At 59.8% G+C, this 47,972-nt stretch carries 48 protein-coding genes (1 of these 48 running past the window's edge); 17 read left to right on the top strand and 31 right to left on the bottom strand.

What is annotated here, in order from left to right:
- Positions 1–314 (top strand): GcrA family cell cycle regulator (locus RA27_RS11940; RefSeq protein ID WP_039538988.1); only part of this gene is annotated, 314 nt, incomplete at its 5' end.
- A 53-nt stretch (positions 315–367) separates the two neighbouring features.
- On the opposite strand, the gene RA27_RS23170 is transcribed toward RA27_RS11940, so the two are convergent.
- From RA27_RS23170 to RA27_RS11925, 3 genes are all read right to left on the bottom strand, one after another.
- On the bottom strand, positions 368–1,459 hold the full coding sequence (locus RA27_RS23170) for a Hint domain-containing protein (RefSeq protein ID WP_052265269.1): 1,092 nt from the start codon (positions 1,457–1,459) through the stop codon (positions 368–370).
- 80 nt (positions 1,460–1,539) lie between these two features.
- Positions 1,540–2,616 (bottom strand): DUF2235 domain-containing protein, encoded by a 1,077-nt coding sequence (locus RA27_RS11930; protein ID WP_039538985.1) that lies wholly within the window; start codon positions 2,614–2,616, stop codon positions 1,540–1,542.
- Positions 2,594–4,885 carry a xanthine dehydrogenase family protein molybdopterin-binding subunit gene (locus tag RA27_RS11925; RefSeq protein WP_039538982.1) on the bottom strand — a complete coding sequence of 764 codons (2,292 nt, stop codon included), beginning with the start codon at positions 4,883–4,885 and terminating at the stop codon, positions 2,594–2,596. Before RA27_RS11925 ends, RA27_RS11930 begins: the two co-directional genes overlap by 23 nt.
- A gap of 176 nt (positions 4,886–5,061) precedes the next feature.
- On the opposite strand from RA27_RS11925, the gene RA27_RS11920 reads away from it, so the two are divergent.
- The 4 genes from RA27_RS11920 (at position 5,062) to RA27_RS11905 (ending at position 10,885) form a co-directional block, all read left to right on the top strand.
- On the top strand, positions 5,062–5,961 hold the full coding sequence (locus RA27_RS11920; protein ID WP_039538979.1) for a phytanoyl-CoA dioxygenase family protein: 900 nt from the start codon (positions 5,062–5,064) through the stop codon (positions 5,959–5,961).
- Positions 5,962–6,053: 92 nt separating this feature from the next.
- Entirely contained in the window at positions 6,054–9,212 is a 3,159-nt protein-coding gene (locus tag RA27_RS11915; RefSeq protein ID WP_039538975.1) for a valine--tRNA ligase, read from the top strand.
- 137 nt (positions 9,213–9,349) lie between these two features.
- Positions 9,350–10,513 carry a benzoate/H(+) symporter BenE family transporter gene (locus RA27_RS11910; protein WP_039538972.1) on the top strand — a complete coding sequence of 388 codons (1,164 nt, stop codon included), beginning with the start codon at positions 9,350–9,352 and terminating at the stop codon, positions 10,511–10,513.
- Between the two features lie 39 nt (positions 10,514–10,552).
- A complete protein-coding gene (locus RA27_RS11905; protein WP_039538969.1) occupies positions 10,553–10,885 on the top strand; it encodes a DUF1992 domain-containing protein in 333 nt (110 codons plus the stop codon).
- Here RA27_RS11905 and RA27_RS11900 read toward each other — a convergent pair.
- The 3 genes from RA27_RS11900 to RA27_RS11890 form a co-directional block, all read right to left on the bottom strand.
- Complete coding sequence (locus tag RA27_RS11900) at positions 10,882–11,247, bottom strand: VOC family protein (RefSeq protein WP_039539081.1); 366 nt, start codon at positions 11,245–11,247, stop codon at positions 10,882–10,884. The genes RA27_RS11905 and RA27_RS11900 overlap by 4 nt on opposite strands.
- On the bottom strand, positions 11,247–12,029 hold the full coding sequence (locus RA27_RS11895) for a crotonase/enoyl-CoA hydratase family protein (RefSeq protein WP_039538967.1): 783 nt from the start codon (positions 12,027–12,029) through the stop codon (positions 11,247–11,249). Before RA27_RS11895 ends, RA27_RS11900 begins: the two co-directional genes overlap by 1 nt.
- A 64-nt stretch (positions 12,030–12,093) precedes the next feature.
- Complete coding sequence (locus tag RA27_RS11890) at positions 12,094–13,164, bottom strand: SMP-30/gluconolactonase/LRE family protein (protein ID WP_039538965.1); 1,071 nt, start codon at positions 13,162–13,164, stop codon at positions 12,094–12,096.
- Between the two features lie 92 nt (positions 13,165–13,256).
- Between RA27_RS11890 and RA27_RS11885 the strand changes: the two genes are divergently transcribed.
- On the top strand, positions 13,257–14,369 hold the full coding sequence (locus tag RA27_RS11885) for a pyridoxal phosphate-dependent aminotransferase (protein WP_039538962.1): 1,113 nt from the start codon (positions 13,257–13,259) through the stop codon (positions 14,367–14,369).
- 88 nt (positions 14,370–14,457) lie between these two features.
- Here the strand turns inward: RA27_RS11885 and RA27_RS11880 are convergent, their stop codons facing one another.
- The 6 genes from RA27_RS11880 to RA27_RS11855 all read right to left on the bottom strand — a co-directional run bounded on the left by RA27_RS11880 (position 14,458) and on the right by RA27_RS11855 (position 23,282).
- A complete protein-coding gene (locus tag RA27_RS11880; RefSeq protein ID WP_039538960.1) occupies positions 14,458–15,648 on the bottom strand; it encodes an aminotransferase class V-fold PLP-dependent enzyme in 1,191 nt (396 codons plus the stop codon).
- A 51-nt stretch (positions 15,649–15,699) separates the two neighbouring features.
- A complete protein-coding gene (locus RA27_RS11875; protein ID WP_039538959.1) occupies positions 15,700–16,332 on the bottom strand; it encodes a bifunctional 4-hydroxy-2-oxoglutarate aldolase/2-dehydro-3-deoxy-phosphogluconate aldolase in 633 nt (210 codons plus the stop codon).
- Between the two features lie 3 nt (positions 16,333–16,335).
- A complete protein-coding gene (gene edd / locus RA27_RS11870) occupies positions 16,336–18,141 on the bottom strand; it encodes a phosphogluconate dehydratase (protein ID WP_241484058.1) in 1,806 nt (601 codons plus the stop codon).
- A gap of 2 nt (positions 18,142–18,143) precedes the next feature.
- The gene (gene zwf, locus RA27_RS11865) at positions 18,144–19,589 is read right to left on the bottom strand and encodes a glucose-6-phosphate dehydrogenase (RefSeq protein WP_039538955.1); all 1,446 of its coding nucleotides are present in this window, start codon (positions 19,587–19,589) and stop codon (positions 18,144–18,146) included.
- A gap of 164 nt (positions 19,590–19,753) precedes the next feature.
- Entirely contained in the window at positions 19,754–21,997 is a 2,244-nt protein-coding gene (gene ptsP, locus RA27_RS11860) for a phosphoenolpyruvate--protein phosphotransferase (protein ID WP_039538952.1), read from the bottom strand.
- Between the two features lie 46 nt (positions 21,998–22,043).
- A complete protein-coding gene (locus RA27_RS11855) occupies positions 22,044–23,282 on the bottom strand; it encodes an aspartate kinase (protein ID WP_039538950.1) in 1,239 nt (412 codons plus the stop codon).
- A 154-nt stretch (positions 23,283–23,436) separates the two neighbouring features.
- On the opposite strand from RA27_RS11855, the gene RA27_RS11850 reads away from it, so the two are divergent.
- A complete protein-coding gene (locus tag RA27_RS11850) occupies positions 23,437–23,793 on the top strand; it encodes a hypothetical protein (protein WP_039538948.1) in 357 nt (118 codons plus the stop codon).
- Here the strand turns inward: RA27_RS11850 and RA27_RS11845 are convergent.
- The 5 genes from RA27_RS11845 to RA27_RS11825 form a co-directional block, all read right to left on the bottom strand.
- Complete coding sequence (locus RA27_RS11845; protein ID WP_039538946.1) at positions 23,787–24,425, bottom strand: SDR family NAD(P)-dependent oxidoreductase; 639 nt, start codon at positions 24,423–24,425, stop codon at positions 23,787–23,789. The two genes, RA27_RS11850 and RA27_RS11845, sit on opposite strands and share 7 nt — an antisense overlap.
- Before the next feature lie 3 nt (positions 24,426–24,428).
- On the bottom strand, positions 24,429–24,884 hold the full coding sequence (locus RA27_RS11840; RefSeq protein WP_039538944.1) for a DUF1178 family protein: 456 nt from the start codon (positions 24,882–24,884) through the stop codon (positions 24,429–24,431).
- Positions 24,885–24,954: 70 nt separating this feature from the next.
- Positions 24,955–25,440, bottom strand: a complete 486-nt coding sequence (locus RA27_RS11835; RefSeq protein ID WP_039538942.1) for an NUDIX hydrolase — start codon at positions 25,438–25,440, stop codon at positions 24,955–24,957.
- 98 nt (positions 25,441–25,538) lie between these two features.
- Positions 25,539–26,288 carry an EcsC family protein gene (locus tag RA27_RS11830; RefSeq protein WP_039538940.1) on the bottom strand — a complete coding sequence of 250 codons (750 nt, stop codon included), beginning with the start codon at positions 26,286–26,288 and terminating at the stop codon, positions 25,539–25,541.
- Between the two features lie 53 nt (positions 26,289–26,341).
- Positions 26,342–26,836: an N-acetyltransferase gene (locus RA27_RS11825; protein ID WP_039538937.1), complete on the bottom strand. Its 495-nt coding sequence runs from the start codon at positions 26,834–26,836 to the stop codon at positions 26,342–26,344.
- Between the two features lie 71 nt (positions 26,837–26,907).
- Between RA27_RS11825 and RA27_RS11820 the strand changes: the two genes are divergently transcribed.
- Positions 26,908–27,513 carry a flavin reductase family protein gene (locus tag RA27_RS11820; RefSeq protein WP_039538935.1) on the top strand — a complete coding sequence of 202 codons (606 nt, stop codon included), beginning with the start codon at positions 26,908–26,910 and terminating at the stop codon, positions 27,511–27,513.
- A gap of 136 nt (positions 27,514–27,649) precedes the next feature.
- Here RA27_RS11820 and RA27_RS11815 read toward each other — a convergent pair whose 3' ends face one another.
- On the bottom strand, positions 27,650–29,284 hold the full coding sequence (locus RA27_RS11815; RefSeq protein ID WP_039538933.1) for a SulP family inorganic anion transporter: 1,635 nt from the start codon (positions 29,282–29,284) through the stop codon (positions 27,650–27,652).
- A 205-nt stretch (positions 29,285–29,489) separates the two neighbouring features.
- Here RA27_RS11815 and RA27_RS11810 point away from each other — a divergent pair, with 205 nt between their 5' ends.
- Complete coding sequence (locus RA27_RS11810; protein WP_039538932.1) at positions 29,490–30,362, top strand: S-methyl-5'-thioadenosine phosphorylase; 873 nt, start codon at positions 29,490–29,492, stop codon at positions 30,360–30,362.
- 2 nt (positions 30,363–30,364) lie between these two features.
- Here the strand turns inward: RA27_RS11810 and RA27_RS11805 are convergent, their stop codons facing one another.
- The gene (locus tag RA27_RS11805; RefSeq protein WP_039538930.1) at positions 30,365–31,222 is read right to left on the bottom strand and encodes an alpha/beta hydrolase; all 858 of its coding nucleotides are present in this window, start codon (positions 31,220–31,222) and stop codon (positions 30,365–30,367) included.
- A 224-nt stretch (positions 31,223–31,446) separates the two neighbouring features.
- Here RA27_RS11805 and RA27_RS11800 point away from each other — a divergent pair, with 224 nt between their 5' ends.
- On the top strand, positions 31,447–32,463 hold the full coding sequence (locus RA27_RS11800; protein WP_052265268.1) for a DUF418 domain-containing protein: 1,017 nt from the start codon (positions 31,447–31,449) through the stop codon (positions 32,461–32,463).
- Positions 32,464–32,515: 52 nt separating this feature from the next.
- Positions 32,516–33,145: a LysE family translocator gene (locus RA27_RS11795; RefSeq protein WP_039538927.1), complete on the top strand. Its 630-nt coding sequence runs from the start codon at positions 32,516–32,518 to the stop codon at positions 33,143–33,145.
- Between the two features lie 2 nt (positions 33,146–33,147).
- Here RA27_RS11795 and RA27_RS24395 read toward each other — a convergent pair whose 3' ends face one another.
- Positions 33,148–33,321, bottom strand: coding sequence for a hypothetical protein (locus tag RA27_RS24395; protein ID WP_193746507.1), 174 nt, complete (start codon positions 33,319–33,321; stop codon positions 33,148–33,150).
- 106 nt (positions 33,322–33,427) lie between these two features.
- Between RA27_RS24395 and RA27_RS24900 the strand changes: the two genes are divergently transcribed.
- The 3 genes from RA27_RS24900 to RA27_RS11785 all read left to right on the top strand — a co-directional run bounded on the left by RA27_RS24900 (position 33,428) and on the right by RA27_RS11785 (position 34,837).
- Positions 33,428–33,562, top strand: a complete 135-nt coding sequence (locus RA27_RS24900; protein WP_255353522.1) for a hypothetical protein — start codon at positions 33,428–33,430, stop codon at positions 33,560–33,562.
- Positions 33,563–33,643: 81 nt separating this feature from the next.
- Positions 33,644–34,183: an adenine phosphoribosyltransferase gene (locus tag RA27_RS11790; protein WP_039538925.1), complete on the top strand. Its 540-nt coding sequence runs from the start codon at positions 33,644–33,646 to the stop codon at positions 34,181–34,183.
- Positions 34,184–34,354: 171 nt separating this feature from the next.
- The gene (locus tag RA27_RS11785; protein ID WP_039539078.1) at positions 34,355–34,837 is read left to right on the top strand and encodes a fasciclin domain-containing protein; all 483 of its coding nucleotides are present in this window, start codon (positions 34,355–34,357) and stop codon (positions 34,835–34,837) included.
- A gap of 36 nt (positions 34,838–34,873) precedes the next feature.
- On the opposite strand, the gene RA27_RS11780 is transcribed toward RA27_RS11785, so the two are convergent.
- From RA27_RS11780 to coxB, 11 genes are all read right to left on the bottom strand, one after another.
- Positions 34,874–36,289, bottom strand: a complete 1,416-nt coding sequence (locus tag RA27_RS11780) for an FAD-binding oxidoreductase (protein WP_039538923.1) — start codon at positions 36,287–36,289, stop codon at positions 34,874–34,876.
- A gap of 39 nt (positions 36,290–36,328) precedes the next feature.
- On the bottom strand, positions 36,329–37,147 hold the full coding sequence (locus RA27_RS11775) for an MBL fold metallo-hydrolase (RefSeq protein WP_039538922.1): 819 nt from the start codon (positions 37,145–37,147) through the stop codon (positions 36,329–36,331).
- 43 nt (positions 37,148–37,190) lie between these two features.
- Positions 37,191–37,835, bottom strand: coding sequence for a GNAT family protein (locus RA27_RS11770; protein WP_052265267.1), 645 nt, complete (start codon positions 37,833–37,835; stop codon positions 37,191–37,193).
- A complete protein-coding gene (locus RA27_RS11765; RefSeq protein WP_039538919.1) occupies positions 37,835–39,097 on the bottom strand; it encodes a pitrilysin family protein in 1,263 nt (420 codons plus the stop codon). Before RA27_RS11765 ends, RA27_RS11770 begins: the two co-directional genes overlap by 1 nt.
- Positions 39,094–40,482 carry a threonine synthase gene (thrC, locus tag RA27_RS11760; protein WP_039538917.1) on the bottom strand — a complete coding sequence of 463 codons (1,389 nt, stop codon included), beginning with the start codon at positions 40,480–40,482 and terminating at the stop codon, positions 39,094–39,096. Before thrC ends, RA27_RS11765 begins: the two co-directional genes overlap by 4 nt.
- Complete coding sequence (locus tag RA27_RS11755; protein WP_039539074.1) at positions 40,479–41,156, bottom strand: SURF1 family protein; 678 nt, start codon at positions 41,154–41,156, stop codon at positions 40,479–40,481. The genes thrC and RA27_RS11755 overlap by 4 nt, the downstream gene beginning before the upstream one ends.
- A 155-nt stretch (positions 41,157–41,311) precedes the next feature.
- Positions 41,312–42,127 carry a cytochrome c oxidase subunit 3 gene (locus RA27_RS11750; RefSeq protein ID WP_039538916.1) on the bottom strand — a complete coding sequence of 272 codons (816 nt, stop codon included), beginning with the start codon at positions 42,125–42,127 and terminating at the stop codon, positions 41,312–41,314.
- A gap of 22 nt (positions 42,128–42,149) precedes the next feature.
- Positions 42,150–42,725: a cytochrome c oxidase assembly protein gene (locus RA27_RS11745; protein WP_039538914.1), complete on the bottom strand. Its 576-nt coding sequence runs from the start codon at positions 42,723–42,725 to the stop codon at positions 42,150–42,152.
- The gene (locus RA27_RS24390; protein ID WP_193746506.1) at positions 42,725–42,886 is read right to left on the bottom strand and encodes a hypothetical protein; all 162 of its coding nucleotides are present in this window, start codon (positions 42,884–42,886) and stop codon (positions 42,725–42,727) included. Before RA27_RS24390 ends, RA27_RS11745 begins: the two co-directional genes overlap by 1 nt.
- Positions 42,883–43,839, bottom strand: a complete 957-nt coding sequence (cyoE, locus tag RA27_RS11740; RefSeq protein WP_039538912.1) for a heme o synthase — start codon at positions 43,837–43,839, stop codon at positions 42,883–42,885. Before cyoE ends, RA27_RS24390 begins: the two co-directional genes overlap by 4 nt.
- A gap of 73 nt (positions 43,840–43,912) precedes the next feature.
- Positions 43,913–44,824, bottom strand: a complete 912-nt coding sequence (gene coxB, locus RA27_RS11735) for a cytochrome c oxidase subunit II (protein ID WP_039539071.1) — start codon at positions 44,822–44,824, stop codon at positions 43,913–43,915.
- A 176-nt stretch (positions 44,825–45,000) separates the two neighbouring features.
- Here coxB and tldD point away from each other — a divergent pair, with 176 nt between their 5' ends.
- The 3 genes from tldD to topA form a co-directional block, all read left to right on the top strand.
- The gene (tldD, locus tag RA27_RS11730; RefSeq protein ID WP_039539068.1) at positions 45,001–46,422 is read left to right on the top strand and encodes a metalloprotease TldD; all 1,422 of its coding nucleotides are present in this window, start codon (positions 45,001–45,003) and stop codon (positions 46,420–46,422) included.
- 228 nt (positions 46,423–46,650) lie between these two features.
- Complete coding sequence (gene dprA, locus RA27_RS11725; RefSeq protein ID WP_039538910.1) at positions 46,651–47,784, top strand: DNA-processing protein DprA; 1,134 nt, start codon at positions 46,651–46,653, stop codon at positions 47,782–47,784.
- Between the two features lie 181 nt (positions 47,785–47,965).
- On the top strand, positions 47,966–47,972 hold the 5' portion of the coding sequence (gene topA, locus RA27_RS11720) for a type I DNA topoisomerase (RefSeq protein ID WP_039538908.1). The gene runs 2,615 nt beyond the window's last position; the window shows 7 of its 2,622 coding nt (coding positions 1–7); the start codon lies at positions 47,966–47,968; its stop codon lies beyond the right edge, outside the window.

The following is a 47,972-nucleotide window of genomic DNA, read 5'->3' as shown; positions in this document are numbered from 1 at the left end:
CCGCGCCCGGGGCCAAACCGGTCACCCCGGCCCGCCGTCAGATCATCCCCGCCGGTCAGCCTCTACCCCCGCAACCTTCGGCCAATGAGATCAGCCCCGAGGCGCTGGCCAAGGTCAACGAGGTCGAGAAGAAGGCCAAGAAGCTGACGCTGATGGAACTGACCGAGAAAACCTGCAAATGGCCCGTGGGTGATCCCGCGACCGAGGATTTCTGGTTCTGTGGCCTGCCGGTTGAAGCAGGCAAGCCCTATTGCGAGGCGCATGTGGGCGTGGCGTTCCAGCCGATGAGCTCTCGCCGGGATCGTCGGCGGTAAGTTTCAGGCGTAGCAAGTGGTGCTGACCCAGACCGGTCAGCGCCTCATTCCTTTCAGTCTGCGCGATATGTGCTGGCTGAATATTCCGAAAGCAAAGCTCTTTCGTGAAGAGCGTGACGGGCCACAAGCTTTTTCTGACGCGTATTGTCCGGCACCAGATACCTCGTCACCGAGGTAACGCCCGAGGAAATTTCGGGAAACAACACGTTAAGCTCTTCGACCATCTCAGGCGGGAGGGATTTCAGCGCTTCCTCGCCGGTCAGCAAGGTTTCCGTCGGAGCACCCTCGGCAATGATCACCTCATGCGCCGGCAGGACCAGATGGAAATAAGAGATGCTGTCGACCGTATCGTCCACGTAGATTCCCGGCAGCTCGGTCAATCTGATCGCAGCCACCAATACTTCGGAGCGATCAAACATGCGCTTCACAATCTCAGAGGACACCAACATGCGGTGCTGGCGCGAAACGAGCAGGTCTCGCCGGGGCAGACCCTGTCCAAGTGCGCCCGCACAAATCCGGACCGGGAAGAGTTTGGGATTGCGCCGCAGCTCGCGTGTATCGAGGGAACGATGCATGATCTGCAACAACGGCGCCGTGCCCCCTCTGGCCAATGCGATCAACTGGCCCGGTTTCAGGTTCTCAACCGGAACCGGACCCAGATCAGTCGACACCAATGTGCCTGCGGTCAGGCAGGGGACGCTGCCCGGGGTGGGATCGGTACTGACCGAATATGTGTCGCCATTGTCGGTCGAAACCAGTGAATCGCCCGCGCCGGCCTGACCGATTACCGTCGATTGCATACCGCTGGCAGGCCCGGTTGTTGCGGTGATCGGACCGGGGCTGGGCGGGTCGCTGAACGAATTGAACTGGTAGACGGTCGCCCCTTCAGACAGCGAAATACCGTTGGTCTTCCCCAGCCCATTGAAGGTTCCCGAACTCGTCGTATCGATCACATAGATATCGCGACCGGCAACAGTTGTCGGCGTGATTCCCGCCAAGGTGTTGGTGGTCCGAATCCCGCCATTGCTCAGGTAGATGGTTACGACCAGATTTGACACGTCCGTGCCCGCATCGACCGCGACCTCAATAAAGTCCAGGCTTGGACCACCCAGGTATTTGAGTTCAGAAAAATATGGATCCGGCATGAGGGTATATCTCTTTCAACACCGCGAAAATGTCCACCCGATACGGGCAGGACGGAACACACAGACCGCTGGCCATTTTTCTACTGCGCCGGGTGCGACGGCAAATCCGGCATCGGCACCCAGCGGGGCAGTTCCTCGGGCGAGACCGAGACATGCAGCTTCTCTGACCGGTCACGCCCCACTTTGCGATGCTTGCGCAGCAGGAAGATCTTGCCCCAACCGCGCCATGTGCCAACCGAGCGAGCGTGGGGGTCGGTGGGAAAACGGTCGCGCCAGCCTTCGGGCAGAGGCAGCCCGTGCAGTTCGGCCTTGTCCAGCATCCAGATCAGGGAAATATTGCTGAGCGGGCGGGCTTCTTCGAAACCGTTCAGCTGGCCGCCGACATCGCCGTGGGTGCCGCGGAACCAGACCTGCTCGATATGGCCTTTGAAGTCGGGGGTACATTTCCACAATACCGGCTCGAACACCTCGCGGGTCTCGTCCAGACCCATGGCGTGATAACCGTGCCGGGTGGCGGGACCTAGCTGATGGTTGTGAAAGGCGTGGCGTTCCTCGGCCCAGCGCCAGAGCAGCGGCAGGCGCAGACCCAGCGCCTTGACCGTGTCCCAGACACCGATCATCTCGATGGCAACATCCTCGTGACAGAATTCCCGACGAAAGACCGCTGCGGCTTCGCCATTGGCGTTGCATTCATAGTGGCGATAGGCCTGTTTGATGTTGCGGACGGTGGCGTGTTCGGCCTTGAGCAGCCCGATCGCGTCAATCACGCCCGCAAGGCTGCGCACCCCGTAGGCGCCGCGCGAATAACCGATGAAGAAGATCTTATCGCCGGGCTTATAGCGAGATGCGAGGTAGCCATAGGCGCGACGGATCTGGCGATTGATGCCCCGCCCCATCATCACATCCAGCGAGGATTTCCAGCTGTCCCACTGCACACCGGCTTCGTAGAAGACCGAAACCTTGCTGCCCATCTCGCAGCACAGGCGCAGGGTCTGACCGGCATGGGTTTCCAGACCGGGTTCAAGTCTGGACATGGTGCCGTCCAGGATAATCACGTGGCTGATCGGTTCGCGGTGGCGCGACTCGGCCGAGTGCTCGGACCGCAGAGGCCGTCCGAGCCATCCCAGTACCTTTCTACTCAGCCGCGACAGAACCATGCGTCAACAATTCCCAAACTCTATGAGGTGTGAAAGGCATATCGGCCTGCCGCACCCCGTGATCCCAGAGCGCATCCTGAACCGCGTTCGCCACCGCAGCCAGCGCGCCCACGGTGCCAGCCTCGCCACATCCTTTCATCCCCATCGGGTTGGCGGTTGACGGGACCGGCGCCGAGGTAAATTCTATCATGGGTATCTCAGCCGCGCGGGGCAAGGCGTAGTCCATGAACGAAGCCGTGAGCAGTTGCCCCTCGGCATCATGTACAACATGTTCATTCAGCGCTTGACCGATGCCCTGAACCACGCCACCATGCACCTGCCCCTCGGCCAGCATCGGGTTGATAAGATTGCCGAAATCATCCACCACCGTGTAGCGGTCGACCCATGTTTCACCAGTGAAAGAATCGATAACGACTTCGGCAACATGTGCGCCGTTTGGATAGCTGCGTGCATCTAGCGTGGCGCGGGCTTCGTGCTGCAACAGATCGGCGCGCCCGTCTGCGCGCGCCATCTCAGCCGCCTCGGTCAGCGTGGGGGTCAGGTTGGACCCCGGAGCGCGGAAGGTTTCATGGTCGAAGGTCACATCGCTTTCCTCGACCCCCATCTTATCGGCAAGATACGGCGTGAATGCGGCGATCATCGTATCAACTGTGACCAGCGTGGCATTGCTTTGGGTCGTGACCGAGCGCGACCCGCCGGTTCCGCCACCCTGCGCGAGCCGGTCCGTGTCGCCCTGAACCACATTGATGAGATGTGCCGGAATGCCCGCCTGATCTGACAGGAATTGGGCATAGACCGTCTCATGCCCTTGCCCGTTGGATTGCGTACCGACATAGAGGTTCACCGTTCCATCCTCGCAAAACTCAACCTTTGCGCCTTCGGAAGGATCACCCAGAATACTTTCGATATAGTAACAAAGCCCCTGCCCGCGGATCAGACCGTTCTCCGCATCTGCGGCCTTGCGGGCCTCAAAGCCGGTGGTCTGTTCGGCGGCGCGGCTGAGGACCATGTCGAACTCACCCACGTCGTAGGTTTCACCGGTTGCGGTCTTGTAGGGGAACGCCTCGGGCCGAATGAAGTTCTTGCGCCGCAGTTCCCGCGGGTCGACGCCCAACTCACGCGCGGCGCGGTCTATCACGCGCTCAAGCACATAGATCGCCTCGGGCCGACCGGCCCCGCGATATGCGTCGACCTGCGTGGTATTGGTGAAGAACCCCTCGACGCGCATGTAGGTGGTTTGCACATCATAGACCCCCATCAGCACCCGGCTGAACAGGTTGGTCTGGATCGCCTGCGCGAAATGGCTGTTATACGCGCCGAGGTTGATTTTGCTGTGCACCCGATAGGCGGTGATCTTATGATCGGCATCAAAGGCGAGCTCCGCCAGTGAAGTCAGGTCGCGGCCATGTTGATCCGACAGCATCGCCTCGGACCTATCCGACATCCAGTGGACGGGCTGGCCCAGCTTCATCGCTGCCACGGCGACCGAGAAATATTCGGGATACGGCATCGCCTTCATACCGAATCCGCCGCCGACATCCGGCGTGGTGACCCGGATCAGCTCGGGGTCTAGTTTCAGCTTTTGCGCCAACTGCGCCTTCATTCCCCAGACCCCCTGCCCGCCATAAGAGAAATGCAGGCGGCCATCCGACCAATCGGCCTGACAGCCACGCGGTTCGATCGAACTCACGATGACCCGATTATCATGAACACTCAGCGCGACCGTGTGTGCCGCTGCCTGAAAGGCCGCTTTGGTCGCCTCTTCATCGCCCAGACCCCAGTCGAAGGCGCGATTGTCAGGGGCTTGAGGATGCAAAGGTTCCCCACCGGCGGCGACATCCATCTTGACCGGCAGGTCTTCGGTTTCCATCCAAATCAATTCTGACGCATCGCGGGCTTGCAGCTGAGTGTCGGCGATCACAACCGCAACCGGTTCGCCTACGAAACGCACACGATCCTTGGCCAGCATATGCCGTTCAGAAGCCGCACCCTGGCTGCCGTCGCGGTTGGACACAGTTGTGGCATCCATCACCGTCCCGATCCCGGCTGCGGTCAGGTCATCCAACGTCATGACCAAACGCACCCCATCTGCGGCGCGTGCATCTTCAAGGTCCAGAGACGTAATTGCGGCATGTGCCACCGGGCTGCGAAAGAAGGCTGCGAACAGCGCATTCTCGGGCACGGAATCGTCCATGTACTGCCCCTGCCCGGTCAGAAACCGTTGATCCTCGGTCCGTTTGACGGGCTGGCTTTTGCCGAATTTTTCCATGGGACAATCCTCTGGCCACCTGAACAGGCGACCCTAGCGCGAAGCTGCGCCATGTCCAGAGACCGTTGAAATCACGATCACGCGGTCTGAAAGCGACATTCATGTCAGGAAACAGCGTTGCGCTCGGGGCGAAGCGGCCCCTAGGCTGGACCTGTATCCAGCCTGAGGGAGGCCACATGCCCGCTGCTATCGAACTGACGAATGGCCGATTGGACGCCCAAACCGTCGAGACCTATTGGGAGGATGGCTTTGCCTTTCCCATCCCGGTATTCCCGGCGTCCGAGACCGCCGGGTTCCGCGCCGAGCTGGAAGAGATCGAGGCAAACTGGCGCGAGGCCGACCTGCCCTTGCCCCTGAACATGTACAAGCGCATCAACGCCCATGTCGTCATGCCGCTGGCCACCCGCATCGCTTTGGACTCGCGCGTGCTGGACGTGGTTGAGGGCGTTCTGGGGCCGGACCTTCTGCTGTGGTCGGCGGAACTGTTCATCAAGGAACCGCGCACGACTCAGGTGGTGGGGATGCATCAGGACCTGACCTATTGGGGCATGGGCGAAACCTCGGACCAGCTGACGGCCTGGATTGCGCTGTCGCCTGCAACGGTTCAAAGCGGTTGCATGGATTTCGTGAAAGCCAGCCACAAGAACCCGATCCTGCCACACAACGATACGTTTTCCGACAACAACCTGCTGTCGCGCGGGCAGGAGGTCGCCGTAGATGTCAACGAAGAGGACAAAACCCATATCGAGCTGCAGCCGGGCCAGATGTCGCTGCATCACGGGCTGACCATCCATGGCTCGGGGCCGAACGTGTCGGCTGATCGCCGCATCGGTCTGGCCATCCGCTATCTGAACCCCAACGCGCAGCAGAAAGTGGCGGATCGCGACTATGCCATTCTGGCACGCGGTGAGGATCGGGTAGGCAATTTCATCCATATTCCCACGCCGACCGAGTTGTTCTCGCCCGACGCGCTGGACCTGCACGCGCGCATCCGGGCCGATCAGGCCAAGGCCATGGCGCAGGGGGCGACGGAAGACCTGCAGCTTTACGCTCCGGCGCCTGCCAGGCCGGGCTAAGGCAGGTCTTGACCGCAAGGGGGCCTTCCCCTTCCCGCGTCCATTCGCTATTGCAGGCGCTGACCCTAGACAGACGACGCAGGACGCATCCCATGGCGATGGAAAAGACATTCAACGCGGCCGAGGCCGAGGCCCGCATTTATGAGGCCTGGGAACAGGCCGGAGCCTTCAAGGCAGGCGCGAACCGCTCGCGCGACGAGAGCTTTACCATCATGATCCCGCCGCCCAACGTGACGGGTGCTTTGCACGTGGGCCATGCGTTCAACAACACGCTGCAGGATATCCTGACCCGCTGGCACCGGATGCGCGGGTTCGACACGCTGTGGCAGCCCGGGCAGGACCACGCGGGCATCGCCACTCAGATGCAGGTGGAAAAGATGCTGGCGGCTACCCAGCAGCCCGGCCGAACCGAGCTGGGGCGCGAGGCATTTCTGGACAAGGTCTGGGAATGGAAAGGCGAATACGGTGGCACGATCATCGAGCAGCTGAAACGTCTGGGCTCGTCCTGCGACTGGTCGCGCAATGCCTTTACCATGGCGGGCGCGCCACGCGACCCGCGCACGGGCCACGAAAATTCTGCGAATTTTCACGACGCAGTGATCAAAGTCTTCGTCGATATGTACGAAAAGGGCCTGATCTATCGCGGCAAACGTCTGGTCAACTGGGACCCGCACTTTGAGACCGCGATTTCGGACCTTGAGGTTGAGAATATCGAAGTTGCGGGCCACATGTGGCACTTCAAATATCCTTTGGCGGGCGGTGAGACCTACACCTACGTCGAAAAGGACGAGGATGGGAACGTCATCCTCGAGGAAGAGCGCGACTATATCTCGATCGCCACGACCCGCCCTGAAACCATGCTGGGTGACGGCGCGGTTGCGGTTCATCCATCGGATGAGCGCTATGCACCAATCGTTGGGAAACTCTGCGAAATCCCGGTTGGCCCGAAAGAGCATCGCCGTCAGATCCCGATCATTACCGATGAATACCCCGATCCCGATTTCGGCTCGGGCGCGGTTAAGATCACCGGGGCGCATGATTTCAACGACAACATGGTCGCCAAGCGCGGCAGCATTCCGATGTACCGCCTGATGGATACCAAAGGCGCGATGCGCGCGGACGGTGCGCCCTATGCCGATGAGGCCGACAAGGCGCAGAAATACGCGCGCGGCAAAGCGTTCACCGAGAACGAGATCGACGCAATCAACCTGATCCCCGATCATCTGCGCGGCCTCGACCGGTTCGAAGCACGCGCGAAGGTCGTGGAAGAGATCACCGCCGATGGTCTGGCCGTCATGACCCGCGCAGATGATCCCCGTCTGGGTTCAACCGCTCTGAAGCCCGATCACGAAGGCGCTGAGAAACTGGTCCCGCTGGTCGAGAGCAAACCGATCATGCAGCCCTTCGGCGACCGCTCGAAAGTTGTTATCGAGCCGATGTTCACCGACCAGTGGTTCGTGGACGCCGAAAAGGTCGTTGGCCCCGCGCTGGATGCGGTCAAGGACGGCACGGTCAAGATCATCCCCGAGTCGGGTGAGAAGACCTATTACCACTGGCTGGAAAACATCGAGCCCTGGTGCATCTCGCGCCAGCTGTGGTGGGGGCACCAGATTCCGGTTTGGTATGGTCTTGATCTGTCGGTCGAGAACTTCAAGGACGACGAAAACGACGGCGACCTTGATCTGGTCGAACTGGGCCGCTTGTTGAACGAAGGCGGCATGTTGCACCGCGGCAATGTCATGGAATGCGCCGCAAACCTTGAGGCAGTTACCGAAAAATTCCTCGACGACAACGCAAACATCCCCAACCCGCTCAGCCATGCGACGGTCATCGAAGTTGCCGGCAAGCAGGAAGCGATCCATCAGTTCGCTGAAAGTCTTGCGCAGTACGCAGTTGAACAGGACCCGACCAAGCTGGTCTACCCGGTGTGGCGCGACCCCGACGTGCTCGACACCTGGTTCTCGTCCGGCCTCTGGCCCATCGGCACGCTGGGCTGGCCCGAGCAGACCGAGGAACTGGAGCGCTACTTCCCCACGGACGTTCTGATCACCGGCGCGGATATCCTGTTCTTTTGGGTCGCGCGGATGATGATGATGCAACTGGCCGTGGTCGATCAGATCCCGTTCCACACCGTCTACCTGCACCAGCTCGTCCGTGACGAGAAGGGCAAGAAGATGTCCAAGACCACCGGCAACGTCATCGACCCGCTGGAGATCGTGGACGAATTCGGCGCCGACGCGCTGCGCTTCACCAACGCCTCGATGGCGGCGATTGGTGGCGTTCTGAAACTGTCCCGAGACCGCATCACCGGCTATCGCAACTTCGGCACCAAGCTGTGGAACGCCGTCCGCTTTGCCGAGATGAATGAGGTGTTCACCGATACCGTGCCGCAACTGGATGTGGCCGACCTGAAACCCAAGGCCGCCGTAAACCGCTGGATCATCGGCGAAACCGCCCGAGTGCGGGAGGAGGTCGACGCGGCGCTGGAAAGCTATCGTTTCAACGACGCGGCGAACGGGCTGTACGCCTTTGTCTGGGGCAAGGTCTGCGACTGGTATGTGGAACTGTCGAAACCTCTACTGCAGGGCGACGACGTCGAGGCTCAGGCCGAGACCCGCGCAACCATGCGCTGGGTTCTGGATCAGTGCATGGTTCTGCTGCACCCGATCATGCCGTTCATTACTGAGGAACTCTGGGGCCTGACCGGCGACCGGGCGAAAATGGTCGTCCACGCCAACTGGCCCACATACGGCACCGAACTGGTCGATGCCGATGCAGATCGTGAGATGAACTGGGTGATCTCGGTGATCGAAAACACCCGCTCGGCCCGCGCGCAGATGCGGGTTCCCGCTGGCCTTTATGTGCCGATGCTGGTGACTGAGATCGACTCAAACGGCCAGGCCGCATGGGACCGCAACGAGGCGCTGATCAAACGTCTGGCGCGGATCGACAGCCTCACCAAGGCCGATGAACTGCCCAAAGGCACGATCTCTATCGCTGCTCCCGGCGCGTCCTTCGGCCTGCCGCTGGCCGATATCATCGACATCGGTGCGGAAAAAGAACGGTTGGAGAAAGCCAAGGGCAAGCTCGCCAAGGAACTCGGCGGGTTGCGTGGGCGTCTGAACAACCCCAAATTCGTGGCCTCGGCCCCGGAAGATGTTGTCGCGGAAGCCAAAGCCAACCTTGCCGCCCGTGAAGAGGAAGAGGCCAAGCTGAACGAGGCACTCGCCCGCCTCGCCGAAATCGCCTGATCTGAATCTTTCCTCAAATTCAAAATCTCAAGCCCCGCCGCTTCCCCGGCGGGGTTTTCAGTTTGCATCCCGGAATTCGTCCTGTTCACTGCCGCGTACGGTTGCTAGCAAGTGCAGGAGGCAAGGCGGAGACCCAGATGACACGCGCATTTCCCCCAATGCAGACCGTTTCGACCGGGCTGGTTGTAGCCATCGTCGGTTTCTTCAGTTCCTTCCCGATCGTGTTGCAGGGGCTGAACGCGATGGGCGCTTCGGCGCAGGAGGCCGCCTCGGGGCTGATGAGCGCCGCGATCGCCATGGGGCTGGCGGCCATCGTTCTGAGCCTTTGGTACAAACTGCCAATCAGCGTCGCTTGGTCCACCCCCGGTGTCGCCCTGCTGGCCGTATCTGCCGCGCCTGCCGAAGGGTTTTCCGGCGCTATCGGAGCCTTCCTGTGCGCGGGCGCGCTGACTGTTCTGGCGGGCCTGTGGAAACCGTTGGGGCGACTGGCTGCAGCGATCCCAACAACTCTGGCACAGGCCATGTTGGCGGGGGTGCTGATGCCGCTGTGTATCCTGCCGTTCAAAGCGGCAGTTGAGATACCGTGGCAGGCGTTACCCGTGATCCTGATATGGTTCATCGCCGGGCGGTTCAATCGGCTGGTGGCTGTTCCTGCAGCGGTTATCGCGGCTGCTATCGTCGTCACCCTGAATGCCGGCGACACACCTATCGCCCCCGAGCGTCTGATCGCGGCTCCGGTCTGGACCACGCCGACATTCTCGATATCCTCGGCCCTTGGGATCGGAGTGCCATTGTTCATCGTCACAATGGCGACCCAGAACATCCCCGGCATCGCGGTGATGCGCAGCTTTGGATACACCCCCGTAGCAGGCAGGTTGTTTTCATCGGTGGGCGGTGCAAGCCTGCTGTCGGCCCCGTTTGGTGCGCCTGCAACCTGCCTTGCAGCGATCACCGCAGCGATGTGTTCCAACGAAGAAAGCCACCCCGACCCCGCCCTGCGCTACTGGTCGGCGATTATGGGTGGCGTATTCTACTGCCTGTTCGGTATTTTTGCCGTCGCGATCACCGGCTTTGCAGCCCATGCCGATCCGCTGCTGATGGGAACTCTGGCCGGGGTGGCCTTGATCGGTGTATTGGCCAATTCAATCTTCGCAGCGCTCGAAGTTCCGGCTGAGCGTGAAGCGGCGATGCTGACCTTCGCAATCACCGCCTCAGGCATCACCGTCTTCGGGCTGGGCGCGGCGGTCTGGGGCCTGCTGGCGGGTGGCATTGCCTATCTGGTTGCGAACAGAACGCGGTAATCGCTTTTTCTCTTACACCGCAATCGGTATGATCGAGCCATGTTCGGATCGCTTGGAAAACTGGTAGAGCGCCAGATCAGAAGGGCGCAGGCCCAAGGCCAGCTGCAGGGGCTTGAGGGCGAAGGCGCGCCCCTGCCTGACCGTTCCTCCGAGGCGCAAAGTGATCCCGCCATCGCCGCTGGTCATCGGATCATGGTGCAGGCCGGGGTGCTGCCCGAAGAGTTCAGCATCAAGAAAGAGCTGGATGCCGCCCGCAAAGCCTATGCCACGCTGACCGACCCCGAGAACAGAAAAGCCGCCATGGCGCGTATCGCCGATCTGGAAATGCGCTACAACATGGCGCGCGACGCGCGACGCAGTTTCATGCGCTAGAAATGGTCCGCAAAGGCCCGGCTGGAAATTGAGATCGAGTTCTTCGATGGATCTTTTGCGTTGGCAAACTGGTACCCGTCTGCCTGATGAATTGGTCCAAGTTCCAATCCGTTCTCACGTGCGCGGTCGCAAAAGGCCGGTACATCCGCGACATCGAAAACGAGCTTGACCGCAGCCTGACCTTCGCGCGCGGCCTTGCCAGCCGGGTGCAGCAAGAGATGCGCCCCGCCTGTTTCCGGCACGAGCTCGACTATGCGGTCTCCGGCCCTTCTTTCAGCTGAAAATCCGAAATGCGTTTCGTAGAACTGCACCAGCTCGTCCAGACGCTTTGTATAAAGGATTATCCGTGTGATCGGGGCCATCATTTGAACTCGGGCTTGCGGCCCTGCATCTGGGCCATGACAACCTCCATCTGGTCCGGCTTCCCGATCAATTCCACCTGCTCGGCGGATTCCTCAATCAGGACCTCGGTGCGGGATTTGCTTTCGGCCACTTCGATCAGGCGTTTGGCGGCGCGGATGGCCGAGGGGCTTTTGCCCGCGATATCTTCGGCCAGCGCGAGTGCCTCGGTCAGAGGATCATCAGACAGTTTGGTGACCAGCCCCCAATCCGCCGCCTGTGGTGCGCCGATGGGGCGGGCGGTGTAGGTCAGCAGGCGCAGCACATCCGAACGCACCAGTTCGGGCAGCAGGACCATACCACCCATGTCGGGGATGATACCCCATTTCATCTCCATCACCGCCAGCTTCGCCTCGGGATGCGCGATGCGGATATCAGCCCCCAGCGCAATTTGCAGCCCGCCACCATAGGCGACACCCTGAATGGCGCAGATCACCGGGACCGGGACGCGCCGCCAGATCAGGGCCAACTCCTGCATTTCGTTGGCATCTTCGTGGCTGCGGGTCATCAGCCATTCGGTCGGGTCCTTGTGGGCCATGCTCGCAAAGCTGGCCATATCAAGCCCTGCGCAGAAGCTTTTGCCCTCACCCGACAATACGACAGCGCGGATATCGGCGGCGGCGACCTCCTGCCCGGCGGAGAGGATCGCCTTGATCATCGCCTCGTCCAGCGCGTTCATCTTGTCGCCGCGGGTCAGCGTGACATGGGCGATGTGGTCTTTGTATTCGACGGATACGCGTGACATGGAGCCTCCGAAACCTGATTTACCTGACCATGCCCTGAAAGAAGGGCGCAGTTCCACCGCGACGTCAGGGCATCTGCGACACTGGCATTCGGCCAAACCAGGGCGAATCCAGCGTCATCACATAGAACTGGTCCCCCACAATCTGACCGCTTGTGGTGATGCCCAACCGTCCATCGGGGTCTTGCAGCGTGCGCAGGATATTACCATCACCGTCGAACTGCACCATCATTCCACGATGAATGGGCGCAGGGCGCACCATTGGACCCAATCGCCAGATCACTTTGCGCAGGAAAGGATAGGGCATCAGCTTTTCCGCAGGCACGCGTGGGCTGGCGAAGGCCATCCAATATGTCCCGTCACCTTGTGCTTTGATGTTGTCCGGATAACCCGGCAGGTTATCCAGCAATACCTCTTGTGTCCCGGCCTTTGGGCCTGTCAGCCAGAGTTTGTGCACCCGTGCCCGGCCGGTTTCGGCTATCAGCAGGAAGTCTTCGTCGGGCGACAGAGCGATACCGTTGACGTAGACAAATCCTTCGGCGATCTTTTCCGCTCCGTTTTCAGGAGAATAGCGGACGACGTAGCCGGTTGGCGATTGCTCCCAGATGGTCAGGACCGATGTCGGCTTGGTGCCGCCCATTGTCTCGGGGTCGAAACGGTCGGACGAGTTTGAAAAATAGACCGTGCCATCGCGCGCCACATCCAGGTTGTTGGCATAGATTACAGGGACACCGTCGATATCGGACACCAGCGTTTCCAATGTCCCCGGCCCGGTCCAGCGCATCAGGCCACGAAAGCTGTCCGCGATATAAAGCGCGTCATCCGGTCCCGCCCGCAGGCCAAGTGGGCGCCCGCCAAGCTGGTCGATCTCTACCGGTTCTTCTCCGTCGATCCGGTAGAGTGTACCGGACAGGCTGGTGGTATAGGCCGCACCATCGGGCAGAACAGCGATATCTTCCGGACCAATCTGATCTTGTGGTAACGGGGTCAGTTCGAGCTGATCGAGCGCGGAATTTCCGGCGAAATCACCAGTGAAACCCTGCGGCTCTGGCGGGGTATAGGCGACCGGATCGACCGGTACGGGCCAGAACAGCAGATAAGCAAGAACTATCAGCACAAGACCCAGAAAATAGCGCATGACACCTCTCAACCCGGTTGCGTGCAGAGTGAAGGCGATCGCACCATCATGCAAGGCTTGCCCCGCCCCGGAGGTTGCGCTTATCTGCCGCCATGACCGGTCCTCGCTATACCCCGCTTGCGCAATCCCTGCCTGCAACCGTGCCTTTCGTAGGCCCCGAAACCCAGGAACGCCAGCGTGGCGCACCCTTTGCCGCGCGGCTGGGCGCGAATGAGAGCGTTTTTGGTCCCTCTCCACGGGCTATTGACGCGATGCGTAAGGCGGCAAATGAAATCTGGATGTATGGTGACCCCGAAAACCACGATCTGCGACGCGCATTGGCGGATCATCATGGCGTCGCCCCTAAGAACATTGTGGTGGGAGAAGGGATCGACGGGTTGCTGGGATATCTGGTGCGGCTGATGGTTGGTCCCGGCGATGCGGTTGTGACCTCGGACGGGGCTTATCCCACCTTCAACTACCATGTGGCCGGGTTTGGCGGGATGTTGCACAAGGTTCCTTACCTGGACGATCATGAAGATCCCACAGCCCTGTTTGCCAAAGCGGCGGAAGTGGATGCCAAGCTGGTCTATCTGGCCAATCCAGACAATCCGATGGGGAGCTGGCATAAAGGGGCCGAGATCGTGGCGGCGATGGACACTTTGCCAGAAGGGTGTTTGCTGGTTCTGGATGAGGCCTACGTGGAATGCGCCCCCGAAGGAACTACCGCTCCGGTTGCGGCGGATGACCCGCGGATAATCCGGATGCGCACGTTCTCCAAGGGGTATGGCATGGCAGGGGCGCGGGTTGGTTACGCGATCGGCGCTGAGGAACTGATCCTGGCCTTCAACAAGGTGCGTAACCATTTCGGTATGAACCGGGCCGCACAAGCCGGTGCGCTGGCCGCATTGCAGGACCAAAGATGGCTCGCACAGGTGCAGGCGAAAATCGCAGGCGCACGCGGTCGGATTGAGGAGATTGCGCGGGCCAACGGGTTAGAACCTTTGCCGTCGGCCACAAATTTCGTGGCGATCGATTGCAGGCGCGACGGAGCATTTGCCACGGCCGTGCTGGAGGCGCTGGTTGAACGGGGTGTGTTCGTACGGATGCCCTTCGCGGCGCCTCAGAACCGATGTATTCGGGTGAGCTGCGGTGAGACCGCCGATCTGGACGCTTTCGCGGCGGCGTTGCCGGACGCGCTTTCCACAGCAGAGTCGCATGGATAAGCGACGGAGGGGGGCTGTCTGCCCCCCATCGCGCCACAGCGCGATCCCCCCGAGGATATTTTTAGCCAGATGAAGAAGCGGATCAGACTTATGTCGCCAGCGCGGCGGCGGCAGCTTCCAATGCGCCTTTGCCACGAGGGATGCCAAGCGCCGCCATTCCGGTTTCTATACTGCCCAGCATGGCCATGACCATCTGTGCATTCACGTGCCCCATGTGACCGAGGCGGAAACAGCCATCCCAATCCTCCATCCCCAATCCGATGCCAAGCGTCAGGCCGAGGGCGTTCTCGGTATAGCGACGCAGAGGCGTCCCGCGACCTTCGGTCAGGCGGAGTGCGGTGACCGCATGGCTTCGATGCACCGGATCGGTGACATTGAAGTGGAGCGCATCGCCTTGCGTCCAGACCTCGCACGCGGCCCAGATCGCTTTGGCGAGGTGTTCGTGGCGCGCCCAGACCTGTTCCACCCCTTCGGTATGGATCAGGTCAAGAGCCGCGCGCAGGCCGTAAAGGTGGTGCGTCGGCGCGGTGCCGTTGAAATACTGGTAGAACAGATCGGGATTGGCGCGCGGCTGCCAATCCCAGTATTGAGAGACCCTCGGCATGGTGGCCCGCTTGGCCTGCGCTTTTTGGTTGAAGAAGACAAACCCGACACCTGCAGGGGTCATCAAGCCCTTTTGGCAGGCGGTGACCGTAACATCGACGCCCCATGCATCCATCTCGAACCGTTCGCAGCCCATCGAGGCGATGCAATCGGCCATTAGCAGCGCCGGATGGTCCAGATCGTCGAGCAAAGCGCGCAGAGCCGGTATGCTGTTGCGGATCGATGTGGACGTATCGACATGGACCGCAAGCACCGCCTTGATTTTGTGGCCGGTATCGGCGCGCAAAGTTTCGGCGATGCGGTCGAAATCCCAAGGCGAGGATCGGCCGAAATCAATCAGTTCAACCTTGCCGCCGATCCCCTCGGCCATCTCAGCCCAACCGTGAGTGAAGCGGCCCGAGGCCGGCGCCAGCACGGTTTCGCCGGGAGCGATGACGTTGGACAGCGCGGCCTCCCAGGTGCCATGGCCGTTGGCGATGTAGATGGCGACGTTATGCTCGGTGCGGGCCACGCGGCGCAGATCGCGCGTGAGCGCGGGCATCATCTCGATCAACTCACCGTCATAGATGTTGGGCGACGGGCGGTGCATGGCCTGCAGGACCGTGTCGGGCATGACCGAGGGGCCGGGAATGGCCAGATACTCGCGCCCTTGCGCGAGAGAGCGTTGGTTTGTCATGAGGGCAACCTGTTTGAATTGAGGCCTACCCTAGCGTCTCGCCCTGCGGCGTCAATCCATCAGGCGGGTGGCCTCGCGGGCAAGTGTTTCGATTCCGGCCCAGTCACCGCTTTGCACCATCTGTTTGGGGGCGACCCAGCTGCCGCCGGCGCAGATAACATTGGAAAGCGACAGGTAATCGCGGGCGTTTGACGGCGACACGCCACCCGTCGGGCAAAAGGTGATCTGGGGAAGGGGCGCGCCGATGGCTTTCAGGGCGGGAGCCCCGCCAGAAGCCTCGGCTGGGAAGAATTTCAGCATGTCATAGCCCTTTTCCAGCAGGGCCATCGCCTCGGTCGCGGTCGCAGCGCCGGGCAGAAGGGGCAGGTCTTCACCTACGCAGGCGGCGATCAGGGCATCCGTTGCGCCGGGCGAGACGCCGAATTGTGCACCAGCCTCTTTTGCGGCGCGGACATCTTCGGGAGTGACCAGCGTGCCTGCGCCGACAACGCCGCCGGGGACGTCCGCCATGGCCCGAATGACGTCAAGCGCGGCGGGGGTGCGCAGGGTGACCTCAAGCGCGGGAAGACCTCCGGCGATCAAGGCGCCAGCCAACGGGCGGGCATGGGCGACGTCATCGACGACCAGAACCGGGATAATCGGGGCCAGCGCGCAAATCTCGCGCGTGCGTTGGGTTTTGGACATGGGTTAAACTCCGAAGATACTGGCGCCGGTATCGGCGGAGCCGACATTCTGGCGGAAGGCGCCGAAGAGATCGCGACCAACGCCATGCTGGTTCGCGGTGAGGTCTGCGGTGGCAGGCGCGCGATCGAGGACGCCCGGGGTGAGGATTTCCAGTTCCCCCTTCACCGCATCCACGCGCAGGATGTCTCCGTCCTGCAGACAGGCGATGGCTCCGCCGTCCAGCGCCTCGGGGCAGACATGAATGGCAGCGGGGACTTTGCCCGAGGCACCGGACATGCGGCCATCGGTGACCAGCGCTACTTTGTGACCCCGCCCCTGCAGGATCGACAGGATTGGCGTCAGCGAGTGTAGTTCCGGCATACCGTTGGCTTTTGGACCCTGGAAGCGGACGACGACAATAGTGTCGCCCGTGAACTCTCCGGCTTTGAAGGCGGCTTTTACGTCGTCCTGATCGTGGAACACGCGTACGGGTGCTTCGACCACCTGATGCTCAGGGGCCACGGCTGAAACCTTCATGACGCCGGTGCCCAGATTGCCGGTCAGGCGCGAGAGGCCCCCCGTAGGCTGGAACGGATCGTTGGCGGGGCGCACGATCTTTTCGTTCAGGCTGTGGCCCGCGCCCTCTTCCCAGACCAGTTCGCCATCTTTCAGCTTCGGCTCCTTGGTGTAATTGTGTAGGCCCTTCCCCGCAACGGTCAGCGTATCGGGGTGCAGCAGGCCCTCGTCCAGCAGCGTGCCAATGGCAAAGCCCAAGCCCCCGGCGGCGTGGAAATGGTTCACGTCGGCCAGACCGTTGGGATAGACCCGCGCGACCAGGGGGACGACGGCGGAAATGTCCGAGAAATCCTGCCAATCCAGCACGATACCGCCAGCACGCGCCATGGCGATCAGGTGGATCAGCAGGTTGGTGGAGCCACCGGTCGCCATCAGGCCAACGATGCCGTTGACGAAGGCGCGCTCGTCCAGCACCTGACAGACCGGGGTGTAATTGTTGCCCAGCGCGCTGAGCGCCAAGGCGCGGCGGGCCCCTTCCTCGGTCAGGGCATCGCGCAGGGGCGTGTTCGGGTTGATGAAGCTGGAGCCGGGAAGATGCAGGCCCATGAACTCCATCAACATCTGGTTGGTGTTGGCGGTGCCGTAGAAAGTGCAGGTGCCGGGGCCGTGATAGGCGGCCATTTCCGCCTTCATGAGTTCGTCGCGACCGACCTCTCCGGCAGCGAATTTCTGACGAACCTTGGCCTTTTCATCGTTTGGCAGGCCGCTGGTCATTGGACCAGCGGGCAGGAAGACGGCGGGCAAATGCCCGAACGCCTGCGCGCCGATGATCAGACCGGGCACGATCTTATCGCAGACTCCAAGGAACACCGCCGCGTCATAGGTGTTGTGGCTGAGCGCCACGCCGGTCGCCAGCGCGATCACATCGCGGGAGAACAAGGACAACTCCATCCCCGCCTCGCCCTGGGTGACGCCGTCGCACATGGCGGGCACTCCACCTGCGACCTGCGCGGTGCCCCCTGCTGCACGGATCGCATCGCGGATCACGCCGGGATAGCGTTCGAACGGCTGGTGGGCCGAGAGCATGTCGTTATAGGCGGTGACAATGCCCAGATTGCCCGCGGTGCCGGTTGCCATTGAGTTCTGATCCTCGCCCGCACCGGCATAGGCATGGGCCTGACCGCTGCAGGACAGGTGCGCGCGGGCGGGGCCTTTGGATCTGGCCTGCTCCATCCGTTCCAGATGCGGCCCACGCAGATCGGCGCTGCGGTCGATGATACGTTTGGTGACGTCGGAAATAACTGTGTTGACCATGATTATCCTCCGATCTGGCGCCAGCGGCGGCCATCGCGATGCATCAGCATCAGGGCTTCCTCGGGGCCGGAACTGCCCTGATCGTATTTCGCTGGCTTGTCGCCGCGCTCTTCCCAGCCGTGAATGATGGGATCGACCCAGGCCCAGGCGGCCTCGGCCTCGTCCCCGCGCATGAACAGGGTCTGATCGCCCCGGATCACATCCATGATCAGCCGCTCATAAGCATCAGGAGATTGCGAGTCGTCACCCAGCGCGTCAGCAAAACTCATGTCCAACGCGACGTCGGACAGGCGGAAACCACCCTGCCCCGGCTCCTTGATCGTGGTGCGCAGGGTGATGCCTTCATCCGGTTGCAGACGGATCACCAGCACGTTGCCGTGCAATGGACCGACATTCGGGAAGATCGTATGCGGCGGGTCGCGGAAGAACACCGCAATCTCGGATTCGCGCGCCCGCAGCCGTTTACCCGTGCGCAGGTAAAACGGCACCCCGGCCCAGCGCCAGTTGCCGATATGGGCCTTCAGCGCGATGAAACTCTCGGTCCGACTGGCTGGGTTGCCAACGTGATCCAGATAGCCGTCCCCGCCTTTCTCGGTGCGGTACTGACCGCGGGCGATATCCTTGGGCTCTACCGGTTCCAGCGCTTCGATCACTTTGACCTTTTCATCCCGCACCGCGTTGGGCGCAAATTTCGAAGGTGGCTCCATCGCGGTCAAACACAGCAATTGAACAAGGTGGTTCTGAATCATATCCCGCATTGCACCAGACTGATCGTAATAAGCGCCGCGCCCTTCGACGCCTACGGTCTCGGCCACGGTGATCTGAACATGGTCCACATGGGTCGCGTTCCACAGTGGTTCAAACAAGGAGTTCGCGAAGCGCAAGGCCATCAGGTTCTGCACGGTTTCCTTGCCCAGATAATGGTCGATCCGGTAAATCTGATGTTCTTCGAAACAGGCCCGCAGCCCTTCGTTCAGCGCTTTGGCTGATGTCAGATCGTGACCAAAGGGTTTTTCGACCACGATACGGCTGTCGGGCGTGGCGAGGCCGTGATCGTTCAACCGTTGTGCAATGCCAGAGAAAAGACTTGGACCCACCGACAGGTAGAAGGCGCGCACCACGTCCGGGCGCAACACTTTAGCCAGATCGGACCAGCCCGCATCGCCCAGCGCATCTACCGGAACATATTCGACGTGGCGCAGAAAACGATCAAGCGTGTCCTTTTTGAAACCCGGCGCAAACTCTTGCATCGACGCGCGCAGCTGATCGCGGAACCCATCGCTGTCCATATCGGATCGGGCGGTGCCAATGATGCGCGCATCCTCGGGCATCTGACCGACTTCGAACCGGTGATAGAGGCCAGGCAGAATTTTGCGCTGTGCCAGATCACCCGTGGCGCCGAACAACACCAGGTCGAACGGGTCTACCGGAATTACGCGTGAGACCATTGCAAGGCTCCTTTCGACTTCCCCGCCAGCTTAGGCAAGGTTTCAGCCCGGGACTAAACGCATGTGCGTCATAATTCATGTTATCGCTAACATTTATCGGCTGCATAGAAAACCCGGACGTAAAAATCAAGCTCGGATTTGCAGCTGGCATCGCGGCGGACCGGTCAGGACTGCGTGCGCAGCCAGTCCATCACCGCAGGTCGCACGGATTGTTCACCACGATGGCGCGCATCCGCGATTATCTTACGCACATCCTGAAGGTTCGACCGCAACAACAGGCTTTTGACCGGCCCGATCGAGGCAGGGCGCATAGATAGGGTGCGGATGCCCATGGCAGCAAGACACAGCGCCTCGACCGGGCGGCCGGCATCTTCGCCACAGAAGCTGAGCGGCGTGTCCGATATCGCGCATCGTTCCACGATACGTTCAATGAAAGTGAGAAAGCTGACATTCAGCGTATCATAGCGGCGGCGCACCAACTCATTCTCGCGGTCGGCGGCGAAGAAGAACTGTTTCAGGTCGTTGCCGCCGATTGAGATAAAGCCTACCTCGTCAAAGAATTTTTGCGGCGCAAACGCAAGCGAAGGCGTTTCCAGCATCGCGCCAACTTCGAGCGTTTCAGGCAGGACGTGGCCCAGACGCCGCTCACGTTCGATGGTTTTCTTGACCTCCCATCGTGCCTCGCGGAACTCGTCCGCCTGCGCAACAAAGGGGAACATGATCGTTAGGGGGCGGCCATCGGCGGCCCGGATCAACGCCTGCAACTGCATCCGCATCACGCCGCGCTTGTCCAGACCCACGCGGATCGCCCGCCAGCCCAGCGCCGGGTTCGGCTCAGCCACGTGTTTCATGTAGGGCAGAACCTTGTCCGACCCGATATCCAGTGTTCGGAACACCACCCGCTTCTCGCCCGCCGCATCCAGAACCCGCTTGTATTGTGTAACGAGTTCGGACCGTTTCGGCATCTGATTGCGGATCAGGAATTGCAGTTCGGTGCGGAACAGGCCCACCCCCTCGGCGCCTGAGTTGTTCAGCGAAGGCAGGTCTGCCATCAGGCCCGCGTTCATCACCATGTTGATGCGTGCGCCATCCTGCGTGACCGTGGGCGTTTCACGGATCGAGGCGTAGCGTTCCTGTGCTTTCGCCTCCATCGCGACCTTGTCGCGAAACGCGCTGACAACGGTATCCTCGGGGCGCAGATGCACGACCCCGTTATCGCCATCGACCAGAATGTGGTCGCCGTTCAGAGCCTCGGTTGTGATCCGGCCCACATGCACCACCAGCGGAATCGCCAAAGCGCGAGCGACGATGGTGGCGTGGCTGCCCACCGAGCCTTCTTCCAGCACGATACCCTTGAGCGAACGGCCATATTCCAGCAGATCGCCAGGGCCGATATTGCGGGCGACCAGAATCGGATCAGGTGGCAGGTCAGCTCCGTTGCCATTGCCCTGCCCAGTCAGAATACGTAGCAACCGGTTGCTGAGGTCGTCCAGGTCAGCCAGCCGTTCGCGCAGATACGGATCAGTGACCTGCCCCATACGCGCCCGGGCCTGAGACTGTTCCTTCTCGACCGCCGCCTCAGCACTAAGGCCCAGCGCGATGTCTTCCTCCATCCGGCGCATCCAACCCTTTGAGTTGGCAAACATCCGGTAGGCCTCCAGAACCTGAAGCTGTTCCTTGTCGCCGCCCTGAGAAATCTCAAGCATCTTGTCCACACCAACGCGCAGTTCCTCGACTGCTTCGTTCAGCCGCTCACGCTCGCGATGCGGATCTTCGGCAATTGGATTGGTGACTACGACGCGGGGCTCATGCAACCAGACATGGCCCTCGGCAGAACCTTCCTGCGCGGGGCCACCTCGCAGCAACAGCGACTGCTGGTGCAGGGGCGACAAAGCCGCACCTTCGCCCACGAACGCACCGAGTTCAGCCATTTCGGCCAGAACCATCGCAACAACTTCCAGCGCGTAGACTTCATCTGCAGAAAATTCGCGCGCTTCCCGAGACTGTACGACCAGAACGCCCAGTTTCTGGCCCAGACGCTGCACCGGCACACCCAAAAAGGACGAATATCGTTCTTCGCCGGTTTCCGGCATGTACCGAAAGCCCTTGGCCGAAGGCGCATCGGCGGTATTGACCACCTTGCCGTACTTGGCAACACGACCGACCAGACCCTCGCCCATGCGCATCCGGGTCTTGTGCACCGCTTCGGGCGACAGACCTTCGGTTGCGCAAAGCTCGAGCGTATCTTCATCGCGAAACAGGTAGATCGAGCACACCTCGCGGTGAATGCTGTCCGCAATCAGATGCGTGATCCGGTCAAGACGCTCCTGACCGGCGGCCTCGCTTGCCATCTCTTCGCGCAGCCGTCCCAGCAGCTTGCGGGATTCTGTTTCCGTGCCTTCCGCCATGGCCCACCCACGTTACGGTTTCAGACGGACCACTTGGCTGAAATGCTCAGGCCGCCTTGTCCAGTTCAAAGGCATCATGCAGTGCCTGAACCGCAAGTTCCATGTATTTCCTGTCGATCAGAACGGAAATTTTTATCTCGGAGGTTGTAATAACCTTGATGTTGATCCCCTCATCCGAGAGAATCTTGAACATCTTGGCCGCAACACCGGATTGCGAGCGCATTCCGATCCCCACAACCGAAACCTTGCAAACGTCTTCGTCAGCAACCAGCTCAGCGTAGTTCAACTCACCTTGTTCCTTGATCGCCAGCAGTGCCTTTTCGGCGCGGGAGACCTGATTGGTCGGGCAGGAGAACGTCATGTCCGTGCGCCCTTCGTCCGAGATATTCTGGACGATCATATCGACGTTGACGCCCTCATCGCTGAGCGCGGTAAAGATGATCGAGGCGATACCGGGACGGTCCGCCACGGAAACGACGGTCATCTTGGCTTCGTCGCGGGAATAGGCCACACCGGCCACAACATTGGATTCCATGATATCCTCCTCGTCGCAGACCAGCGTACCGGCCTCGTCGGATTGTTCTTCAAAACTTGAGAGAACGCGCAGTTTCACCTTGTAGCGCATCGCCAGCTCGACCGAGCGGGTCTGCAGCACTTTGGCCCCCAACGAGGCGAGTTCGAGCATCTCTTCGAACGAAATCCGATCCAGCTTGCGCGCTTTCTCGCAGATACGCGGATCGGTGGTATAGACGCCGTCCACATCCGTGTAGATATCGCAGCGCTCGGCCTCGAATGCCGCGGCAAAGGCCACGGCAGTGGTGTCGGAACCACCACGACCCAGAGTGGTGATCCGTCCTTCGGGGCTGATGCCTTGAAAGCCTGCCACGACGGCAACACGCATACCCTCGTCAAATTTCTGGGTGATGTTCTCAGGCGGAATTTCTTCGATCCGGGCAGCCGAATGCGCGCCATTGGTGATCAACGGCACCTGCCAGCCCTGCCAGCTGCGCGCCGGGATGTCCATTTCCTGCAGAGTCAGCGCCATCAAACCAGCGGTGACGTTTTCACCAGAGGATACAACCGCATCATATTCGCGCGCATCGTAGAGCGGCGAGATTTCATCGACCCAACCCACCAACTCATTTGTCTTGCCCGACATAGCAGATACGATGACGATAACGTCATAGCCCTTGGCAACCTCGACACCGACCCGCTTTGCAGCACGGCGGATTCGGTCCAGATTGGCGACCGACGTGCCGCCGAATTTCATCACGAGTACGGGCATGGGGCCAAAGTCTCCGCGCCTTGAATTTCTGATCCCGTGCCTCTTATGCGAGGGGGGGCGCAAGGGCAAGTAGGCAAAGACATCACCAGGACGCTTTACTTTGAACGCCCGTGGTGTAAGCGTGCACGCAACACCTTATTCCAAGAGGATTTCCATGTATCGCTTTGCCATTGCCCTAACCTTGATCTCAACGGCCGCGAATGCTCAGGTGGCGACCCTGTCGGGCACGGACGGTCAGAATTCTCTGGGTACAGTTCCGTGTGCCGCCCTTTCAGGTGACCCGATGGCCAGTTGCCCGGCCGAGCTTCGCAAACGTGAAGACGGCACGGCAACGCTGGCAGTACAGATGAACACGGGCGAAGTGCGGCGGATCTATTTCACCAAAGGCGTGCCCGATTCCAGCAGTTCGACCTCGAAACTGACCTATGAGACCCGCGGCGATATCATGGTGATCTTCATCGAGCCCGGCGAGGTTTATGAAATCCCCAAGGCGGCCCTGAACACTCAGTAAGGGTGCGCCCGACCGTCCCAGGTTTCGAAACATCCGGTTGTGTCCAGCGAGAGAACCTCAAATCGCTGGATCAGGCCGTTTGTGGCCTGTTCCGCGCTGATCTCGGCAGCGGACCCGCCCATGTCAGTCTTAACCCAACCCGGGTGATAGATGCCGACCGCAATACCATCGGCGCGCAGATCAGTGGCCAGATTGCGGCCCAGATTCAGAACCGCCGCCTTTGAGGCCCGGTAGATATAACTACCGCCGGGCGCACGCGTGTGCGACGCCATCTGAGACGAGACGATCGCAACCCTGCCCCGCGCTGCGCGCAGGTTTGGCAACAGGGACTGAACGGTCAGGAACACGCCGGTCACATTTGTGGCAAAGCTCTGCGCCCATATCTCGGCCGGATAGCCGCTGATGTCGTGGCCTTTATCTAGATAAACACCCGCATTACAGATCAGCAGATCAATCGGGCGACCTTGCAGGTGTTCAGCCATCGCTGCGTGCTGCACAGGGTCCGTGACATCCAGCGTGATTTGCGCGCTGCCGTCTCGCGTCGTTCCCGTAACCTCATGACCTGCGGCACGGTAGTGATCTGAAATCGTTTTTCCGATTCCACGATTAACGCCTGTTATGACGACATGCATCAATCAGTTGGTCTTGCGGCTGGGAACGAATGGCAACGGCGCGACCGGCACGCCATCCTCGATCAGCGACTTCGCCTCTTCGGGTTTGGCTTCGCCATAAATGGCGCGTTCCGGCGCATCGCCCAGATGAATTTTACGCGCCTCGCTGGCGAAATCCTTGCCGACATAGTCCGAGTTCTCCTCGACCTTGCGGCGCAGTTCCCCCAAAATCTCCTGAACATCGGGGGAAGGTGTCGCAACGTTGATCTGGTCCGGGGCTGGATCAACCGGTGCTGGCTCGGCAACCGCTTTGCGCGCGGGACGGACCCGCGGCGTCATGATCGCCTTTTCCACCTTGTCGCAGCCGCAGCGCGCACAGGTCACCATCCCGGCAGCTGACAGTTTGTCAAAAGCGGCTGCGGACTGAAACCAGCTGTCAAAGCTGTGGCCCTTGCTGCACTTCAATGCGTATTGAATCATATCACGTCCAGAATCCGGTTGGCGAATAGATACTGACCAACATGGCAATATCAAGTCTTGATCTTGGCCCCTATTGCCGGCGGAGCCCGAATCCGCCCAAAAGCGCGGCAAGATCAGGCGACGCCACCTTTGACGATGCCTTTTTGGGCGAAACCCATTTGCGCCTGCGGTCGCCCGCCTCGGGAAAATGCGCTTCCAATCGCTGCACATGCAGCGGAAACACATCAACCAGACACAATGCCGACGCCTTGCCCGGGCGGTTTTTGACATAGGCAAAACGCCCCAGAGCTTCAGACCCGCAGGTCCCGAGCACCCCGGCCTCTTCCCAAGCCTCGCGGGCGGCTGTTTCAGACGGGGTCATCCCGTTGATCAACCAACCTTTGGGAATGATCCAACGTCGCGACCGACGCGTGGTGATCAACAGAATCTCGGGTCGGCCATTCTTGGTGCGATAGCAAAGCGCAGCGGATTGCGCATAGACGGGAAGCGCCCCGGAAAGGGAGAGGTTCTCTGCCGAAAGCCCGGCATTCAGCACATTGCTGCGCCCGTCAAACACGGTTCTTACCCACTGCTCGCTCCGCTTATGTTGCGGTTTATAGTGCAGGATTTACCACATTTTGCAGGACTTTCCAAGCCCTACCCCAAAAACCTCAACTAAGCCCCCATACGCCCTGACAGGCGCTGCACCAACTCGTCATGGGGAATATCGGCATTGATCGCCAGACGGCGCAGCCCGAAATGCACACGCGCGATCTGCTGATAGTATCGGGTATAGATATAGTTCGCACTGCCCCCGGCAAGCGCCCCAAGCAGCGGTACGGACTGCGCGGCCAGCTTCTGACCCAACACGACCGACAAACGCGGAGCGACAGCGGCGATCAGCCGCTGCATGGTTGGCCCCGTCAGGGTCAGTCGCATCGAGAAGAAGCCGAGATCCGCGCCATCATCATCGGCCAACGGGCCTGCGGCCGAGAGCACCCGGATCGAGTCGAATTTTACGTTTTCAGCCGTCGGATCAAACCCCTCGCGGGCCGCCGCGCCCTGTATCGCGCGCAGCATCATCGCCGTGGTTGCAGGTAACTCAACGAGCGCGGTCGAAACTCCGCCCAGCCCTCCAGCCGCCCCCATCGCGGTGGTCAGTGCTGTATTGACCCATGGTTTTTGATCCGGCACCGCACGACGCGTCCCTTCGGCAGCATACATGGCGACCCAAAGCGCCTGTTCGGTTGCTTCGTTCAGACCATGGCGCATTGGCTCGGGCAGTTGATCCAACAGAGATTCTGCTGATCCACCCAGCCTGTTGAGAAAAGTCACCCCAGCTCCGCCCGCAGACCTGTATAGCTGCGCCAGCCGATCAAGCTCGGCCTCGGGATCGAGTTTTTCGACAAGAACTACGTCCTGCATCTGTGCCCTCCTGTTCTGAAAACATCGGCACTTTGCGGTCGGTTTTCAATGGGTCAGCGCGTCCAGCGGGTGACAAGCCCCTGAATTCCGGACCAAACACCGGAGGTCAGCTCCAACCCCAGAACGCGATCGGGGTTTGTGGGCGGAGGCATCTCCACGCCCGCCAACGGGGTGAACCCGAACCGGGCATAATACGGCGCATCACCGACCAACATAACACGGTCCCAGCCTTTGGCACGTCCGGCATCGACACCTTGGTGAATCAGATACCCACCCAACCCTTCGCCCTGATGCGTCGGGTGGACTGCAACCGGACCCAGCAGCAAAGCATCATGTGCGCCAACATGCACGGGCCAGAACCGGATCGCACCGGCCAGAATACCCTGCCCGTCACGCGCCACCAGAGACAAACCGGCAACCGGCGGCACGTCGTCACGCAGACGATACGATGAAAGCGCCTCTCGCCCCGGTGCAAAACACAGGTCATAGAGAGCCTCGACCTCCCACCAGTCCTCGGACGTTTCTGGCCTGATATTGAATTGCTGCACGCCAGCCTCATTTCCTTGCTGGAATTCGCCCTAGCACTTCGATACGCCTTGGGCAAACGCTTGGAGACCAGATGTTCTATCGCCCTGAAGACGGCCACGGTTTGCCCCACAACCCATTCAACGCCATCATCACGCCGCGCCCTATCGGCTGGATTGCGACGCGCGACGCCGGGGGAATCAACAATCTGGCTCCCTACTCGTTCTTTAATGGTGTCGCCTACACGCCGCCGCAGGTTATGTTTGCCACCACGGGGTCGAAACACGATCAGGTCGGCGGCAAAGACAGCATCGCCAATATTGAGGCGACGGGCGTATTCTGCGTCAATATCGTGGGCTACGCTCATCGCGACGCGATGAACGCAAGTTCGGAAGGTCTGCCCAAACACATCGATGAGTTCGATCATGCAGGGCTGACACCGGTGGAATGCGAGACAATCGCCTGCGCGCGGGTCGAAGGCGCGCCCGCCGCGCTTGAATGCAAGCTAACACGGATCGTAACCCTACCCGGCGACGCCAACCGAGTGGTATTCGGCGAGGTCACCGGTATACATCTGCATGACGATCATGTCCGGGATGGGAAGTTCGATGTGACGTCTTTCAGACCGTTGGCGCGGTTGGGCTATCGGGATTACTCGGTCGTAGAAGAACTGTTCTCGCTTAACCGTCCCGATGACTGAAGCGATGAGAACGGGGGCCAGCCCCCGCCGCCCTTCGGGCGACTCCCCCGGGATATTTAAAGCCAGATGAAGCAGGGGGCTATTCTTCATCTGGCCCAAAATATCCCGGAGCGCGAGGCAGAGCCTCGCAAAAGATTCAGTGACCGCCCAGAATGCCGGTCCGGACCGAATAATCCACCGCCAGCGCGTAATCGGGGTCGTCATCGCTATCGACCATCAGGTGGCCCGCTTTGTTCAGCAGCTTGTGGCAATCGCGACTCAGATGTCTCAGCATGACGCGTTTGTCCGCTGCCTCGTATTTACAGGCGATATTCTCGATGGCCTGAAGCGCGGACTGATCGACAACACGGCTGGCTGCGAAATCGATAATCACGGTCTCGGGGTCATTCGGAACATCAAACAGTTCGACAAAGCCTTCGGAAGACCCGAAGAACAACGGGCCCTGGATTTCATAAACTTTGGCGCCCTCTTCCGTTTCCGAGTCGCGGGTGACGGCGTGGATGCGTTTCGCGTTGTTCCAGGCGTAGGCCAGAGCCGAGACAATGACGCCGACAACAACCGCAACCGCAAGGTCTTCCATCACGGTGACGACTGTTACCAGCACGATGACGAACGCATCGGTCATGGGCACCTTGCGCATAATCTTCAGCGAGTTCCAGGCGAAGGTTCCGATCACCACCATGAACATCACGCCCACCAAAGCCGCCAGCGGGATTTGCTCGATCAAGGGTGAGCCGACGAGGATGAACAGCAGCAGGAACAATGCAGCGGCGATGCCCGCGATGCGGGTACGCCCTCCGGATTTCACATTGATCATCGACTGGCCGATCATGGCGCAGCCTCCCATGCCGCCGAAGAACCCGGTGACGACGTTGGCTGTGCCTTGCGCGATACATTCCTGCGAGGCGCCACCGCGTTTGCCGGTGATCTCACCAACCAGATTCAGGGTCAGCAGGGATTCGATCAGGCCGATGGCGGCAAGGATCAGGGCGTAGGGCAGGATAATCTCGAAGGTCTCCCAGTTCAGCGGCACCATCGGGATATGGAAGCTGGGCAAGCCACCTTCGATCGAAGCCAGATCACCAACGCGGGGCACGTCCAGCCCCATGCCGATGACCAGCGCAGCGACAACGACGATCCCGGCCAGGGGGGCGGGGACGATGCGTGTGATGCGCGGCATGACCCAGATCACGGCCATGGTCAGCGCCACCAGACCCAGCATCGTATAAAGCTGCATACCGGAAAGCCATTCCCCACCGCTCATGCCGTGTCCGGTGTTTTCCATGGTGCCAGGGACCTTGAACTGGCCCATCTGAGCCAGAAAAATCACGATCGCCAGACCGTTCACAAAACCGAGCATCACCGGATGCGGTACTAGGCGTATGAACCGCCCCCAGTGCATCGCACCTGCGATGATCTGCATGATCCCCATCAGCACCACCGTTGCGAACAGGTATTCGACCCCGTGCTGTGCCACCAATGCCACCATGACCACGGCCAGAGCGCCCGTTGCGCCCGAAATCATGCCCGGACGGCCACCGATCAGCGCCGTGATCAGGCCCACCAGAAACGCCGCGTACAGCCCGACCAGAGGATGCACCCCGGCCACAAAGGCAAAAGCCACGGCCTCGGGCACCAGCGCCAGCGCGACTGTCAGGCCCGACAGCAGTTCGATCCGGATGCGGGATATGGTGAAGCCTTCGTCGGGCATCCAGCGCAGATCGGGTATGGCTAGGCGATTGGCAAAGCTTGCCAGCAAGGCTCGGGGCATGGATCGGTCCTGACGGTCGGTTATGTTCGCGCGAAAGGGGCCTTCTAGCGGTCAAACGCGTGTTGAGATACCGCGCCCGGCGGGACCCTGATATGCACTTAACGCATAACTCATGCCAAAATCACACAAACCGTTGAAGCCACTTGTCAAAAGCGACCGCGGGCCGCAGAACTCAGTCAGCAGGAATTTTCAGCGGAGAACAATCGTGACCCAAACCAAAATCGCCGTTGTCGGAGGATCAGGCATTTATGACATCGACGGTCTGGAAAATGCCGAGTGGGTCACGGTGGAAACGCCCTGGGGCACCCCTTCGGATCAAATTCTGACCGGGTCGCTGGACGGTGTCGAGATGGCCTTTCTGCCGCGTCACGGACGCGGTCATGTGCACTCACCGACCGAAGTGCCTTATCGCGCCAATATCGACGCGTTGAAACGGCTGGGTGCGACGGATGTGATCTCGGTCTCGGCTTGTGGGTCGTTCCGTGAACATATGGCGCCGGGCGATTTCGTGGTGGTGGATCAGTTCATCGACCGAACCTTTGCGCGGGACAAAAGCTTCTTCGGCACCGGATGCGTCGCCCATGTCAGTGTTGCGCATCCGACCTGCCCGCGCCTGTCGGATGCCTGTGAAACCGCCGGCAAGACCGCTGGCATCACTATTCACCGGGGTGGAACTTATCTGGCGATGGAAGGGCCGCAGTTCTCGTCATTGGCGGAATCGAAAATGTACCGGGAACACTGGGGCTGCGACGTGATTGGCATGACCAACATGCCCGAGGCGAAATTGGCCCGAGAGGCCGAGCTTTGCTATGCCTCGATCGCCATGGTCACCGACTATGACAGCTGGCACCCGGATCACGGCGAAGTCGACGTGACGGCCATCATCGCCACGCTGACAGGTAATGCGGAAAAAGGTCGGGCGCTGGTCAAGGGCCTGCCTGCCTTATTGGGAACCGATCGCCTGCCATGCCCGCATGGCTGCGACCGGGCGCTGGAATATGCCATCCTGACCGCCCCGGAAAAGCGCGACCCGGCCTTGTTGGCCAAGCTGGATGCGGTGGCCGGACGGGTGCTCTGAGGTCAATCCCGCGACAGGTATTGGTGCACGTCATCCCACAGGCCATGCGACCAAAGATCGTTATGGGTACCATCTGGCACTACATACAGCTGCGCCGTGTCGGACAGGGCAGCCAGATTCTGTCCGTGGTGGAGAGGGATGGTTTCGTCCTCGGTTCCATGGAAGATCAATGTGGGCACCGTGATGCGTTCGATCAGGTCGCGCGTGGCGAACTGGTCTTTCATCAGAGCAGAGACCGGAAGAAAGGGATACCGTTCCGCTGCCACATCCACAGTCGCGGTGAACGGAGCCTCAAGCACCAACAGTTCTGCAGCGGGCCGTTGTTCGGCCACGGCGGCGGCAATGCCTGTTCCAAGGCTCTGACCGTGCAGAACCACGGCGTCCCCATCTCTGGCCAGCCTGTCGAAAAGTTGAATGCCATCAGAAATCAGCGCCAGTTCCGACGGCTCGCCCTCGCTGCCGGGAAAACCGCGATAGCTGGGGGCAAGCAGCCCGTAACCTGAATTGAGTATCTCACGCAGCCGATCAGCGCGGTCACCCAGATTGCCGCTTTGTCCGTGAAAGAATAGAACCGTCGGCGCATCCTGGGTTGCGGCGGGCGCCGCCCAGGCCGTCAGGACGGTTCCGTCGGACATTGGTAGCGACAGCACATCGACATCCGCCAATCCCACGCTGGCCGGATCGGGCAACTCGCCTTCAGGTTTGTAAAGTAGGGATTGCTGGTTAAGGAACATATAACCAACGATGCCTGCATAAATGATTGCCCCGACCATCAGAAGGCCGACCAAAACGCTTGTTACGCGCTCGATACCGGTGTGGACGGTGTCCGCATCAGCGTTTGCGTGTTGGGTCTGAACCATTGGTCGCTCCTTCGGGTCGTGATGCGAGTGTGGGGGCTCTTGGTTGCGTTTCAAGATACGTGAGCCAACCTTCATCCAATCTTAAACCTGTTGCTGCAATGCCAGATCGTGGCGTTTTTGCGCTTTACAACCATTGAAACGCACCGATGCCCCGCCATGTTGGCCCTGATTATTGGCGAAAGAGCAACTACTTAGCGATCCCGCCGACCAGAATGAGAGGCCAGATGAAACGACTAGATGCGCTGGACGCGGCCCGGTTTCTGGCCTTTTGCGGTATGGTTCTGGTTAACTTCCGCATCGCGGCCGAGGTTGCACCGGGCCGTGACTGGGCTTCGATATTGATCGACGCGCTAGAGGGGCGCGCAGCAGCTTTGTTTGTTGTGCTTGCGGGTGTCGGTATCGGATTGTCGCGTATCCCAGCCGGATTACTGCTGCGCCGCGCTGCATTTCTGTTTGTGATCGGCCTGATCAACATGACGATATTCGACGCCGACATCCTGCATTTCTACGCGCTCTATTTCGTGGTGGGGGCAGCGTTTCTGTCGGCCTCACAGCGAGGGTTATGGCTGGGAGCGTTGGGGATCGTCATACTGTCGGTGATCGCCAATCTGATCTTGGATTACGACCAGGGCTGGGACTGGGACGCGCTAATCTACACCGACCTCTGGACCCTGCCCGGTTTCCTGCGCAACGCGCTGTTCAATGGTTGGCACCCGGTATTGCCCTGGGCCGCTTTCCTGTTGATCGGGATGGCAATCGGTCGGTCTGAACTTCATACGCTTTGCATCCAGCACAGGTTGATCATGTGGGGGTTTGGTGCGGCGGTGTTGGCATTGTTTCCGCAAATGATGGTCTCGGACCCTGATCTGGTGGCCTATCTGGGGACGGAATCCATTCCGCCCGGCCCGTTCTATATACTTGCCGGAACCGGAACGGCCTGTGTGGTAATCGGGTTGTCGCTGAAACTCTGGCCATTGATTGAACGCATACGCATCGCCCCGTTTCTGACCGCACCGGGGCGGCAAAGCCTGACGCTTTACATGGCACATATCCTCATCGGCATGGGACTGCTGGAGGAAGCCGGGCTTTTGGACGGATCGCTATCCGCTCCGCAAATCGTTTGGTACGCACTGCTGTTCTGCGCGCTGTCTTCGTTGTTTGCGCGTCTGTGGTTCCGAAAGTTCAAGCGCGGTCCGTTGGAAGCGCTCATGCGGCGTGTGACCGAACGCGCAAAGGGTTGACCTTGGCGCCGCGCGCGGGCTTGGTGTGGGAAACGCACTGATAGGATGAACCATGTCATTTGAAATCTGGCTGGCCTTTGTGGCCGCTTCCACCGCTCTGCTGCTGATCCCCGGCCCGACCGTTTTGTTGGTGCTCAGCTACGCGTTGTCGAAAGGACGCAGCGTCGCTGTGGCATCGGCCACGGGGGTCGCACTGGGTGATCTGGTGGCGATGACCGCCTCGCTGTTGGGCTTGGGTGCGCTGGTGCTGGCTTCGGCCACGCTGTTTTCAGTGCTGAAATGGGTTGGTGCAGCCTATCTGGTCTGGCTGGGCGTCAAACTGCTGCGCAGTGCGCCCTCTGGTGGATTGCAAACGATCAAGACCGAGCGTGACGTGACCGCCCGTAGCGTCTTTGGCCATGCCGCCGCCGTAACGGCTCTGAACCCGAAATCCATCGCGTTCTTCATCGCCTTCGTGCCGCAGTTCCTGCGACCCGCCGACCCGCTGGGTCCGCAATTCGCGATCCTGATTGCCACGTTTGTGAGCCTCGCAGGTCTGAACGCGCTGGCCTATGCGCTGCTGGCGGACAGGTTGCGTCGGATGATTGGGCGCCCGAGCGTCATCACATCCATAACCCGCTTCGGAGGTCTCACTCTGATCGGAATGGGTGTCGCCACGGCAGTTCTGCGCCGCCCGGCCTAAGGTCACTCTTCTGCGTTTTCTTTCATGAATCCTCGGATAAACCGGCGGATTTCACGCGCTGCGGACGTATCGAGTTCTTTACACAACTCCACAAAAGCGTCTCGTTCATCTTTATCGAGACGCAACACCAACTGACTGTTTTTCTTGGTGGATTTCTTTCCATCTTTCTTAGTCACGCGCCCTAACCCTATTCAAACCTTGATTCACTTAGCGATGCATTGTATATACACTGCATAGAATTTGTAGATATCGGGTACATAACAATAAACCAAGGTGATAGCAATGAACCTTCATGCCGCACACGCATTTCTTCTGCGGGATCAGCGCAACTGGCGCAAACCACATCTGTCGTGGTTGCCAAACGCTCTGTATCGCTATTATGGACTGCCCAACGCGATGCGCAGACGCCACAAGTAGCCGCAGTCGCCAAAGATTTCTTGCATGACCGACCCTGATGGGCCAAACACCCCCGCGTGTTTGTTGCCAAAGGGGTGGCCTATGTCCAGAAACAAATCGGTCAAGGATTACATTCGGACCATCGTCGATTTCCCGCATGAGGGGATCATGTTCCGCGATGTGACCACCCTGTTTGCAGATCCGCGTGGGTTTCGCATGGCGATCGACCAGATGCTGCATCCTTACGCGGGTGAACGCATCGACAAAGTTGTAGGTCTTGAGGCGCGCGGTTTCATCCTGGGTGGCGCCATTGCCCACCAATTGAGCGTCGGTTTTGTACCGATCCGCAAGAAGGGCAAGCTGCCGGGCACCACGATTAGCCAAGATTACAAACTGGAGTACGGCGAAGCCATCGTTGAAATCCACGATGATGCTATCCAGCCGGGCGAGAAAATTCTGGTCGTAGATGACCTGCTGGCCACCGGTGGAACCGCTGCCGCGGGGATCAAGCTGATCGAGCGGCTGGGTGGTGAAATCATATCCTGCTCTTTCATCATCGATCTGCCCGAACTGGGCGGGCGCAAGGCGCTGGAGAACATGGGCATGGATGTGCACGTGTTGTGCGAGTTCGAGGGGCTCTGACCCCTCCGGCGATCACAAAACCGTGACTGGAATTCCCAAGATCGCGTAGCTTAGCGCGTATCATCAATCGGTCAATAGCGCGCGTCACGCACGGCAGATGATCTTTCTGCGATGATCCGCCGTATCCCTTTTGATGCCGCTTCAGGCATTCTCAACAAGGGAAGTCATGTCATGTTTCGCAAATTCGCTGTTGCTGGAGTTGCAAGTTTTCTGTTGACCACCTCGGCCCTGGCCGATGGTCATGCCAAGGACATTGTGGACACTGCGGTGAGCGCGGGGAGCTTTGAAACTCTCGTTGCTGCCGTTCAGGCTGCAGAACTGGTCGATACGCTGAAAGGCGAAGGCCCGTTCACCGTTTTCGCCCCTACGGACGAGGCTTTTGCGGCTCTGCCTGAGGGCACGGTTGAAAGTCTGTTGAAACCCGAGAACAAGGATCAGCTGGTCGCGATCCTGACGTATCATGTAGTACCGGGGAAAGTGATGTCAGGCGATCTGTCCGACGACATGACCGCAGCTACCGTACAGGGTGGCGATATCACAATCGATCTCGACAACGGCGTGATGGTGAATGATGCTAATGTCGTTCAAGCCGATATCGAAGCCGAGAACGGCGTGATCCACGTGATCGACAAGGTCATTCTGCCTGCGTCGTAAATTCAGGGCGCGATCCGGTATCCGGCCGGGTCGCGCCTAGCGCGCCAGAACCACTCCCGGATTCATGATTCCATGCGGATCGAGCGCCGCCTTGATGTCTCGCATGACTTGCAACCTGACCGGGTCGCTATAGCGTTCCAGATCTTCCGTCTTCAGCCGACCGATACCATGCTCGGCACTGACCGAACCGCCAAATTCGTTCACCAGATCATGCACCGCGCGTTTGACCGCGCCTCTTTGTTCAACGAAGTCGGCCTTATCCTTCCCCCCCGGAGGAAACACGTTGTAGTGCAGATTTCCATCCCCCAGATGACCGAAACAATTCACCCGAAATGGACCTTGCCCTGCGACCACATCCGCAGCGCGCCGGATGAATTCAGGGATGCGGGAGATCGGAACCGAGATATCATGGCTTGAGACCGACCCAATCAGCCGGTTGGCCTCCGGGATACGTTCCCGTACGGCCCAGAGTTCGGATCGCTGGGCCTCGCTTTGGGCAATGACAGCATCGCTGACGAGACCACGTTCTTCAGCTGCCACGAAAATCGCCTCAAGCATATCCGAGGGGTTTTGACCCGCAGACAATCCCAATTCGACCAAAACGTTCCATTCCGCAGGCGAAGCGAAGGGTTGCCGGACTTCGGGCAGAGTTTCGGACAGGAAATCAAGGCCCTGCCGGTGTATCAACTCAAAAGAGCTGATGCCCTCACCCACCTGATCCCGCGAAAGCGATAGCAGATCAATGGCGGCTTCTGGTGATGCAACCTGAAACATCGCTGTCCCTACGCTGTTCGGCCTCGGGAACAGCTTCAACGCCGCCGCTGTAATGATGCCAAGCGTCCCTTCGGACCCGATCAGCAGATTGCGCAGGTCGTAACCTGTGTTGTCTTTGCGCAGGCGGCTCAGCCCATGCCAGATTTCGCCGCTGGGCAGTACCACCTCAAGCCCAAGACACAAATCTCGCGCATTGCCGTAGCGCAGCACATTCACTCCGCCCGCATTGGTGGCCAGATTGCCGCCGATCCGGCAAGAGCCTTGCGCTGCCAGTGCCAGCGGGAACAGCCGGTCAGCATCGTCAGCTGCAGCCTGTACATCCGCCAGAATAGCTCCGGCTTCGGCGATAAGAATGTTCTCAGTCGGGTAAACTGCGCGGATCGCCGTCATACGCTCCAAGGATATGATCAGCGGGGTCGGACCATCCGGAACGACTTGCCCCCCCACCAGACCGGTGCCGCCACCATAGGGTACGACAGGCACACCGGCTTCGGCGGCCATTCGCACCAAGGCTGAGACTTCGTCTACAGTTCGGGGTAAGGCAAGCAATCCGGGCTGTCCAACGAACCGTCCCCGTGGTTCTTCAAGGTAGCGTTCGGCAATCGGTCGCAGAACATCGCTGCCCAGTTGGGCATGAATCGTTTCGGCAAAGCGGTCATCGGCTGGGTTCCATCTCATATTCTCTTCCCTGCCAAAGGCCACGGGCAGCGGCAAGCCCTATTCCTGCTCAATCAGATATTGAGGCTCCAGCACCACCACAGTCGGTCGGTCAGGCAATGTCCGCAATGAGACGACAAGCTCCGATATTCCATCCCGCTCTACCGGGAACTCATCACGAATATCCACCAGAAACCGCTCAAGCGAAAAACCCGAGAACCAGTGCATCGGGATGATGATCGAGCTTTTGAGACGCTTCAAAACCTCAATCATCTCCGGCAATGGCATGGTCGTTCCGCCATCAACCGCTGCCATGACAACATCCAGCCGACCCAACGCGGCGAATTGTTCGTCTGACGGGATATGATGCAGATGACCCAGATGGCCGATGCACAATCCTTCGACTTCGAACACAAAGATCGAGTTGCCGCGCTCTTCAACCCCGCCATAGGCCGAACGGATATCGGTCGACACGTTGCGCACCAGCATCTCTCCCAGATCGAGGTGGTGCTCGATGCCCTGCCCAAATTCCCCCCAGCCTTGCAACACATGAGGGATCGCCGGGTCGGGATGAGCGGTCCAATGGGTGCTATGCGCGTGGTTCATGGTCACCACGTCGGGGATCAACGCGGCGCTGCCGACAAAGCCGGTGAAATCTGTCACCGCATTCAATCCGCCCCGTGTTTGAATCAGAAAGGACGCATGGGCGATATAGCTGATCCGGGCCGAGAATTCAGGTACGGGGTCCTGCCAGGCTGCTTTGTGCAGATACTCAATCCCAGGTGCGGCATCCGCAATGGCAATGCAATGGCTGGGCCGCCGCTCCTGCGCCACAGCCGCGTTCGTAACAACCATCAATGCCGCAACCAACCAGCGCATGGCCTGAGTGTAGCGCAGAACGCTCTCAAGTCATGCCCCTTGTTCATCTGGCCTGAAATATCCCGGGGGGAGTCGCGGCTTGCCGCGGCGGGGGCAGAGCCCCCTCCCCCGCGTCGGTCTTCCCCCGCCGATCAGAACGCAAAGAGGCATAGAGCACATGCGTCCGCCAACGCCCGTTGATCTGCAGATACGACTGCGCGACGCCTTCGTATTTGAACCCCGAGCTTTCCAACAACCCGCGCGAAGGTTCGTTCTCCGGCAGACAAGCAGCCTCAATCCGGCTCAGATCCAGACGGGTAAAGGCGTGGTGAACCACCGCTCCAATCGCTTCGCGCATGAATCCCTGACGAGCAAAAGCTTGCCCGGTCCAGTATCCCAGCGTTCCGGCCTGCGCCGGGCCACGGCGGATATTGTCCAGCGTGATGGCCCCCAGCAGAACTTTATCCGTACGGCGAAACAGGAACAGCGGGATCGCGGTCCCCCCGGCAACCGAGCGCTGCGCCCAGTAGACGCGGTTGGTGAAAGACTTGCGACTCAGGTGATCCTTGGCCCAGACCGGCTCCCACGGGGTGAGGTATTCCCGGGACGCCCGCCGCAGCGCCGCCCAATCATTGAAATCGGAATGGACAGGCGGGCGCAGGCTCAACCGCTCAGTTTCGAGTTTCAGCTTGCGTCTGCCCAACAGCATCAAGCCGCACGCCTCTCCTGCAGTTCCGCCAGCGTCGGCGCACCCGAGACCGGCCCGTACAGCGCCAAAGCCGCCGGGCCCTGCACGGCCATCTGTTCCGCAAAGGCGCGCACATCCTCGGTGCTGACCGCGTCGATCTTGGCGACCGTATCCTCAAGCGAAGGCACCCGGCCCCAGATCTGCACCAGACGGGCCAGACGTTCCGCGCGGTTCGACGGGCTCTCCAGCCCCATCAGCATCCCGGCTTTCATCTGGGCACGGGCGCGGGCTACTTCTTCGGCACTCATGTCTTCGGCGGCGCGCTTCATTTCATCAATCGTGATGGTCGCCAGCTCTGCGACCTGATCGGCAGAGGTTCCCGCATAGATCGTAGTCGTCCCGGTATCCGCATAGGCCCCGGTCTGCGCAAATATCGTGTAGCAGAGACCACGCGTTTCGCGCACTTCCTGAAACAGGCGTGAAGACATGCCGCCGCCCAAAGCCGTCGAATAGATCTGCGCCGTATAGATCGCATCATCCCGATAGCCGGGGCTTTCCAGCGCCAGTGCGAAATGCGCCTGTTCCAGCTCTTTTTCCTGCCGCGCCTCACCGCCAGTAAACCGCGCCACTTCGGGGATCAGACCTTTGCGCGGCTGCAGGTGGCCAAACATCTCTTCGGCCATTTTCATAAGCGCATCGTGGTCCACCGCACCAGCTGCAGACAGAATCATCTGCTCTGGCCCATAATGCTCGGCCACAAAGCCCGACAGATCCTCGCGCGAGAATGCACTTACCCGTTCGGACGGACCTAGAATGGTCCGACCAAGCGGCTGATCGTGATAACTCTGCTCCTGTAGCCAGTCGAAGATCACATCGTCTGGCGTGTCATAGGCTTGACCGATCTCCTGAAGGATCACGCCACGCTCGACCTCGATCTCGCGCGGATCGAAGACCGGGTTCAGAACGATGTCCCCGATGACATCCATCGCCAGCGCCACGTCGTCTTTCAGGACGCGCGCGTAATAGGCCGTCACCTCGCGCGAGGTATATGCGTTGATGTATCCACCCACGTCCTCGATCGCCTCAGCGATTTGCAGCGCGGATCGCCGCTCGGTTCCCTTGAACGCCATATGTTCAAGGAAATGCGCGATCCCGTTCTGTTCGATCCGCTCATGCCGCCCACCGGCGGTTACCCAGATACCGATGGCCGCAGATTGCAGCCCCGGCATGTGTTCACTGACGATACGAAATCCGTTCTTCAGCTGGTCTTGTCTGACTGTCACTCAGCGATATGCCTTCTGATATGATCCTCGAGGGTACCCAGATCGTTGGCAATCCGGGTCACCCGTTCCGGACGTTCATACAGATCAGACATGCGGGATGGAAGAGGCGGATGTTCACCGCTCGCTTTCTCGACCGCAGCCGGGAATTTCGCCGGGTGTGCGGTGGCCAGCGTGATCATCGGCACATCAGCGGAGCGATGTTCTTGCGCAACCTTGATACCAACGGCGGTGTGCGGGCAGACCAGTTCTGCGCTGTGGGCCAGCGTGTTCTTGATCGTCTCCAGCGTCTCATCCTCAGAAACACGACCCGAGTCGAAGCTCTCGCGCAGTGCCTCCATCGCGCCTTGGCTGACGTTGAAGCCGCCATTCCTGAGCTCGTCCATCAACTGCGCCACGGCACTGCCATCCTCGCCATAGGCATAGTAGAGCGCACGCTCAAAATTCGAGCTAACCTGAATATCCATCGACGGGCTGATCGACGGGATCGTGTCACCTTTGAAATACCCTTCGCCCGACAGGCACCGATGCAGAATGTCGTTCTGGTTGGTTGCCACGACCAGACGGTCAATCGGCAAGCCCATGCGCTTGGCGAGGAAGCCCGCGAAGATGTCACCGAAATTGCCGGTCGGCACGGTGAAGCTGACCTTGCGATGTGGCGCCCCAAGGCTGACAGCAGCCGAGAAGTAATAGACAATTTGCGCCAACACGCGGGCAAAATTGATCGAGTTCACACCCGCCAGCTTCACGCCATCGCGGAAGTCGAAATCATTGAACATGTCTTTCAGCGCAGCCTGACAATCATCAAAGTCGCCATCCACGGCCAACGCGTGCACATTGCCGTCCGCAGGGGTCGTCATCTGACGGCGCTGCACCTCGGACACGCGGCCATGCGGGAACAGGATGAATACATCCACTGCATCCAATCCACGGAACGCTTCAATGGCCGCTGAACCGGTATCACCGCTGGTCGCGCCCACGATTGTCACCCGGTCTCCGCGCCGTTTCAGCGCCACCTGAAACAGCTGCCCAATCAGCTGCATGGCAAAGTCCTTGAAGGCCAGTGTCGGCCCGTGAAACAGCTCCAGCAGGAAGTGGTTCTCGTTCAGTTGCTTCAACGGCGCGCGGGCGTCATGGCCGAAACCTTCGTACGCGCGGGCGATGATCGCCCTGAACTCATCCTCGGCGAATGATCCGCTGACATAGGGCCACATCACGCGGAACGCGATTTCTTCATAAGGCAAGCCAGCCAACGCCGCAATTTCGTCCTGCGACATCACCGGGATCTCAGCCGGCAGGTACAGGCCGCCGTCGCGGGCCAGCCCAGTCAGCATTGCCTCTTCAAAACTCAGCTCCGGCGCTTGGCCACGGGTCGAGATGTATCTCATTGCGCTTCTCTCTCAGAAGGGGCGCGGTTGCGCCACAGGAAATACCCGGTCATCGCGGCCCAGACCAGAGCCAGACCAAACCAGGTGATTGCGTATTGCAGGTGATCGTTCGGGATATTCGCCGTATCGACAGGCAGAGGCGTTACACCCGGGTCGGTTTCGGTACGTGCGATCAGCAGCACCGGCTCTGTCCCCAATGCTGCAGCCAGATTGGGCAGGTCACGAGCAAACCAGATATTGTCGTCGATGTCCGGCTCGGGCGTGTAGCCGTCGACCTCATCAGGCCAGTGAAGGTTGCCTGAGACCTCCATCGGGCCGGACACGCGTTCGGCCTGCTTGTCGGTTACCGGTACAAAACCCCGGTCCACAAGAACCGTCCGGTCTTCGACGCTGAAGGGCTGAATGATCCGGTACCCCGCCCCAACCTGTTTGACCGAGACCAGTACGTGGATTTCCTCTGGCTCCATCTCTCCGGACAATGTGACGGGAAGATACTTGTCATCTGCTTCCGAGACGGTCTGCGGCAAATCAATCGGATCAGCCGCAATGCGTGCGTCGATCTCGGCCAGAATGCCTTCTTTCCAGGCCATCCGCTGCATCTGCCACACGCCAAGCGATACCAGAACGCCCAGGCCCGCAAGGCCAAATATCATCAGGAACAGAATGCGGCGCATGGCGGGGCCAAACCTTGTTGCAGAAATCGGCGTCTTGTTACGGCGCGCATCGGCCCAATTGCAACCACGCAATTGTATGGGGCGCAATCTTGCGCCCCGCATAGAGGAAAAGCCGCCCCGAGGGACGGCTTTTGCAACTGGATCACTGAACGGCGTTAGATCAGCGGGGCCTGCCCCCAGATGTAAACGGCGAAGAACAGGAACAACCAGACAACGTCAACGAAGTGCCAGTACCAGGCGGCCGCTTCGAAGCCGATGTGCTTCTCGGGCGTGAAGTCGCCCCGCAGAGCGCGGATCAGGCAGACCGACAGGAAGATCGTCCCGATGATAACGTGGAACCCATGGAATCCGGTGGCCATGAAGAAGTTCGAATAGAACTGATCGCCGCCAAACTTCCAGCCATCATGAGCCAGCAGCTCATAGTATTCAAACGCCTGCAGCGCGGTAAAGGCGATGCCCAGCACGATACCGATGGCCAGGCCGTTGATCAGCGCCTTGCGATCGTTGTCATGCACCAGCGCGTGGTGCGCCCAGGTGATCGCACAGCCCGACAGCAGCAGAACCAGCGTGTTGATCAGCGGCAGGTGGAACGGGTCAACCGCGTGGATGGCGGGCTGAATGTATTCGGTGCCCGCATAGTCATACATCGGATACATACGATGTTTGAAGAACGACCAGAACCAGGCAAAGAAGAACATTACCTCGGACATGATGAACAGGATGAACCCGTAGCGCAGTCCGATACGAACAACCGGCGTGTGATCCCCCTGACGGCTTTCAGCCACAACTTCGGACCACCAGGCGAACATGGTGTAGAGAACACCGACGAGCCCCATCCAGAAGATCCACGGGGTCATCCCGTGCATCCACAGAACGGCTCCGAACAGCATCACAAACCCACTGACCGCGCCGATGAGCGGCCAGATCGAGGGGTTCAGAATGTGGTAGTCATGGTCTTTAGCGTGTGCCATCAGCGTCCCTCACCTACAGGCGTTAGTTCTTGTTTGTCTCAGCCTGCACATCAAGGGCGGCATAGCCCTCGGGCAGATCAATTTCGTAGAATGTATACGACAGAGTGATCGTATGCACATACTGGGCTTCCAGATCGTCGACCATTTCCGGGTCGACGAAGAAAGTCACCGGCATCTCAACCCGCTCACCGGGTTGCAGAACCTGCTCTTCGAAGCAGAAACAGGCAATTTTCTGGAAATATCCACCGGCAGAATACGGGGTGACATTGTATGACGCCTGTCCCGCAATCGGACGGTCGGTTGGATTATATGCTTCATAGAAGGCCAGACCGGTCTCACCGATGCGGACTTCCATCTCGCGCTCGACGGGCTTGAATTCCCAGGCCATGTCTTTGGCTTTTGATGCATCAAAGCGCACTTTGATGGTGCGGTCCAGAATCTCGTCGGGTGCGACCTCGGCGACACCGGTGGTCCCGCCAAAACCAGTAACCCGGCAGAACCAGTCATAAAACGGGACGGCCGCCCAAGCTAGGCTGCCCATCAGGACAACCACGCCAACCGTCTGCGCAACGGTCTTCTGAGGACCGGTCAACGCCATCAGTTCTGCACCTCTTGCGGCGCCAAGTTGAAATCGGTGCCCGAGACCTTCACGATCGTCAGCCCAAAGATGATCACGATAAACGCGGCCAGCGTCAGGCCCACGCCCAGATTGCGGCTGAACCGGCGCTGATGCAGTTCGTGGCTTTTGCGCAGGCTCATGACCAGCCTCCGAACCCGTAGGGTTTCAGCAAGGCTTCAGCCAGAATCGCGCCGAAATGCAGGAACAGGTACAGAAGCGACAACTTGAAGAAGTTGCGCTCGACTTTGAAGTTGTCGGCTTCGGAGTCTTCCTCATTTCGACGGGAGATTTGCCACGCGCCCCGCAGGAACAGGGCGTTCATTACCAGAGCTACAACCAAGTAGATCGGGCCTCCGATATCCGAAAAAGCAGTACCGACGGCCAGCAGCGCCAGCAGAGCTGTGTAGACCAGAATATGCCACCGCGTTGCACGACGTCCGTGGGTGACGGTCAGCATCGGCACGCCCGCATCGTCGTAGTCCGAGCGCATGAACAGCGCCAACGCCCAGAAATGCGGCGGCGTCCACATGAAAGTCAGAGCGAACATCAACCACGGCTCAAGCGTCATCGAACCTGTGGCCGCGACCCATCCGATCACCGGCGGGAACGCCCCCGCGGCACCACCAATGACGATGTTCTGCGGCGTCGAGCGCTTCAGCCACATCGTGTAGACAACGACATAGAAGAAAATGGTGAAGGCCAGAAACGCCCCTGCGAACCAGTTGGTTGCCAGACCCAGCATGATCACCGCCAGACCGGACAGAGCCAGGCCCAGTGCCAGCGCCTCACCCTCTTCGACTTTGCCGGAGGGGATCGGACGGCCCTTTGTACGCTTCATTACCTTGTCGATATCCGCGTCCCACCACATGTTAAGCGCGCCGGATGCACCACCACCTATCGCGATGAACAGGATGGCGCAGAATCCCACGAAAGGATGCACAGGAACCGGAGCTGCAAGCAGTCCAACCAAGGCAGTAAAAACGACCAGCGACATCACGCGTGGCTTCAGCAGGGCGAAATAATCGCCAAAGCTGGCCTCGTCCGCACGGGCGGGCGCGGCTACGGTGCTGGCATTGAAGCTTGCGTCGCTCATTTTTGGTCCTTCTGGGGCAAAAGCTGCGCGAAACCCGCGCAGCCTGCATTTGTTTACCTAGGCCGCCAAGGGCTTAGTTCGAGGCGACCTGATAGGTTGCAGGCTGGCCTGCATACTCTTCCAGCGCGCCCTGCAGCCACTGTTCGTAGGCCTCTTCGCTGACCACTTTGACCGTAATCGGCATATAGGCATGGTCCTTACCGCACAGTTCAGAGCACTGGCCGAAATAGATACCTTCTTGCTCGGCCCGGAACCACAGTTCGGCCAGACGTCCCGGTACCCCGTCCTGCTTTACGCCAAACGACGGAATGGTCCACGAATGGATCACATCCGAAGCCGTGACCTGCATGACGATGATCTTACCAACCGGGACAACCACTGCAGTGTCCGTGGCCAACAGCCATTCGTCTTCGCTGTAACCCGCGTCGGTCAGCTTGGCGCGCATCGCATCGTCCAGAACAAACGGTGTAACATCCGCATCTGCCGGGCGTGCGCCCTCATCCAAAGTGGCCGGGTGGCCCAGCAAATAGCTGTCGAAGGCAAAATCGTGATCGACATATTCGTAGGTCCAGTACCATTGGTTACCCACGACCTTGATGGTGATGTCGCCTTCGGGAATTTCCTGCTGGTTAAACAGAACCGGCAGTGAAAACGCACCGATAAAAACAAGAATGACAATCGGCCCCAAAGTCCACGCGATTTCGACCGGTGTATAATGCGAAAAACGGGCGGGTGTGGGGTTGCTACGCCGATTGAAGCGCAAGATACAATAGATCAGAAGCCCTGCGACCAATACACAGATGGCCGTGATGATCACCAGAATCATCGTATCCAAATTCTGGAGTCTAACCGCCTCGGTCGATCCCGCTGGCTGGAAACCCATGCCACCCGGTACAGGCTGGCCAATGATCTTGAGGTCCTGAGCCATCACGGGCAAGCTGGAAAGGGCGGTAAACAGCCCCGAAAGCATCAAAGCATTCTTCATTTTCTGTCCTGATCGTTTGATCTTTGCGTTCCTGGCGAAAAGATGTGAATCGGCCACACCTCTCCCGTTGTCTTTGGCTGCGTTAAAAACCATATTCCGTCGGGTAGATAAAGCAAAATGCTTGCGTCAAACAGACGCTATTTTTGATCTGGATCAAACCCGAAAGGTCACAACCGATGACTCAGGCCCCTTTTCGCCCTTTTGAAAGCGTTCTTCCGAAGGATGAAGCGCTTGCCGTTTTGCAGGCTGCAACCGACGGTGCAGAGGACGGAGAGCTTTTTGTCGAGCGGCGAAAATCCGAGTCACTTGTGTTCGATGACGGCCGTCTCCGCACGGCGTCCTACGACGCATCCGAAGGATTCGGACTGCGTGCTGTTCAGGGAGAAGTCGCCGGTTATGCCCATTCGACGGATGTATCGATTCCTTCACTGAAACGCGCGGCCGAAACTGCGCGGCTGGCGGTTGGCGACGGCGGTGGCGCATTGGCTAGGGCGCCGCAGCCCACCAACACGCGCCTTTATACCGATGAAGATCCAATCGAATCCGCCAGCTTCCCCGTGAAAATCGAGACGTTGCGCGAGATAGACGCCTTCACCCGTGATCTGGACCCCCGGGTTATGCAGGTCAGCGCCACAATCGCAGCCGCAGTGCAGGAGGTCGAGATTCTGCGCCCCGATGGTGTACAGGTCCGCGATGTTCGCCCGATGACCCGGCTGAACGTCTCGGTCATCGTCGAACAGGACGGCAGGCGCGAAAGCGGCTCTGCCGGAGGCGGCGGCCGTGTCGGACTGGACGGGTTGATTGATCCTGCCGATTGGCAGGACAAAGCGCGCGAGGCGCTGCGGATTGCGATGGTCAATCTGGATGCCATCCCTGCCCCCGCCGGGGTGATGGAGGTCGCTCTGGGTCCCGGCTGGCCCGGCATTCTGCTGCACGAAGCGATCGGCCACGGGCTGGAGGGTGATTTCAACCGCAAGGGCAGCTCCGCCTTTGCCGGGTTGATGGGGCAGCAGATCGCCTCAAAAGGCGTGACGGTCGTGGATGACGGCACGATTGCGGACCGTCGCGGCTCGATTTCCGTCGATGACGAAGGCACCCCCAGTTCGCGCACGGTTCTGATCGAAGATGGTATCCTCACCGGTTATATGCAGGACCGCCAGAACGCGCGTCTGATGGGCGTTTCACCCACTGGAAACGGACGGCGGCAGAGCTATGCCCACAAGCCTATGCCGCGTATGACCAACACGATCATGCTGGGTGGCGATGCCGATCCGGCCTCGCTGGTGGCAGATATCAAGGATGGTATCTGGGCCGTGGGTTTTGGGGGCGGTCAGGTCGATATCACCAACGGTAAGTTTGTGTTCTCGTGCACAGAAGCATACCGGGTCGAGAACGGTAAAATAGGTGCGCCTGTCAAAGGAGCGACACTGATCGGTGATGGCCCCTCGGCGCTGAAACGCATCCGGGGATTGGGCAACGACATGGCACTCGACCCCGGCATGGGAACGTGCGGCAAGGACGGTCAGTGGGTGCCGGTGGGCGTTGGACAGCCTACGGTTCTGATGGATGGGCTGACGGTTGGCGGTTCCGCCGCCTGAGTCGGAATGAAAGGACTGGCGGGGGTTGCAGGGTTAACGCTGTGTCCCTCCGGCACATTTAAACGTTGTTCAAAGAGAATAAGAGATAAGAATATTTTTCTTGTTTTTCAAAATACTAATATGCACCCGGAAGAAAAAATCCTAATAATGCAAATCTAATTTTCCGAGATTCACAGGCTGTTAACCCGCTGTACCGTAAACCAGTTTTGCAATCAGGCGGAGCATCGGATGACCGAAGAGCAGCTTTCTTCCAATCACCCCCCACTCCCACCCACCACGGAAGAGGACCGGTTTTCCTGGCTCCGTCTGTTGCGCTCGCGCAAGGTTGGTCCGGCGACGTTCCGGCGCTTGTTGCGCGAACATGGCTCGGCGCAGAACGCGCTGGCCGCGCTGCCGGAAATGGCGCGCGCTGCCGGGATTGAGGGGTACGAAACCTGCCCTCCCGGCGTTATTGCGGCGGAGCTCAAGGCCGCAAAGGCCGCCAAAGCGCGGCTTTTGTGCCTTGGGGCCGCCGACTATCCCGATGCGTTACGCGACATTTCGGATGCGCCACCAATGCTCTGGGCGATCGGCGATCCGACCATTTTGCAGCGACAGGCGATTGCTATGGTTGGGGCCCGGAACTGTTCTTCGCTGGGTGCTCGCATGGCGCGGGCATTGGCTACCGATCTGGGTAAGAGGGATTTTGTCGTGGTCTCAGGCCTCGCCCGAGGCATAGATACCGCGGCGCATCTTGCCGCGCTGGAAACCGGAACGGTGGCTGTGATGGCCGGAGGGGTCGACGTAATCTATCCGGCCGAGAACGCCGATCTGGCGCGCAATATCGCCGAAAGTGGCCTGCGCCTGTCTGAACAACCGATGGGCACAACACCTCAGGCACGGCATTTTCCGCGCCGCAATCGCATTATCTCAGGTCTCGCGCAGGCGGTCGTTGTTGTTGAGGCCGCAGCAAAATCCGGCAGCTTGATCACCGCACGCGATGCGTTGGATCAGGGTCGCGATGTTCTGGCCGTTCCCGGCCACCCGTTTGACGCACGGGCTGCCGGGTGCAACCTGTTGATCCGGGATGGCGCAACACTGGTCCGCTCTGCCGAAGATGTGATGGACGCCCTGCCGCAACAGCCACAGCTTGCCGCCCAACAGTCCCTGCCCACCAGGCCCGAGGCCACAAGAAACGAAACTACGCCCCAGGCACTGCATGAGGCGATTCTGACTCGGCTTGGCCCGTCTCCAATCGCCGAAGACCAGTTGATCCGCGACATAGCCGCATCCGCTGGCGAAATAGGTCCTGTGTTGGTCGATCTGGAACTCGACGGCAAGATTCAGCGGCAACCGGGCGGGCTGTTGTCCCTTTGCGCCTGACTTAATGGCGAAATTCAATCGTCGACGCGACGCGGGATGGCGCCTTGTGACAGGCCGAAATCGGCCCGAAATTCGAGCCTATCTGGTGGCAAAAAGGAACGCATTGACAATTCGATCTTGCCCCACACATTTTGCACGGTCATACAAAGCGCAAAATCCGTCGAGCGAGGATTCCTCTTAAATGCCTG

Source organism: Ruegeria sp. ANG-R (genome assembly GCF_000813985.1).
Classification (GTDB): Bacteria; Pseudomonadota; Alphaproteobacteria; order Rhodobacterales; family Rhodobacteraceae; genus Ruegeria.
The sequence above is the reverse complement of the archived record's forward strand: the minus strand, read 5'-3'. Positions and strand labels throughout refer to the sequence as shown.

Bases quoted from the DNA above. Each gene is read 5' to 3' on its own strand.
- zwf (WP_039538955.1), bottom strand. From the start codon at position 19,589: ATGGTCTCACGCGTAATTCCGGTAGACCCGTTCGACCTGGTGTTGTTC.
- RA27_RS11930 (WP_039538985.1), bottom strand. From the start codon at position 2,616: ATGGTTCTGTCGCGGCTGAGTAGAAAGGTACTGGGATGGCTCGGACGG.
- RA27_RS11895 (WP_039538967.1), bottom strand. From the start codon at position 12,029: ATGTCACGCGTATCCGTCGAATACAAAGACCACATCGCCCATGTCACG.
- RA27_RS11890 (WP_039538965.1), bottom strand. From the start codon at position 13,164: ATGCGCTATTTTCTGGGTCTTGTGCTGATAGTTCTTGCTTATCTGCTG.
- RA27_RS11850 (WP_039538948.1), top strand. From the start codon at position 23,437: ATGTATCGCTTTGCCATTGCCCTAACCTTGATCTCAACGGCCGCGAAT.
- RA27_RS11840 (WP_039538944.1), bottom strand. From the start codon at position 24,884: ATGATTCAATACGCATTGAAGTGCAGCAAGGGCCACAGCTTTGACAGC.
- tldD (WP_039539068.1), top strand. From the start codon at position 45,001: ATGACTCAGGCCCCTTTTCGCCCTTTTGAAAGCGTTCTTCCGAAGGAT.
- coxB (WP_039539071.1), bottom strand. From the start codon at position 44,824: ATGAAGAATGCTTTGATGCTTTCGGGGCTGTTTACCGCCCTTTCCAGC.
- RA27_RS11845 (WP_039538946.1), bottom strand. From the start codon at position 24,425: ATGCATGTCGTCATAACAGGCGTTAATCGTGGAATCGGAAAAACGATT.
- dprA (WP_039538910.1), top strand. From the start codon at position 46,651: ATGACCGAAGAGCAGCTTTCTTCCAATCACCCCCCACTCCCACCCACC.
- RA27_RS11915 (WP_039538975.1), top strand. From the start codon at position 6,054: ATGGCGATGGAAAAGACATTCAACGCGGCCGAGGCCGAGGCCCGCATT.
- RA27_RS11920 (WP_039538979.1), top strand. From the start codon at position 5,062: ATGCCCGCTGCTATCGAACTGACGAATGGCCGATTGGACGCCCAAACC.
- RA27_RS23170 (WP_052265269.1), bottom strand. From the start codon at position 1,459: ATGCCGGATCCATATTTTTCTGAACTCAAATACCTGGGTGGTCCAAGC.
- RA27_RS11875 (WP_039538959.1), bottom strand. From the start codon at position 16,332: ATGTCCAAAACCCAACGCACGCGCGAGATTTGCGCGCTGGCCCCGATT.
- RA27_RS11855 (WP_039538950.1), bottom strand. From the start codon at position 23,282: ATGCCCGTACTCGTGATGAAATTCGGCGGCACGTCGGTCGCCAATCTG.
- RA27_RS24390 (WP_193746506.1), bottom strand. From the start codon at position 42,886: ATGAGCCTGCGCAAAAGCCACGAACTGCATCAGCGCCGGTTCAGCCGC.
- RA27_RS11905 (WP_039538969.1), top strand. From the start codon at position 10,553: ATGTTCGGATCGCTTGGAAAACTGGTAGAGCGCCAGATCAGAAGGGCG.
- RA27_RS11815 (WP_039538933.1), bottom strand. From the start codon at position 29,284: ATGCCCCGAGCCTTGCTGGCAAGCTTTGCCAATCGCCTAGCCATACCC.
- RA27_RS11800 (WP_052265268.1), top strand. From the start codon at position 31,447: ATGAAACGACTAGATGCGCTGGACGCGGCCCGGTTTCTGGCCTTTTGC.
- RA27_RS11785 (WP_039539078.1), top strand. From the start codon at position 34,355: ATGTTTCGCAAATTCGCTGTTGCTGGAGTTGCAAGTTTTCTGTTGACC.
- ptsP (WP_039538952.1), bottom strand. From the start codon at position 21,997: ATGGCGGAAGGCACGGAAACAGAATCCCGCAAGCTGCTGGGACGGCTG.
- RA27_RS11830 (WP_039538940.1), bottom strand. From the start codon at position 26,288: ATGCAGGACGTAGTTCTTGTCGAAAAACTCGATCCCGAGGCCGAGCTT.
- thrC (WP_039538917.1), bottom strand. From the start codon at position 40,482: ATGAGATACATCTCGACCCGTGGCCAAGCGCCGGAGCTGAGTTTTGAA.
- RA27_RS11820 (WP_039538935.1), top strand. From the start codon at position 26,908: ATGTTCTATCGCCCTGAAGACGGCCACGGTTTGCCCCACAACCCATTC.
- edd (WP_241484058.1), bottom strand. From the start codon at position 18,141: ATGGTCAACACAGTTATTTCCGACGTCACCAAACGTATCATCGACCGC.
- RA27_RS24900 (WP_255353522.1), top strand. From the start codon at position 33,428: ATGAACCTTCATGCCGCACACGCATTTCTTCTGCGGGATCAGCGCAAC.
- RA27_RS11770 (WP_052265267.1), bottom strand. From the start codon at position 37,835: ATGCTGTTGGGCAGACGCAAGCTGAAACTCGAAACTGAGCGGTTGAGC.
- RA27_RS11910 (WP_039538972.1), top strand. From the start codon at position 9,350: ATGACACGCGCATTTCCCCCAATGCAGACCGTTTCGACCGGGCTGGTT.
- RA27_RS11775 (WP_039538922.1), bottom strand. From the start codon at position 37,147: ATGCGCTGGTTGGTTGCGGCATTGATGGTTGTTACGAACGCGGCTGTG.
- RA27_RS11925 (WP_039538982.1), bottom strand. From the start codon at position 4,885: ATGGAAAAATTCGGCAAAAGCCAGCCCGTCAAACGGACCGAGGATCAA.
- RA27_RS11880 (WP_039538960.1), bottom strand. From the start codon at position 15,648: ATGACAAACCAACGCTCTCTCGCGCAAGGGCGCGAGTATCTGGCCATT.
- RA27_RS11755 (WP_039539074.1), bottom strand. From the start codon at position 41,156: ATGCGCCGCATTCTGTTCCTGATGATATTTGGCCTTGCGGGCCTGGGC.
- RA27_RS11795 (WP_039538927.1), top strand. From the start codon at position 32,516: ATGTCATTTGAAATCTGGCTGGCCTTTGTGGCCGCTTCCACCGCTCTG.
- RA27_RS11885 (WP_039538962.1), top strand. From the start codon at position 13,257: ATGACCGGTCCTCGCTATACCCCGCTTGCGCAATCCCTGCCTGCAACC.
- RA27_RS11750 (WP_039538916.1), bottom strand. From the start codon at position 42,127: ATGGCACACGCTAAAGACCATGACTACCACATTCTGAACCCCTCGATC.
- RA27_RS11780 (WP_039538923.1), bottom strand. From the start codon at position 36,289: ATGAGATGGAACCCAGCCGATGACCGCTTTGCCGAAACGATTCATGCC.
- RA27_RS11805 (WP_039538930.1), bottom strand. From the start codon at position 31,222: ATGGTTCAGACCCAACACGCAAACGCTGATGCGGACACCGTCCACACC.
- cyoE (WP_039538912.1), bottom strand. From the start codon at position 43,839: ATGAGCGACGCAAGCTTCAATGCCAGCACCGTAGCCGCGCCCGCCCGT.
- RA27_RS11745 (WP_039538914.1), bottom strand. From the start codon at position 42,725: ATGGCGTTGACCGGTCCTCAGAAGACCGTTGCGCAGACGGTTGGCGTG.
- RA27_RS11790 (WP_039538925.1), top strand. From the start codon at position 33,644: ATGTCCAGAAACAAATCGGTCAAGGATTACATTCGGACCATCGTCGAT.
- RA27_RS11900 (WP_039539081.1), bottom strand. From the start codon at position 11,247: ATGGCCCCGATCACACGGATAATCCTTTATACAAAGCGTCTGGACGAG.